Below are 53,221 nucleotides of genomic sequence, written 5' to 3'. Positions count from 1 at the left end.
CGGCGCCATCTGTGCAAGCGAATTGAGCAGCGACATGGCGGTATCGCGATGCGACACCTCCCGCCACAGCCGGCTTTCCTTGACCACACGCTCGCGGTCTTCCGGCGTTTTCACCTCGGGCGAGCGCAGCGCTTTGATCAGGTCGATGACGGAGGCGCGATCAACGGTTTCGGTGACCGAGTGATGCGCGAGCAGATCGTCCAGATGGACGCGCTCGGCCTCGGTAAGCGGGGCGTCGGCAGGCGAGGATGAAGTAACGGACGGTTTGTCGGATTGGGTCATACGAGACGGTTCTCCCGAAGTCACTGAAAAGCGAGACGGCCGCTGAGCCGCAGACCCTGCGAGGGGTCTCAAGTCATGCATGGCGAGGTATCGCGTGACTCCATCATAGGCCGATTCGCTTGCACTGCGAACCCTGCCCTTGGCGAGAAACCTCATGTTTTCGGGCAGTCCGGCGGGTCATTTCCCGCCGGATTGCGCCATGTCAAAGCCATGACATCTCCGCACAGAAGCGGGGCAAAACGTCAAGTGTAAAAAATTTATCCAAGGCTGATGACGAAATGGGCAATCCTCTTGACAGCCTGTGGTAGCGGGCGTTTCGGAGGGGTCTCGCCGGGTTATCCAGTGGGTTATCCACAGAAGCTGTGGGTAACTCATCGATGCACGCTTTGTCGCCTGACGGTGTCAGCCCTGTGACTCGCCCGTGAACTGTCACCGGAATAGCGGACGCAGCATGAGCAGCGCAAAGAAGAGCGCGACACCCACGGGCAACAGCCCCGTGAAGAATGCGGGCCACGGCATGCGACCCCGGCGGCGCGCGCCGAACGACGAAATCAGCCCGGCGCAAAGGCACAGGACACCGACGCCCCACGTAGGATGCGGGCTTTTGAGCACCCACGCGGCGGCGGCTAGCAATCCGACCCAGGCGAGTGGCACGGCGCCGGGCGGCGGCGGTGTGACGTTGGCCGGTGCCGGTTTGGCGTGACGCGACTTGTCGGACGGGGTGGGGGTATCAGGCGTATTGGCGGGCATTGAGATTCCGGAAAATCTGGGCGTGCGAGGCGTTAAGTCAGAGATGCACGCGAAAGACGCAGCATAACAAACGTCATCCGCCGCCGCTCAGGACATGAGGCCGTGCAAGGCGCTTGTACCGGAGTGCCGTGAGGTGGCGTGCCTGTCATCGGCGGGGGCGCCCACATACCAGACGTTCGTCGAGTCGGTGTCACGCGTCGGCGCGAAGGCAGGGGGCATCGCGCAGTGGTCGTCGAGGTCGATGTATTGCTTGCGGACGATGGCGTTTGCCGCTGCCATCGGTGCGACGACGCCCGGCAGCGTGAAGAGGCGAGGTCTGCCGTGCGCATCCGGTGTGGCATGGATGGCAACACACGGTTGATGAAACGGATCGGTGGGGGCAGTGACGGTTGGCGGCATCGATTGCGCGCGGACGCGAGCGAAGCCGGGTGCGATGAGTAGACAGAACGCAATGAGACCGTACCGTAGCGGCGCGGCAACGTGCAGAGCGGGCAGCATCTGGGGTGTGGCGTGTCTCGGCGGCATGGCTGGCTCCGTCGGGGCGATCATGGGGATACCTGTGCAGCGCGAGCATCGCAAACCGCTGCACGGCGTTTCCCGGACCCTCAAGCCAATATCGTGCCGGAATTCGTAAACTTATGATTTTTATTGATTTTTTATGTCTTGCGGAACGCGTGTCCAGTTTGCTCCGCATCAAGTGTTGCAGTTCCGAAACGCGCGCCTGAGAATCGGGCCATGTGCAGAGTGCAACGCAATGCGATTTTCAGCGTTCCCAGGTGCTGTATATAATTACAGTATTCAACTCCACGGCGAGACAGAACCTCTCATGAAAGCCAATTATTCCATCGCCGAAATCGAGCAGGCGATCAACTACTGGACGGGCCATCAGGCCGCCGATAGTCATTGGTCGCTGTGTCAGTCGGCGCGCGCGCTGGCAGACGTCTATGGCGAGATGATCTATCGCCGCCAGACAAGTATTGCGGCCGACTTGCTCAACGCCGAACAGAGTCAGGCCATCGAGACGGCGCTGCACCAGATGGAGCTGGGCCTCGCGCCGTGATTCAGGAGGCTACGGGATTCGGGGCGCGTTGTCGTGCCGACCACCGTTCGAGCCAATGTTCGAGGTCGCCCGCCGACAGCGCGGGGGAGAACAGATACCCCTGTGCCACGCGATAGCCCTGAGCGACGAGCAGATCCCGCTGGGCTTCGTCTTCCACGCCTTCCGCCACCACCGTGAGATGCAGATTGCGCCCGATGCTGATGATCGCGCTGGTCAGGGCACGCACCGTCTCGTCGCGCGTGATGTCGTGCACGAAACTGCGGTCGAGTTTCAGTTCCGAGACCGGCAGCCGGCGCAGGTAGCTCAGGCTCGAGTAACCCGTGCCGAAGTCGTCCAGCGACAGACGCACGCCGATGCTGTGGACCTCGTCGATGATGCGCAGCGTGCTCGGATTGTGGTCCATCAGTACGCTTTCCGTGATCTCGATGGCCAGGCAGGAGGGGGGCAATCCATGATCGGCGAGTGTCTCGGCAATCATGCGCGGCAGGTCGTGATCGTGGAAGTTGGTCGGTGAGAGGTTGACCGACACATTTTGAATGCCCACACCGCGCCGCCGCCAATCCGCCAGTTGACGGCATGACTCGCGCAACGTCCACATACCCAGTTCGCCGATCAGCCCGCATTCTTCAGCCAAGGCAATGAAGCGCGACGGCGATACCTCGCCGTGCAGTGGATGCGTCCAGCGGGTCAGCGCCTCGGCACCGTACACCGATTCGTCGAGCAGATTGATTTGCGGCTGGTAGAAGAGCTGGAGTTTCCCGCGCCGCAGGGCGTCGCGCATGGCGGTCTCCAGCTCGAGCCGCTCCTGCGCGTGGATGTTCATGTCTTCGTTATAGAAGCGCGCGCTGCCCGGGCTGGTCATCTTCGCCTGATACATCGCCATGTCGGCGCGTTGCAGCAACAGGTCGAACGCCTTGCCGTGATTCGGATACAGGCTGATGCCGAAACTGCCCGAAGGCACGAGCGTCACGCCATCGATCTGGCACGGTGCGGTCAGCGCGCTGCGCATGCGTTCGATGGCGATATCGAGCCGTTCGGGGTCGCACTCCGTGAGCACAGCCACGAACTCATCGCCCGACAAGCGCGCGACGATATCCGCGCCGCGTAGCGAGCGTCGCAGGCGCTGGGCGATCGTGCGCAGCAGCACGTCACCCGCCTGATGGCCCAGCGAGTCGTTGATCTGCTTGAAGCGATCCAGATCGATGAAGATGACGGCCATGCGCGTGTTCAGCTCGTCTGCGCTGGCGATGGCCTGGGCGGCGAGCACGCCGAGCATGCTTCGATTGGGCAGACCGGTGAGGCTGTCCGAGAAAGCCAGTTGACGGATGCGCGTGCGCGATTCATCCCGCTCGAAGGCCAGCTTGCACAGATGTACGCACACGTCGACGAGCCGTTCATGCAGGGCGTCCGGGCCGCGCACCGTACGGTAATAGAACGCGAGTACGCCGAGCACACGTCCGTCGTTCGCGATGATCGGCATGGACCACGACGCGGCCAGCCCGAATTCGGCAGCCATGCTACGGAAGTTGGCCCAACGCGGGTCGTTCGCGATGTCGGTCACGATCACTGGCCGTGCCTGAAAGGCCGCCGTGCCGCAGGTGCCCACATTCGGCCCGATGGCGATGCCGTCGATGATCTGGTGATACGGCGCGGGCAAGCTCGGCCCCGCCTGGGGGCGCAACCGGCCCTCGGCATCGACCCGCACGACTGAGGCCAGAACCTCGGGGGCGATCTGCTCCAGTTCCCGGCAGATGAGCGTGAGCACTTCTGCGAGCGGCGCATCGCGCACCATCGCGGCGAGCGCCTTGTGTTGCAGCACTTCCTGGATCTTCGATTGCGTGATGTCGGTGAACAGCACCACGGCGTTGAGGAGCTTGCCGTTCGCATCGAGAATCGGGTTCGTCACGACCGAGGCCCACAGCGGATGATGTTGCGCCGTGCGTACGAGCACTTCGCAGTGACAGCTTCGGCCGCCGCTGGCGGCGACGAGACAGTCTGCAAGCGCCTGCCTGACGTCGATGGCCGATGAGCCATCGGAGCGCTCACCCACATGTGTCGCGCCAAACTGGCCGGACGGGACGTGGACGGACTGGCCGATCACCTCGCTCGCGGCGTAACCCAGCATGCGCGTGAAGCCTGCGTTGATATAGCGCACGCAGCCGTGCGCATCGGTGATGAGCACGGCGTTGTCGGTCTCGTCGACGCCGAGCGACAGCAGATGGAGGCGCGCGTCGTCGGCCGCCTGACGCTCCACGCGGGCGGTCACATCCACTGCGAGCTTGATGACGAAGGCGAGCTTGCCGGTGTCGTCGAATACCGGGTTGTAGGTCGCTTCGAGCCAGATGGCTTCGCCGTCGTGACGACGGCGGCGCACTTGTCCGGTGTGCGAGCGTTGGGTGCTGATGACTTGGGCGAGGGCGTCGCCGCAGGTGGCGTCGCCCGGTTCGCACAGCATGGTGTGCGGCTTGCCAATCAGGTCGGCGCGCGCGTAGCCGAACACGCCCAGCAGCTTGTCGTTGACGTCGACGATGATGCCGTCCGGCGTGAGCGTGAGCATGCCCAGCGAGCGGTCGAGCGCCGCTAGCAGCGCTTCGCGCCCAGGGGCCGGTGTGGTGCCGGTGGCGGACGGTGAACCGGGCACGACCATCGCAAGGGCCTCCTCGGACGTCCTTCGATCATTGTCGGGGGTGACTTGAGCTGACACGCCAAAACGCTTTCAAGTATAGCGACCTGCGACAGCAGGCTCACATGGGAGAAACCGGGAGAGCGTCGGACGGCGACGCCTTGCCGGGGCAGGCAACACGACAGCGGGTGGGGGCGGGAGGCCGCGAGCGGCGCGTCGGCGTCAGGCTGCCTTGACGCGGATTCGCACGCCGTCGACCGAAACGGTCTGGCCGGCGCGGATCTTGCAGGTTTTGCGGGTCTCGATCTGGCCGTCGACGCTGACTACGCCGTTGGCGACCATGACTTTGCCCGCGCCGCCCGAATCCACGAGACCGGTGAGCTTGAGCAAGTCGTTCAGGGCGACGAATTCGCCCGTGAGTTCAAAAGTTACGTTTTGCATGATGAAGCGGATACTACGTAAAAACCCGATGCCCGTCGACTGTTGCCGTGCATCGTTCGGAGGGTGCGCTGCCGTCTCACGACCTGAGGACGTGCTCGATCCGGCGATCGGGAATCAGCCATACGGCGGCGACCAGTGCGTACAGTACAAGCGAGACAGCCGGCACCGCGAACGCCAGACCGATGGCCAGTGCGTAGGCCACCACCGACAGCTTGCCCTTGGCGTCGCGCCCCAGGGCGGTGGCGAGTTTCGCGTTACCGCCTTCTTCATGCACGGCCAGCAGGGTTCGCGTGAGGATGTAATAGGCCATCGCCGCCATGAACAACACAATGCCGTAGAGCGCCGTCGGCCACGCGGTGAAATGGTTTTCGCCGAGCCAGTGCGTAACGAACGGGACCAGCGACAGCCAGAAAAGCAGGTGCAGATTGGCCCAGAGCACGCTGCCCGAGACCCGCTGCACGACATGGAAAAGATGGTGATGGTTGTTCCAGTACAGGCCAACGTAGACGTAACTCAGGATGTAGGTGAGGAATGTCGGCGCAACCGGCAGGAGGTCGGCCAGTTCGCTGCCGTGCGGTGCTTTCATCTCCAGCACCATGATCGTGATGATGATGGCGATCACACCATCGCTGAAGGCTTCCAGTCGGCTTTTACCCATCGTGCTCGTCGCTTTCGTTAGTCGCGGGTTGGGATTACAGCACCGCCGCGCGGTTGCGGCCGGCCTGCTTGGCGGCATACAACGCTCGGTCAGTCCGTTGGAGCAGCGTGCCGAAATCGGCGTCGTCCATGGCGAGGCTGCTGATGCCGATGCTCGCAGAAAAGCGCACCGGTCCGTTAGGCCCGGGCACGCTGGCATTGCCGATGGCGGTGAGCAAACGCTCGGACGCCTGCATCGCGCGTTGTGCATCGGCCTCGGGCAGCAGTACCGCGAATTCCTCACCGCCGAGACGGCCGATCACAGTACCCTTGCGCAGCGTTGCTCGCAAGACCAGCGTCAACTCCGCGATGACGCGGTCGCCTATCGCATGCCCCCAGGTGTCGTTGACCCCCTTGAAATGATCGATGTCGAGCATCAGCACGGACAGGCGCCGTTGCTGCGCGCGGGCGGCAGCGAACTGGCGTTCGGCCTGCATGAGGAAGGCGCGGCGGTTGAGCGCGCCGGTCAGGCCGTCGCGCATGGCCATGTCGCCGAGCACCCGGTTGACACGACGCAGTTCGAGTTCGTCCACGACGAGCGCCGACAGATCGGCGAGCAGGGCGCGTTTCTCGTCGTCGAGCGTGCGGGGCCGGCGGTCGATCACGCACAGTGTGCCCAGACGATGCCCTTCCGGCGTGCGCAGCGGCGCGCCTGCGTAGAAGCGGATGTTCGGCTCTCCTGTCACCAGCGGGTGGTCGGCGAAGCGCCGGTCGGCACGCGCGTCGGGCACGACGAGCACGTCGTCGTCGAGAATCGCGTGCGCGCTGAAGGCCATCGAACGCGGCGTCTGCGCAGCATCGATGCCCTGACGCGCCTTGAACCACTGGCGCGTTTCGTCGATCAGCGAGATGAGTGCGATTGGCGTGCCGAGCAGGTGAGAGGCCAGCCGCACGATGCGATCGAACGCCGGCTCGGGCGGCGTATCGAGAATCTCATAACGGCGCAGTGCCGCGAGACGCTCCGCCTCGTCGAGACTTGCTCCGCCAGTTGGCGCGAGCCGTGAGAGGGACGCGGGTACAAGCGGTTCGTACGAATGGATTCCGGAGGCGGTCATGTCGTGGCGAGCGGGCAAGGCCCGGCGGTTGGACGACAGCATTGCTGCGGGCGAGGGCTCAGGCCGCGAGTTCGGCAACGGCCCGAATGGGGATGCTGACTTTGCAGGCGGCTTGGGGGATGCGGGCGATCCGGGGGGGAACGATGGCGTTCCCCAGGTCCTGTCATCGCAGGCACCGGTCGTGTCGAAAGCGTCGCTAGCGGCGTCAATTCTGCCGCGCCTGTCTGCGCTTGGCAAATGCGACGGCATCGAACCGATTGCACCGTTCGTGCGCCAGAGGGCACGAGCGGCGAGCGTGAGGGCGTGAGCGCCATCGCGTTTGGGGTCGGCGTTGTCTGCGGCGGGCAGAGAATGGCTCATGGTTTGACTTCGAATGCTTCGCCGGTTGCGAAGAAGTTACCGCCGGCGACGTAATGAAGACTGCGCGACACGCCGGGCTCGAACTGCCAGTGCCCGTCGCGAAACGCGCGCGGATCGGCCCAGGCCGCCACGACCTCGCCGAGGAACAGATCGTAGCGATCCTGATTGTGCGGCTCGGGAATCACGCGGCATTCGAGCCACGCGAGGCATCCGTCGATGAGCGGTGCAGCGATTTGTGAGCCATCGAAGGCCTGCACGCCGGTGCCGTCGGCGAACTTGTCGGTATCGCGCCCGGAGATCGAGCCGACCGCCAGTGTTTCACGGGCGATGTCGCGCGCGGGCACGTTCAGCGAAAACTCGCCGGAGGCTTCGACCAACTCGCGCGTGAGTGTGTTGCGGTCGATGACGACGGCGACTTTCGGCGGCGAGAAATCCAGCGGCATCGACCAGGCGGCGGCCATGACGTTGCGGCGTCCGTCATGAGCACTTCCCACAAGAACGGTCGGTCCATGGTTAAGCAGGCGATAGGCTTTGGGAAGTTCGACGGGCAAGCGTTCGGTCATGGCGGGCATTCGGCAGACGAGGTGTGATATCAGGCGGCCATGATAGCGCGGCCGGGAAAAACCGATGGTGCCCACGACGAAGGCCGACACTCGAAAAAGGCGGCCCGCAGGGTGAACTGCGGGCCGTACAAAACGGCACGGTGCGGGGAGCGCGTGCCGGATCAGATGCCAATGCAGTATTTCATGTGTTCGTCCTAGTCGAGTCCCCATGCTATGCGGGGAAGCGCCTCCTATACTGAGGCGGAACACGCCACGTTGAACCGGCATTTATCGCATCGGAGACACTCGCCGAGTGCATCGCGAACCTAGGGCGCGAAGCAGGTCGATGCGCCGACAAGCGACACGCTCGACGCCGGTGCGGCCGCCCCCCCGGGAACAATTCGCCCGAGCCCGAGGCGATGAAGTAACATTTTCGATGACGTGACGGCGGCGATCCGGGCGTTTCCGGCCGAACCAAGGCCACCGGCACTTCACGAGACGATGGACTGGAGACACGACATGACGACGGACCGGCGCATTACGTTCTTTCACGCTCCCAATACCCGTTCTTCGGGAGTGCTCGTGCTGCTCGATGAACTGCAGGCGGAGCACGATCTTCAACTGCTGCGCTTCGCGACCGGCGAGCAACGCGGCTCTGAGTACCTCGATCTCAATCCGATGGGGAAGGTGCCGGCGATCCGCCACGGCGATGCGATCGTCACAGAACAGGCGGCCGTCTATATGTATCTCGCCGAACTCTATCCGGAGAAGGGGCTGGCGCCGATGCCGGGCGATCCGCGTCGCGGGCCTTATCTGCGCTGGATGGTCTTCTACGGCTCTTGTGTCGAGCCGGCGGTGGTCGACAAGTCGCTCGGGCGCGAAAGTGCCGAGCGCTCGCGCTCCCCGTATGGCGACTATGATTCGGTTATGTGGACGCTTGAGCGGCATTTGTCGCAGGACGCCGGTCCATGGTGGCTGGGCGAGTCGTTCACGGCGGCCGACGCGTTGTGGGGCAATGCGATGCATTTCCTCACGCAGTTCAAGCTCGTGCCGGAGACGCCGTCCGTAAAGGCGTACGTGGAACGCTTTCGCGCCCGCGAGTCGTTTGCGCGGGCGCAGCAGCGCGATGCGGCGCTGGCCAAGCAGCTTGCGGCTTAATTGAGTCGACGCCGCCTGACTTAGCCCGGCAGAACGTCGATGCGCGGCTCGCAGTCGATGGGGAAGTTGACCGAATTGGCGATGTAACACCTGGCGTGCGCCTCATGATGCAGTTCGGCCGCGAGCGCGGCGTTGCCTCCGGCGCGAATCGTAACGTGCGGGCGCAACAGGATGCGCGTGAAATGGCCTTCCTGCGCCGTGTCGAGCATGGTGCCGATCGCATCGTCGACATATCGCTCGACGACCACGCCAGCTTCGGCGCAGAGGTGCAGATACCAGAGCTTGTGACAAGCGCTTGTGGCCGCCACCAGCAGGTCTTCGGGATTCCAGCGCGCGGCGTCGCCGCGAAAGGCGGGATCGGCCGAGCCGGGGATCGTCGGCTTGCCGTCGGCGCGAATCTCGTGATTGCGCCCGTACTCGCGATAGCCAGACGTACCGCTGCCCTGATTGCCGGTCCACTCGACGCCGATCCGGTACTGATGTTCGCCTGATGCCATGTCATGTCTCCGCAAAGGGGTCGGCAGTCAATGAGGTTGTGGGAATTTCCGGGCGCGAGAGTGTTGCCGGACCCCGCCCGCGATTCTCGCAGTTGTGCGTGATCCCGGCTGGCCATTTTCGGCCATCAATAAATGCGACCCGGCCCGGCGATTCACCGGATCGGCGCTACCTGCCCGGTGTGCGCACTCTCGGCGGCGTCAGGCCAGCGGCTCGGTCGTCAGTGCGCGTGTGAGGCCGTGCATCGGGCGGCGCATCGCCACATCGAACGGATTGGTTTGCGGGCCGATCAATTCAGCCTGACGCCGAAGCAATTCCACGACCATCGGCAGACGATCCTGAGACAGCCGCGCGGCCAGCGTGCCCACGCTCAGTGCGGCGACGGCATGCCCGGTGCGGTCGAACACAGGAACCGCCACTCCCGCCATGCCATCGAGCACGCCGCTATTGCTGCCGGCATAGCCCAATTGACGTACGCGTTCGATCTCGGTGCGCAGATAGACCTCGTCGAGCACGCCGTAGCCACGTAGCCGCGGCACGTTGAAACGAATGATCTCTTCGCGCTCGGCTTCCGGCAGGAAGGCGAGAATTGCCAGACTCCCCTGACCGACGCCCAGCGCCACGCGTCCGCCGATGTCGCCGGTGAAAGAACGAATGGGGAAGGGGCCTTCGCACATGTCGAGACAGACGGCGTCGAAGCTGCTGCGCACGAGCAAGAAGATGGTGTCGCCGAGGCTCGCGCAAAGGCGCAGCAGCGACGGGCGGCAAAGGGTGCGCATGCCGCTCGGGTTACCGGCCTGCGCGGCCATCGCGAAGAAGTCGATGCTCAGCCGGTAGAGCTTGGACGTTTCGTCCTGCTCCACCACCTGCTCCGCGATGAGCGCGTGCAGAATTCGATGCACCGTCGCTTGACTGAGGCCCACGGCTTTGGCGATGTGGGTAACGCGCTCACCCTCGGGCTTGGCGTCGCCCAGCGCACGGATGACGGCAAAGGTGCGTTGCAAAATGCCCGCGCCAGCGATTTCCAGCGTCGACGACTTCGGCGCACGGGGCGAATCGGAGGTGTTCATCAGAGTCTCAAATATTCCGTCAAACGAAATACTAGCGTAACCCGACGTTGCTTGAAAACTGGCTTGCCTAACCGAAACAAGAAAAAAAACCCACTATTCGCCGTAAGTTAGGGATTGTCCCGAGGCGGTGATGCGAAACGAAATCACGTGCCGATCGGTTAAATATTCCGCCAAACGAAATAATCATAAAATTTATCTCATTTCGCGGAATCGTTATCTTGCGACAGGGATTTTGGCTCGCTACTGTTCGATGCAATTGCATTTCTTGCGGCGTGCACGCGCCCGAAGGTAGTGACCATGTCTTTCCTGACCTTGACGGATGTATCCAAAACGTTTGGCGAGTTGAGCGCTGTCTCGAACGTCAATCTCTCGGTGGAAAAGGGCGAGTTCGTCTCGCTGCTCGGCCCTTCGGGCTGCGGCAAGACCACCACGTTGCAGATGATCGCGGGCTTTGTCGAAACCACGACCGGGCGCATTACGCTCGACGGGCGCGACATTACGCACATGCGCCCTAACAAGCGCGGACTCGGCATCGTGTTCCAGAGCTACGCGCTGTTTCCGCACATGACGGTGGCGGACAACGTCGGCTTCGGTCTCGAGATGCGAGGTGTGGACAAGGCCGAGCGTCGGGAACGGGTTCGCGAGGCGCTCGCCCTTGTGCGCCTGGACACCCTCGGTCATCGCTTTCCACGCGAACTCTCCGGCGGTCAGCGTCAGCGCGTGGCGATCGCCCGCGCGGTCGTGATCGCGCCGCCCGTACTACTGCTCGACGAGCCGATGTCCAACCTCGACGCCAAGTTGCGCGAAGACATGCAGTTCGAGTTGCGCTCGATCCAGCGCAAGATCGGCACGACCACCATCATGGTCACGCACGACCAGTCAGAAGCGCTGTCGATCAGTGATCGCGTGGTGGTGATGGAAGCTGGACGCATCACGCAGGTCGACACGCCGTACCGCGCATACGAGCGTCCGGAAACGCCGTTCGTCTCGCAATTCATCGGCAAGGCCAACATGCTGGCCGGGCGTGTGACCGCGCGAGACGATGAACATCTGCATATCGAACTGGGCGCGCAACTCATGCAGCGTGCATCGCTGGCGGATCTCTCGGTCCAGGATCGCGGCATGGCGGTGGGCGACGCCATCACCATGTGCTTGCGCCCGGAAAAGGTGCGTTTGTGCGCGCCATCGGCGGGCCGTCTGCCAGCCACGGTCACGAGCCGCTTCTTCCTCGGCAGCCAGTGGTTGTACCGCGTAGACAGCGCGCTGGGCGAAGTGCTCGTGTGTTGCCAGAACGAAGGCGGCGAGCCGCTGGGCGAAGGTGCGCTGGTTGGTCTGGACTGGCAGGCGGAAGCGGTTCGCTTCGTCTGTGCGGGAGCGCGCGCGAATGGCTGAGACGCTGCAAGTGCCGCGCGCCGACGCCGCGCCCGCCACGCGTGCCCCCTGGCATGCGTTTCTGCCCATGTGGGTCATGAGTGCCCCGGCCATGCTGTTGTTCGTGGCGCTGGTGCTCATCCCGCTGCTCATGACGTTTGCGCTCACCTTCTATCAGTTCGATCCGGCGAGCGGCCCGATTGCCGCGTTCCAGTTCGAGAACTACAAGGAAGTGCTGTTCGACTCGTACTTCCACACGATCTTCGTGCGCACGTTCGGCATCTCGCTGACGGTCACCGCGGTGTGCGCGGTGGTAGGCACGTTCGAAGCCTATGTGCTCTCGCGCATGGGAGACCCGTGGCGCTCGCTTTTCTTGCTGGTGATCCTCTCGCCGCTACTCGTGTCGATCGTGGTGCGTGCATTTGGCTGGAGCATGCTGCTCAGCTCCGGTGGCCTGATCAATCAGGCGTTCGGTCTGCTCGGTATGGGGCCGTACAAGATGGAGTACACCAACTTCGCGATCGTCGTCGCACTCGTGCACGTGATGCTGCCGTTCATGGTCATTCCGGTCTGGACATCGCTGCAACGCCTCGATCCGCAGACGGAGAACGCCGCGCTGTCGCTGATGGCCTCGCCTGCGACCACCCTGCGCCGCATCGTGCTGCCGCAACTGGTGCCGGGCATTCTGTCGGGCAGTCTGATGGTGTTCGGTCTGTCGGCCAGCGCGTTTGCGATCCCGAGTCTGCTGGGCGGACGCCGCCTCAAGGTTGCCGCCACTGCCGTGTACGACCAGTTCCTGAGTTCGCTGAACTGGCCGCTGGGCGCGACCATCGCCGTGCTGCTGCTCGCGGCGAACCTGATCGTGATGCTGACGTACTACCGCCTGCTCGAGCGCCGCTATTCGCGCAGCATGGGTTAAGGCCAGGGCACGTCTCCCGCAGAACAGAACCTATTCGCCATTATGCGTAAAAACAGTCCTCTGGCGCTTGCGTTCCATACGCTCGTCATCCTCTTCGTCCTCGCGCCGATGATCATCGTCGTGCTGGTCGCGTTCACGCCGGAACAAACGCTCTCGCTGCCTACGCGCGGCGTGTCGCTGCGCTGGTTCCGCGCGATTCTCGACTATCCCGATTTCATCGCGTCGTTCTTCACCAGCCTGAAGCTGGCGGTCCTCTCGGCCACGCTCTCGCTGGTGATCGCGCTGCCTGCGGCACTGGCCATCGGCCGATCGCGCTTTCCGGGGCGTAACTTCCTCAACGGCCTGCTGCTCTCGCCGCTGGTGATTCCGGGCCTTGTACTCGGCATCGCACTGCTGCGTTTCTTCGCGATGCTCGGCATGACCGGCTCGTTTGTGTCGCTGACCTTTGCACACATGATCGTCGTGACGCCGTTCATCATGCGCCTCGTGCTGGCGTCGATCAGCGGGCTCGACCGCAGCGTCGAACACGCGGCGGCGTCGCTGGGCGCAGGTGCATGGACGACCTTCCGGCGCGTGACCATGCCGATGATTCTGCCGGGCATTACCGGCGGCTGGCTGCTCGCGTTCATCAACAGCTTCGACGAACTGACGATGTCCGTCTTCCTCACGGCGCCGCAAACGGTCACGCTGCCCGTGCGCATGTACATGTACGCGACCGAGTCGATCGATCCGATGATGGCGTCCGTCTCGGCGCTGGTCATTGCCGTGACACTGGGCGCGATGCTGCTGCTCGACCGTGTCTACGGCCTGAACCGCATCCTGATCGGCCAGCATTGAACGCGCGCTAAGCAGATCTCATGACCCGCTCTTTTCATTCTTCGCCAGACTCACGCGCGCCTGGTCATTCGCAACTGACCCGTCTTGCCGAAACGTCGCGCTCGCCTGTCACGTTCTATCTTGACGGCGAGCCAGTGCAGGCGCTTGCGGGCGATACCCTGCTCACGGCCATCCTCACGCATCAGCGTCATGTGCGCATCAGCGAATTCAGCGGCACGCCACGCGCAGGCTTTTGCCTGATCGGCGCGTGCCAGGACTGTTGGGTGCGTTGCGAATCCGTGCCTGTCGCAGGGGGCAGCGCGCAGCTTTCGCGTCTGCGCGCCTGCACAACGCCGGTACACGAGGGCATGCGTATTCTGACCCGCGCGACCGAAGCCAATGCGGTGCACGGAGGCTCGCATGACTGAGCGTTCCGAGATCGTCATCGTGGGCGCAGGCCCTGCCGGCATACGTGCAGCGCAGACGCTCGTGGCGGCCGGTCTGCATCCCATCGTGCTCGACGAGAACATTCGCTGGGGCGGGCAGATTTACCGGCAACCCCCGGCGGGGGCGGGGTTCACGCGAACCAAGCAGGCGCTGTACGGCTTCGAGGCCGCCAAGGCCGACGCCATCCACAACACAATGGCGGCGCTGTTGCCGCAGATCGACTATCGACCCGAGACACTGGTCTGGGCCTGCGATCCGAAGCAACTCCACACAATGCACGGCGGCCGCGAAAAGCCGGTGCCGTTCACGCATCTGATCGTTGCGAGCGGCGCGACCGATCGCGTGCTGCCGTTGCCGGGCTGGACGTTGCCGGGCGTGTACACGCTGGGCGGCGCGCAAGTGGCGCTCAAGGCGCAGGGCTGTGCCATTGGCGATCGCGTGGTGTTCGCGGGCACCGGGCCACTGCTGTATCTCGTGGCGTACCAATATGCGAGGGCCGGTGCGAACGTGGTGGCCGTGCTCGACACTAGCGCGTTCGCCAGCCAGGTCAAGGCCACGCCACGCCTGCTGAATCAGCCGGCCACCTTCGCCAAGGGCCTCTATTACGTGGGATGGCTGCGTGCGCACGGTATCCGCATCGAACAGGGTGTGACGCTCGAAGGGGTTGACGGCACGGCGGGGGTGCGGGCGATTCGCTGGCGGCGCGACGGCCGCGAACACACGCTCGAATGCAGCGCGGTCGGATTGGGCTTTGGCCTGCGCCCCGAGACGCAGCTGGCCGATCTGGCCGGTTGCCGTTTCGTTTTCGACGAACTCAGTCGATGCTGGCTGCCCGAGCGTGACGCGGCTGGCCGCAGTTCGCAACCGGGCATCTATCTGGCAGGCGATGGCGCGGGTATTGCCGGCGCAGACGCGGCCGAACTCGCGGGCCGCCGCGCGGCACTGGCCTTGCTCGAGGATCTCGGGATCGCGTCGCCGGTGACTCCCGACGCCCCCGATGCAGCCGTCATCGAACGCAAGCTTGCCGGTATTCGCCGCTTTCGCGAGGGGATCGAGCAAGCGTTCGCAATGCCGGAAGATCCGTCGGTGCATTGGCCCGACGACATGCTCGTTTGCCGTTGCGAAGAAGTCGATGCACGCACGTTGCGCGATTGCGTGCGCCATGACGGCGTTACCGAAATCAACCGGCTCAAGGCGCTCACGCGGGTGGGCATGGGGCGCTGTCAGGGCCGTATGTGCGGCGAGGCGGCGTGCCATCTGCTGGCGCAGGTGAGCGGGCAGACGCTTGCACAAGTGGGGCGTCTGCGCGCGCAGGCCCCTATCAAACCGATTCCGATTGCACCGATGCTGTTCGACGAGAACGTTGCGGCCATCCCCGAGGAGGCGCGCGATGAGTGAGACCTTGCATTACGACGTCGTCGTCGCCGGTGGCGGGTTGGTGGGGGCATCGGCCGCGCGAGCGCTGGCCGAGCGCGGTTTGCGCGTTGCGCTGTTCGAGCGGCGCTATTGCGGCGCGCAGGCCAGCGGCGTGAACTACGGCGGCGTGCGCTGTCAGGGGCGTCCGGAAGAACAACTGCCGCTCGCGATGCGCGCGCGCCGGATTTGGGATCGTCTGCCTGAGCTGATCGGCATCGACGGCGAATTCGTGCGTTCGGGCCATCTGCGTCTTGCCCGTCGCGAGAGCGATCTGGCGCCGCTCGACGCGTGGTCGGAAATGGCGAGCCGTTACGGTCTGGCCACAACCGTATTGCGGGGTGCCGAGTTTCGCCGGCGCTTTCCGTGGCTGGGCGACGGTGCGATCGGCGGCTCGCTGTGCATGAGCGATGGGCATGCGAATCCGCGTCTGGTGTCGCCGGCCTTTGCGCGTGCGGCCCGTGCGCTGGGCGCCGACGTGCGTGAGCGCACCCCGATCACGTCGGTGGTTCACGATGGCGTGCGCTTCCAGCTCACGGCCCAACCCGCGCAAGGTGACGCGTTGCATGTGTGCGCCGACTGGCTGCTCAACACTTCCGGTGCCTGGGCGAATCATATTGCCGGCACGTTCGGCGAGCACGTGCCGATGCATGCCATCTATCCGAACATGTGGGTGACCGAACCGCTGCCGAAGTTCGTCGCCCACAATCTCGGGGTGTACGGCGGCGGGGTATACGCGCGTCAGGTCGAGCGCGGCAACTGCGTCATCGGTGGCGGACGCGGCACCGGCGACGGAGAATACGCCCAGCCGTCGGCCGACACCACGCGCGCGGTGATGCGCGAGGCCTGCGCGTTGCTGCCGGGGCTGCGTAACGCGTTACTGATTCGCACATGGAGCGGTGTGGAGGGCGAGACGCCCGACAACAACCCAATCATCGGCATGAGCCGCACGACACCGCGCCTCGTGCACGCCTTCGGCTTCTCGGGCGGTGGTTTCCTGCTGGCCCCCGGCGTTGGCGAAGTCCTCGCCGATCTGGTCGCGAGCGGTGAGACGGCAACACCCATCGAGGCATTTGCCGTCGACCGGTTCGCACCGGTCACGGCCGAGGCATGACGCGCAAACGAATCCCGTACGTTCAGAGTCCGTCCCAAAAACTACATTCCTTACCCCTGGAAACGCAAGGAGAACCACGATGAAGCTATCCCGAAAGGTCGTCATGTGCGCTGCGGCGCTGGCATTGGGCGCGAGCAGCGCGGCCTGGTCGCAGACCAAAACGCTCTACATCGGCATGAATGGCGGCCCGATGGAAAAGGCTTACACGAGCCAGGTTTTCCCGGCGTTCGAGAAGGCCAACAACGTGAAGGTCGTGGTCGTGCCGGGCACGTCGTCCGACGTGCTGGCCAAACTGCTCGCCAACCGTAACAGCCCGCAGATGCATGTCGTGTTTCTGGACGACGGCGTGATGGCGCGCGCGATCAGCATGGGCGTATGCCAGAAGCTCGACGATTCGCCTGTGCTCAAGGAACTGATGCCGTCTGCCCGCGTGAAGGACGACATGGGCGCCGGCGTGCAACTGGGCATGACCGGTATCGGCTACAACACCAAGCTCTTCAAGGACAAGGGCTGGGCCGCGCCGACGTCGTGGAGCGACTTCGCCGATCCGAAGTACAAGGGCAAGGTTGTGTTCCAGTCGGCATCGAGCAGCACGTTCGGTCTGCACGCCTTCCTCGCGCTGAACCGCATCTGGGGCGGCAGCGAGACGAACGTCGAGCCGGGTTTCACCAAGTGGGCCACCACCGTGGGGCCGAACGTTGTCGAGTACATCCCGAACTCGGCCAAGCTCTCGGAGATGATCCAGACCGGCGAAGCGGCCATCTTCCCGCTGACCCCGACGGCCGTGAGCGACTTGCAGGACAAGGGCATTCAGGCGGGGTACGTCGCGCCCAAGGAAGGTGCGGTGCAGTTGCTTGTCGACCTGTGCGTGGTGAAAAACAGCCCGGACAACGCCATGGCACAGAAGCTCGCGCAGTACCTGCTGTCGGCTAAGGGCCAGTCGCTGGCGGCCGCTGCCGGTGCCTACATTCCGACCAACACGCAAGCGAGCGTGCCGCCCGCGATGCAGAAGCGTCTGGGCAAGATCGACGATCTGGTCAAGCACCTCAAGACCGTGGATTGGGACGCCATCAATCAGCGTCGCGCGCAGTGGGATCAGCGCTGGAACCGTCAGATCGAGCAGTAATCTCGACGCGGTTGCCTCGTGCGGGCGTGTCAGTCGCCTCGACAATGAAGAACGCCGGGCCTGTGGCCCGGCGTTTTTTTCGTCCCGATTTCTCACGCAGGCAATAGCACTCGATCCCGTTTCCTTTCCCTTCATGGGGCATGGGCCACGCACGGGGGCGCGATATAGCCGTTGATATAGCGTCAACGCGCATTAGAATACCGCTTGTGCCCAGCTTTTGAACTCATGCGCGATGCCGATCAACTACCTACGTGGATTCACCCAGCCAGTACGCACGGAAGCGGCGAACCGGCGTCTGGGCTGCTCGCTCGCGTTCGTGGCTGGCGCGGCGAATGCGGGCGGTTTCCTCGCTGTCGGGATGTACACGTCGCATATGTCGGGCATTGTCGCGGCGCTCTCCGACAATCTCGCGCTCGGGCAACTCGTGCTCGTGCTTTCCGGTTTGAGCGCCTTGATGTCGTTCCTGCTGGGTGCCGTGACCTCGACCGTGCTGGTTCATTGGGGACGGCGCCACCATACGCATAGCGAATACGCCGCACCGCTGATGTTTGAAGCGGTGCTGCTGCTGACGTTCGGTGCGATGGGCGCCAATCTCGAACACCACCGCGTGCTGTACGTGCCGGCCACCGTGGGCTTGCTGTGCTATGTCATGGGGTTGCAAAACGCCATCATCACCAAGATTTCCCGGGCCGAGATTCGAACGACGCATGTCACGGGGCTGGTGACCGACATCGGTATCGAGCTGGGTAAGCTGGGCTACTGGAACCGGCCCGGTGTCGCGCGCGAGCTGCCGCGCGTGATGGGGGACCGGCAGAAGCTGCGTTTGCTCTGTTCGTTGCTGGGTATGTTCTTCCTGGGCGGGCTGGCAGGCGCGCTCGGCTTCAAGTATCTCGGTTTCTCGGCGACCATTCCGCTTGCATTGGTGCTCGTTACGCTGGCCATCGTGCCGTTGCTCGACGACATTGCACGACGACATCCTCACTGACCTCAGCGCTCGCATTCCATCAGGCCAATAACTATGACTACACGCTTGAGTGTGCCCGGTCTGCGGACGTGGGTTGGACGCCGGCGACGCGCCCTGTTCGACAAATTTGACGACTATCCATCGATGGTCGGCATCGTGGGCACCGTCATTGCGCTGGCGATTCTGATCGGGGTGGCGATGCTATTACGCGCCGACCGGCAAGCCCGCTACGACCACGCGCTCGAGCGGGCCCAGAGTGTGGCGTCTGTCGTGGCGGTGAGTCTGGGCGGAAATATTGCGATCTACGACACGCTGCTCAAGGACATGGTGCGCGAGGCCGAGGATTCGCAGTTGCCGCTTTTTCCCGAGCGGGTGCGCGACCGGGTGCGTTTCGGGCAGACGCTGAGCCGCGACTTTCTCTATGACGCGTATGTCGTGAACAAGTCAGGGCGGATTGCTGCGCCGCTCGATCCCGTTCACGACAAGACGGTGAATGTGGCCGACCGCGATTATTTCCGCTCCCATGAAGCGAATCCGTCACTGGGACTCTATATCTCGCAACCTTACGCGTCGCGAACGCATGGCGGCGTGCTGTCGGTGGCGCTCACCCGCCGCATTTCCGCTGAGGATCGTTCGTTTGCCGGTGTGGCGGTCATCGCGTTGCGGCTCGATCGGCTGGGCGCGCAGGCGAACGTCAGCGATTCGTCCGACCTGAAGAGCATCGACGTCGTGGAGGAGAAGGGCACGGTGCTGGCGTGCAGCCCGTGCGAGCGAGCCAGGCCGGGAACGCTCGTCAATCTGCCGGGAAATGCGACGCGCGAGCAGAATCTGACGGCGGCACTCTCGTTTCCCGAGGGCGCGCGCGCCACGGACTACCGGTCGGTACGTGTGCCGGGCGCATCGATGTATGTGGTGGTGACACCGTCGACGCGGGCGCTCGAGCGTGAGTGGCGCCGTCACGCCCTGATATTCGGCTCGATAGCGACTATCTGTGCGGCAACCCTCATCGCAGGCTCGTGGTTGCTCGTTGCGGCGATTCGCACGCGCGCGAGCACGGCGGCACGGCTCGTGAACCTGTCCGTGACCGATGGCCTGACGGGGCTGAGCAACCGGCGTGCACTCGACGCCAAGCTCGCACGCGAGTGGCGACGCGCAAAACGCTCGGGCAGTCCGTTCTCCGTCCTGTTCGTGGACATCGATCATTTCAAGCACTTGAACGACGAGTACGGCCATTCGTTTGGCGACAGCGTATTGCGCGCCGTCGCGAAGAACATCGGCGGCCACATACGACGCGAAGCCGATATGGTGGCGCGATACGGAGGCGAGGAGTTCGCGGTGGTCTTGCCCGATACGGATGCCGCAGGCGCGGCTGCTGTGGCCGAGCAGGTTCGCCGCGACGTGGAGCGTCTGCACATTGCCCATGTGGGCAGCGCAGCGGGCCAGGTCACGGTGAGCGTTGGTGCGGCGACGGGTGTCGCGGGCGCATGCGACAGCGCCGATGCTGTGCTGAAGGCGGCCGACGAGCAGCTTTTCATCGCGAAGCAAAGCGGCCGCAATCGTGTCAGCACCATCGTGCTGCGCGAGCCGGACCTTTCCGGTGACGAGGTGGGGAAGGCGGGCGACGTGTCGTAAAGGGGTGCGCCGAGGCGTGCACCGCCCCGGTGGCTACGGCACCAGCATGGTAGCAAGTCGCAGCAGTTCCCCCTGACGATGGCAGCCCGTCTTGCGCAGAATGGCCGATAGCTGGGTGCGCAGCGTGCTGGTGCCCAGGCCCAGCACCTCGCTGCATTCGCCGATCGTCAATCCCGCGACAAGATGATGGAAGAGGCGGGCTTCGGCTTGCGTCAGCGAAAAATGCTGGCGCAGAGCGGTTTCGCCTGGAACATTGAAGATGCTGCGCCGTTCGATGCGCACACCGACTGCTGCGCGCAATCCGTGATTCATCTGACGGCCAAGCGGGCGCAACGTCGTCCGGTAGGCATGTCCCCACGAGTCGGGCAGGACCAGCGACGCGGGTTGTCGGCTGACGCTGACCTGCCGGAGAGAATTCATCAACCGGTTTTGCCATTCGGGCTGGCGATGCACGAGGCGGCGCTGCTTGAGCATGAGCTGGCTGTCATTGCCGCCCAGCAGTATGTCGAGCCCCGGTGCACATTCCAGCACCCATCCGTCGGGCGATGCAATGAGAAAGCCCTCGAGGGTGGGATCGAGCATCTGGCTGAGTGCGTCGAGGCTCGCCCGGGCGGCCGCCCGCCGGGCCGCGAAGGCCGCGGCAAGCTGGCGTTCGTACGCCGCGATCTTCGCAGTGTTAGCGAAGGTCGGCTCGACGACATGCGTGCGCTGGATGCTCAGGGCAGTGAGGGTATCGTCGTCATTGCAGATCACGACGCCGACCAACTGTTGGAGTTGATTTGGCCGCATGAACTCGTTCCAGAACACGCGGTCGTTTTGTGATTCGTGTTTGAGCGCGATGGACGAGTCGAACCAGGTGCCGGCCGGGGCGTCCCAGAAGCGGCGGGTAGAATCGTCGTATTGGTAGTAAAGCTGAGCGTATTCCTCGATCAACCGGGCTTCGTGCCCGGACTGTTCGACGAAGCGAACCGAGCGGCTTTGTTTGTCATGACACAGGAATGTGGCGGCGTCCGCGCCGAGAAACTCGCGTGCAGTGTGCACGACATCGAGCCAGTCTGCGCCTCCGGCGCCGACCGCCCGGACCGCATCCGATGCCCGCCGCAAACTGACGTCGTTCGACATGAGATTCCCCCGTGGTCACGGTATTTCTGCCGAGCCTGAGGCTCGATTTTTGCGAAGTGTAGCAGAATGGGCTGTCGAAATTGAGAGGGGCGTCAACTGTGATTTATGCAGGCGACAAGGTGTCTCGTCGCTGCGACAATGCAGCCATATCGGGAAGGCGGAATGTGATCGGGAAGCCTCGATGCAGGCGCGTCCCGGAACAGATCCAAGACATCCAACACGTCAAACGGGGGTAACCATGCGCCATCGCCAATTCATTGCCGCCTGCCTGTGTCTGGCGGGGGCCCTGATGTTTGGTGAAGCGAACGCACAGTCATATCTGGGCGCCGGAGATCTCGGCAGCATACGGCAGACGAATCAGACGCCGGCTGTCAGTCCGGCAGTGTCGGCGCTGGGCGGCCGCAGAGACAGTGTGATGGACGCTCAGAGTGCCAGCGCGACCATCAATCGCACGGCAAGCGAGCGTAACGGTCCGGCCACTGGCCCGAGCCAACAGGAACTGGAGGCGACGACCCGTGCGCTCGATACGCGAAATCTCCAGCATCCGCGTCAGACGCGTTCGTTCGATAGTCTCCCGCCGTTGTCGCGGCCGGAGTGATCGGGCAGGGACGCGCTTACTCCGCCATGGCGGGAATGGCGCCTTCCTGAAACAGGATGCGTGGCGCGTCCATCGTGCCGTCTTCTTCATCGACCAGCACTTCGTAGGCAGCGATGCCGGCGAACCCGGACGCCATCGATTGCGCAATACGCACCGCGCCGAACTCGGTGCTCGCCTGGCGCAACTCGCCGGGCTGAAGTACGCCATCCTTGTTCTTACGGTAGGGCACGACGATGAACTTGATGGATTTGGCGTCGCTCATGGTGTCACTCGCGATGAAGTTGTGATGATTGGAAATGTAGCATGACTACTGTATAAAAATACAGGTATTTTTGCGGCAAATTGGACGCCGTGAAATCGCGTTATCGCGTCGATACGGGCATGGCTTGAAGCTGACGCGCGAATCCGTGCGGCCAGGATGGTGTGCCCGCGGTACTTCCGTCCCATCGGCCGAATCGACGGCTGGGCGCTGTCTGGCGGGGCTGTGCAGCCCAAACAACGTCACGTAATGAGTAAATAACTACTAAATGGTCGTATATTCCCGTGCCTCTTGATAGCCTGCCGGTCGACTCGCGACTTGCGACCAAAACTAAAAGCATTGAGAGCGTGGAATGAATGCAGGCAACCTGATTTCGGCAAACCGGCTGCACGATGGCTTGGTCGTGTGGCTGGACAAGCAATACAACTGGGTGGATGACCTGACGCAGGCACACGTGTTCGACGCGCAGGAACTCGACCAGGCCCAGGCGGCTGCGCAGGAGGCACAGGCGGCCAATCTGATCGTCGATCCCGTGCCGCGCGCGGCGGAGGTGGGCGAGGCCGGCCCCGTCCCGGTGGATTTTCGTGAGCAACTGCGCTCGCGTGGGCCGTCGGTTCGCGAAGACCTTGGCAAGCAGGCGGGGGAAGACACGGTGCAAGCGGCGCTGGCGCACGCCCCCGCGTTGACCGTGGCGCCGGAACATGCCGGCATCTATCGTTATGACCCCTCCGAGCGCGAGTTCCTCAAGGACCGCGCCAAAGCGTTCGGCCAGCAGGTTGCCCGGCGTCTGAGCGGTGAACTTAGCGAAGACGCATTCAAGGTCTATCGCCTGATGAACGGCCTGTACCTGCAATTGCATGGCTACATGCTGCGCGTTGCCATTCCGTACGGAACGTTGAGCGCGATCCAGTTGCGCCAGCTCGCCTATGTGGCGAACCGTTTCGACAAGGGGTACGGCCACTTCACGACGCGCCAGAATCTTCAGTTCAATTGGCCGACGCTCACGGATTCGCCCGAGATCCTGTCGAAGCTCGCCGACGTCGATCTGCACGCCATTCAGACGAGCGGCAACTGCATTCGCAACGTGACGACCGATCAATTCGCCGGCGCGGCGAAGGACGAAGTCGTCGACCCGCGCGTGTATGCAGAGATCCTGCGTCAGTGGTCGACGGACCATCCCGAATTCACGTATCTGCCGCGTAAGTTCAAGATCGCGATCACGGGCGGTCAGACCGATCGCGCTGCCGTGCGTTTTCACGACATCGGCATTCTCGCGCGGACGAACGAACGCGGCGAAGTGGGCTTTCAGATTTACGCGGGCGGTGGCCTGGGACGCACCCCCATCGTGGGCACGCTCGTGCGCGAGTGGTTACCTGAGGCTGACCTGCTGCGTTTTGTCGAGGCCATTCTGCGCGTGTACAACGCGCTGGGGCGTCGCGACAACATCTACAAGGCTCGCATCAAGATCCTCATCAAGGAGATGCAGCCCGCGAAGTTCATCGAGATGATCGAGGAAGAGTTCGCACGCATCGCACTCTCGCATCGCCCGCTCAGCGACGAAGTCGTCGCAGCGATTCGCGGCCGTTTCATCGTGCCCGAGTTCGAAACGCTGCCCGAGACATCGAACGCGTTTGCACAAGCCTACGAGCGCGACATCGAATTCCATCGCTGGGTCGACACTTGCACGCACGAGCACAAGGTGCCGGGCTACATCAGTGCGGTCGTCTCGCTCAAGCCGGCGAGCGGCATCCCGGGTGACGCCAGTTCGGCGGAAATGCTGTTGCTGGCGGAACTGGCAGAGCGCTATTCGTTCAACGAGCTACGTGTGACGCACGAACAGAATCTGGTGCTGCCACATGTCAAGCGCGACGAACTGCATGCGCTGTGGACGCGTCTGAAAGCAGGCGGACTGGCCACGGCCAACATCGGGCTGATTTCAGACGCCATCGCGTGCCCTGGCCTGGACTATTGCGCGCTGGCCAACGCGCGCTCGGTGCCGGTGGCGCAACGTATCGCGCTGCGATTCACGGAAGAGCAGCAGCGCGATATCGGTCCGGTGACACTCAACGTGTCCGGTTGCATCAACGCTTGCGCGCATCACCACGTCGCGCATATCGGCATTCTGGGTGTCGACAAGGCGGGCAAGGAAAACTATCAGATCACGCTGGGCGGATCAGCCGATGAGAACGCTGCGGTCGGCAAGATTCTCGGTCCGGGCGTGACATACGAGGCTGTGCCCCAGGTGATTGAGAACATTCTCGGTCGTTATCTTTCGTTGCGCCACGAGGGGGAGCGCTTCATCGATACGCTCGGACGCGTCGGGGCAGAAGAATTCAAGGGAGCTTTGCATGTTGATTGATCGAAACGGACTACCTGCCGCAGACGTTTGGACTTATCGCGGCGCGGACGAGCCGGTCACCACGCAGACGCGCAGCAAGGACGTGTTGCCGCTCGACGCATGGCTTGCCGCGAACGAACAGGGCGCGGCACCGGCCGGTATCCGCGTGCAGGGCCACGACGATCCGGCGCGCATTGCGGCCCTGTTGCCACAACTCGAACTCATCGTGATCGAGTTTCCGAAGTCGCGCGATGGACGGGGTTTCACGCTGGCGAAATTCCTGCGCGAGAAGTGGCATTTCGAAGGCGGGATTCGGGCGGCCGGCCCGTTGCTGCCGGATCAACTGGCGATGTTGTGGGCGTGCGGCTTCGACAGCTTGCTCTCGCCTACGGACGTACCGACGTCGCGCTGGCACGAGGCGGCGCTGGCGGCGCAAGGTCGCGCCACGCGGCCCCGCACATTGCTCGAACGCCTGACCGCCTGAGATCCTTCTGATAGTTCCGCGACCGGTGTCTTCCGGTCGCGTCTGCCCCGCCGGGGCCTTCCCTCGCGGGATCGCGCCTGTCGTGCAGGCAATTGGTTAGCGCTGCCTGCCACGACGAGCACCAAGTCAGACAGGTCAGCGAGATGGGGGCCGATCGGCTGACCATTTCACCCGTCCTTCCGACCACGCTCCATACCACGTCAGTCCCTCTCGGCTGATCGCACTTATCGGAACAAGATCGCTAGTGTTAGCTAGGGGCGACTAACCGGCGATGAGCGACAAGCCATAGTGGAGAAGCGCTGTTGCGCCTTTGACAATTCCGACTATTGCACCGGTTGCGACGGCGCACTTTGCGCCCAGATAAGCGAACGCTGCGAAAGGCATGATGTACCTCCAGATCTGGAGACGTGCTGTTGAAGAAAGTTGCTTTTGACTTGAGGCCAGAATAGCGACGTTCCAACTCACGGTCACCTGAGATAAATCGCAGTTTCAGTCGCGTGGCTTATCCCGCCACCAGTCCGTATCTTCTCCAGCAGGCGGCAGGTAGCCGATGGTCCTTTTGCAGATATAGAATTGGGCAAACGACACGGGGAGAAGCGGTATGCGGAGGCTCATCGGGGGACTGCCGATGGTTGCGCCGGTCGCGGTGCTGCTTCGCCACTACGTCACGCGCCACAACACACAGGTTCGCACGCCTCCCGGACGTCCTGCCCGAACAGGATTGCCCAAAGCTGCTTTACATGGATCGGAATCTAAAATGACAAAGTTTCAGCGTCGCGCCCATCGTGAACGTCACCGCACCGAACATATCGGCTGGCTGCGTGCCGCCGTCCTTGGGGCCAACGATGGCATCATTTCCACGGCCAGTCTGGTCGCAGGTGTGGCCGCGGCCCATGCAAGCCACGCCAGTATTGTGACCACGGCCGTGGCGGGATTGGTGGCAGGCGCGATGTCCATGGCTGCCGGCGAGTTCGTATCGGTCTATTCGCAGGCCGACACAGAAAAGGCGGATCTGACGCGTGAACGTGAAGAACTCAAGAACAGCCCCGATGCAGAGCATCGGGAACTGACGGCCATCTATGTGCGGCGTGGCCTGGATCAACAGCTCGCGGATCAAGTCGCAACACAATTGATGGCGCACGATGCGCTGGGTGCGCATGCGCGCGATGAACTGGGCATCTCGGAGACGTTGAGCGCGCGTCCGTTGCAAGCTGCATTGGCGTCGGCCGGGAGCTTCGCCGTGGGCGCAGCCATGCCGCTGGCTGTGGTTCTGCTGGCACCGGAGCAGAGCCTGCTGTATTGGATCGTGGCGACATCGATTCTCTTCCTGGCCCTGCTCGGCGTTGCAGCCGCCGCCGTTGGCGGAACCCCCCTCTTCAAAAGTGCCCTGCGCGTGGCTTTCTGGGGCACGTTCGCTATGGCGGTGACAGCGGGCGTGGGGGCCGTGTTCGGCACTACTGTTTGATGTCAGTGCAGCAAGGGGGCAATAACGAACTACGGCCCGCGCCGGAACATGAACTCTCCATTCGCTCGGCAGATATCGAGGGCGAACGAAATGGGAATAACCCAGTATTCACTGACTCGCGGGAATTCGTTTAAAGACGAGGGCGATCTGCGCGAGGTTTGGGCGCGGCAGGGAGGTCCGCCATCATGGCGCGAATACTCTCTCTGATCACCTTGTCCCGAGTTTCGTCAATGTCGCGCGTGGATGCCCCCTTCGGCTGAAGGGCCGCAGTATTGAAGCGTTCCAGAGGCACGAGTCCACCCGCACGGCTGGACACATTGATCTTCGGGGAGACACCGGATGTGGCTGTGCACACGATATCCCCCCGGGCTGCGACCGGCGTGCAATGGTAAATCAGGACGATCTCGTACTGGTTCGCGGGAAAGCGCTTCAAGTATTCGGGGGTGATGAGATCGCTTATCAGCGTCGCTAAATCCGCAGACTTACCATCGCCGAAGTAAGTGAGGGTGAATTCACCGGCTGCGGTAGCGCCAAAAGATGTGCAAAGCAGCGTCAGCAACAACGCGAGTTTCGATTTCATGCAGGGTTCCCCGTTGGATTCAAACGTCTCGAATGCTGTCGCGTCCTGCGAGGGCCTCTATGTGCGCTAAAGCCGACGCATCTCCCTTGATTCAAAAGATTGAGGTTCGCAGTTCGCCAGTGAGCGCTATGGCTCTCGATCTGCCGCCTTTCTTGGCCCGTTCCTTCGCGGAGCGCAGATCTGTGGGGCATAATCGCCCACATCGGCGGTTCGCGGCGAATGACGCGACGAGGTCGGTAAGGATTGGTATGACGACTGGCTTGGCGCTCGATGGATGGGGCTCGGCCGTTTTTTAACGTTATCTGATGTCTCGCATATGAGTGCAAGGACTGCGCCAAAATCTGCGTAGTAGTCCTACGCGCCAGCAAAAATACTAGAAAGTTTCTAATATACCGACCGGCTTGCACAAAATTTCGGCGCCACGAAAAAACCCGCACAGCCAAAGACTGTGCGGGTTCAATTCCTGGTCGGGGCGAGAGGATTTGAACCTCCGACCACCTGCACCCCATGCGGGTGCGCACTCGCCTGAAAAGCGCATGCCGATTGGGTTTTGCGTTGCGCCGCCTAATATCTGCACATTATTTGCGCACCGGATACGCCCGTTGCGCAAAGGTGTCCTGCAAAGTATTAGGCGCTATTCCACGGCAATTTCACGTCTAGCGACGACGTCTCTGGTATGGCCTCCTTGATGTAAATTTCGCTCGTTTTTCCGCTGGTGTGAGCCAGCCGGCGCTGGATGTCTTTTCGTTCGCTGCCTGCTTTCGCGGCGTCGGTCGCGCCCAGTGCACGGAGGTCACGGAACAGAATATCGTCCTCGATCTTCGCGCGCTTGCGGGCGCGGACCCATGCCGAGTTGAGGCCCGATTTTGTGTATGGGGTCTTGTCGCGAGTAGGAAGCAGGTACGGACTGATCATTTGGCGGGCCCGCTTGATTGCCCGAGCGCGCTCGATCACATCGCGAATCGCCGGGGTGATGGCAATGTCCAGCACTTTCCCACTCGTCTTAGCAGTCTTCGATGGCTTGAACCGGATCAGGTTGGCTCGCTCGTCGATCTGCGCTTCCTTCAACGTTCGGATATCGACCCCGCGTTGCCAGCACAGATAGGCCATGTCCACGATGCATTGGAACGTCGGGCCGGACTCGGTCGGAAGGCCGTCGTCGCCAGTTAGGGCAGCTTCCCGGATCGCGGCCAACTGCTTGTGTGTCGGCAGCTTCTCGCGGCGCTTGGTCTCGTAATCGGAGAGGTCCAGTTGGTCGCAAGGGTTGTCATCACGCAGGCCCATCTCGCTGATCGCGTAGCGGAACATCTTCCGAAGGACGTTGGCGTACTTCTGGGCGGTGTTCGCCTTGTCGGCGAAGTTGGCCCGCAGGAAGTCCGCGCACGTCTTGGTCTTCACCTGGGCAACAGTGAACGCCGTGAACGCCTCGCTGATCGTGTCGGCCATGCGCCCATAGTCCTTTTGTACCTCAGCGCTGTATCGCTTCAGCTTGTTGGCTTTCCATTCTGCGCATAGGTAAGGCATTGTGCCGGTGATCAACTTCTGCTCCCCGAGCAACTGCCCAAGGCGGGTGAGCATCATTGACTCGCCATCTGCTTCGGCACAAAGGCGAATCCACCGTTGCACCTTCCCGGTCCACGGGTTGCGCGTGGGCGCTGGAGCGAAGAAGTAGTAGGCCCCGTGATTCAGGAGAACGCGGCGGGGCAGGCCACGTCCCGTTTTTCGATGCCGGTTCATTTCGCTTGCCTTATCGGACGCAATTGCGGCTCGTTCGCGGGTGGGTTGGCTGCCGGGGCGGCGTTCATCGGGTAGAGGCAGTGCATGCGAAGCACCAGCACTGAATTATCGGGGCGGCGGCGTGCTGGGATGCCGAGGGATGCCAATACGTCCAGTTGCTTCGTGGCGCGCCGATAGCCGGTGATGCGCGCGATTTCCTCGCCTGTCAGTTCAAGCGGCTGTTCCAATACGGCGGCCATTTTTCAACTCCATAGTGCGTTGCGGTCGCCCGCAAAGTCTGCATCAAAATGCAAACGGGGACGCGCTAACAAGGGCGTCCCCGCTTTCCAAACATCAAATCCAGCGCCAACGGCGGCGCTCGCGCCTAGATTCCCCATTCTCTCGCGGTGACCCGCAGAATCTTTCCCAAGATCTCCGCCGCACCGGCTGAAAATTTCTTGCCGTTCTTGTTGCCTTGTGCGAAGTCGTGACGCGACACTGAGTGTTCCCTAACAGCCTCTGTGGAGGAACCCGAGATGTCATATTTGCACCCGATTTTTGTCAATGCGAAGTTGTTCAAATTTGAGTCAATCGAAAGGCAGAAAGAGGCCGAGGCGTGGGTACGTAGCCGCCCGCGCCCTATCGACTTGACTGAGTTTTTGCGCGAGTTTCCGGAGGCCGAACCCGCAGGAGAATTGCGGCCCGGCAGCGGTATCTCGGCGTAGATCACGCGGCTGCAATCGCACGTTGCTCTCGTACGCTGAACGCTGCCATTTCTGGCACGTTCGCGCGTACGAGCGCGGCAGCCATCGGCGGGCTGACGCTGTTGCCGCACATGCGAACCTGCGCGTGCTTGGCCAAGCGCTTGCCGTTGAATACCGGGGCGATCACATAGTTGGCCGGGAATCCCTGCGCCGCGTACAGCTCGTGCGGCTCGAGCATGCGCATGCCGATGTCGGCGATCTGGTATTGCTCGCCGGCGACGGTGACAAGGCCGAGCCGATCCTTGGTCGGGATGGTGTGCATCGGATCGCGGCAATCCTGATCCTGACCGCCCTCGCTGTAATACTTCACCAGGAACGCGCGCACCTCACCGATGTGATTGCCTTGGGCTGAGATCGTCGGCACGGGCTCGCCGGTCGCACTGCCCGTGCATTCGCCGCGCAATTTGACCATGTGCGACGACACCAGCGCATGGTGATCGGATGTCGTGATCGTGCTGGCCGGTTCATGCAGACCAACGCCGGCGCCGTCATAGTGCCCGCCGTAGTGCTTGGCGAGGAACGCGGAGACGAGGGCGTGTTTCGCGCCGCCGGCGACGACCGTGCCTAGCGGCTTGTCGAGACCAGGCGCGCGGGGTGCTTGGCCGAGACGTTCGCCGTAGCCTGTCTGCACCAGCGTGGCGGAAGCGAGCGCGAAATGGCCGCCCTTGACCTCGGCACATTGCGTGCGGAGCGGTTCGTCTGCCGGCCACGATCGTTGCGTTGACGCATTGGCGCATTCGGTCAACACCGGCACGACGAGGCCGAGCGCGTGCGCGGCACCGGCCGGGTTCTCCTTCGGGCCGGCGGTGATGGTGGGTACCGGTTCGCGCAGATCCGAACCCGTCGAGCCGGTTCGAAACTTCGTCAGATGGGGCGCGACGATTCCATAGCCGTGCTTGGCTGTGATCGTCTGCAACGGCTCATCCAGCGGTTGACCACGGAAGTAGTCGTAGCCGTGGTTCACCTTCACGATGAACGGATTGGCGGCATCGATGACGTAGCGGCGAATCCCGCGCGCAATGCGGCGCATCGTGGCTATTGCGAGTTCCTTCTTGCGCTCGAAGATCGAAGGGCAGGGGATCGACCAGTCGATGCACTCGGCTGCGGTGCGCCACGGCTTGCGTTCTCCGGCGACCACGGCAACGCAGCCAGGGGCACCATGGGTCGGTTCCGGCCACACGATCGGCTTGCCGTCGCAACGCGCAATCAAGAAAAGCCGTTTGCGGATCGTCGGCGCGCCGTAGTCACACGCGCGCAGCTCGCGGTGCTCGACCGAATAGCCCATCGCTTCCAACTGGCGCACGAATGACCGGAACGTGTCGCCCTTACGCTTCGGGCATGGCGACCCATCGTCCAGCACTGGGCCCCACGTCCGGAATTCCTCGACGTTCTCGAGCATGATGACGCGCGGCCGGACCAACGCAGCCCAACGCATCGTCACCCAAGCCAGCCCCCGAATCTTCTTGTCGCGCGGCTTGCCGCCCTTGGCCTTGCTGAAGTGCTTGCAGTCCGGCGAGAACCAGGCGAGGCCCACGGGTCGCCCTTGGGTCAGCGCGAGCGGATCGACGTCCCATACAGATTCGCAGTGGTGCTCGGTCTGCGGGTGGTTCATCGCGTGCATTGCGACGGCTTCGGGATCATGGTTGATCGCGTGGTCGACGTGGCGCCCGAGCGCCAGTTCAATGCCGCAACTCGCACCACCTCCGCCGGCGAAGTTATCTATGATCAACTCGTCGGAAATGTCGAGAATGAACTGATCTCTGATCATGCTAGGATTCCTTCCCAAAGCGCTGAGGTGGGACATGAATAATCGAATGTACGGGCTGGCTACCGCAATTCTTGCCATGGCGCTCGCGATACTGGTCTCGGCGTTGATCGCTTGGCTGGCCTCTCTTCTTCCGATAAAGAGCGAAGTGCTCGCGAGCTGGGTTCAGGCCATCGGATCGATTCTGGCGATTATTGGCGCAGTCATCGTTGGTGAACGGCAAGCATCCGGATTGAGAATGCAGGCGGCGATGACGCGCCAGGAGGAGATGCGCCGCCGCCAGAATTGCTATTTGGCGATCGCCAAGGTTGGACTCGATGCCGCGAATGCGATCGCGACATCTGTGGCTGGCGAACGGGTGAATCAGCTTTTGCTGGTTTTGACGGTTACGCGACATCAACTGCCTGATGCAATTGACGGTTTGCGCGCTATTCCTATTCATGAGGTCGGATCTGCGGAAGCCATTACTGCGATCGCTGGCCTGCGGCAGACACTGATTTGGCTTCAAGCTGAGGTAGAAAAGGTGTGGACGATGCCAAGCCTGGACGCTTTGATCCAAGCCGACAGGCAGGGCGTGAGCGAAATGAACTGCGCCAGCGCGAGGGGCCTCATTGCTTCGGCGAATAGGCATTACGAGGCGATGGTGGCCGCGCTCGACCGCGATATTTGAGACGTGATTTGTACGAGAGGTGCCCATCACGCCCCCTTAGGACCATCGACGCGCTTGAACCCGCCCACCCACACCCACGGGTTTTCGCTCCACGAGCCGATGCCGTAGATGCTCTCCCACAGGTCGCGATACATCGCGCGGGGCAGCGTGTCGTCGTCCAGCGCTGCGAACATGACGCCGTCGGCGCTGCCGTTCAGGCCGATGCCTTCGGCAATGCAATCATCGTCGCTGATGCTGTTCAAACGCTCGATACGAACGTCCGTCACGTCGAGCAATGTTCGTGCCGCTGAGCGCGGCATGTGGAGCGACGGGCGCCACTCGCGACGGATGCCATCCCGTGACCGTTCAAGATCCGGACCGAGGGGATCGTTGAGATAGTCGGCGCGGTAGAAGACCCGGCACTGGTCGTCATACGGACCGAAAGGGTGGTTGCTGTGCTGCCATGTCTCCCGGACCCATAGCCTGTCGCCAGCGAAGCCGAAAGGGCTCAAGCCGTTCTCGGGCAGCGCGACGTATTCCGGCGTGAAGTTGTCCGGCTGGAGCAATTTCAGCGCGAAGCCTTTCACCAAGCGCCGAGTCTGCCTTTTCGAGCCGTCGAGCACTGCGTTGACCATATGGCCGTTGAAGAGGATAGGGCGCTCTTTCACGATTTCCGCTCCTCCTCGATCTTCACCCACAGCGACTTGCAGTCGACGGCGATGCGTACGTCGGTGATCCTGTGGCCCCAGCGCCAGCCGCGCTTAAGCTCCCACAGCCTGCCGCCACCTTCGCCAACGCTCTCCCATCCAGCACGCAGCATGTCGCGCTCTTCCTTACGATAGGCCAGCAAGTGGCGTGTGTAGTCGGTCACGATCACGATTTCCGCTCCTCCGCTGCCTGAGAGGCGGCGCACATTGCCTCGTAACGCTCGTCGCCGTAGGCTTCATGCACGAAGGTCGCTGGATATGCCCCGCGAGTTCCTTCCTCCACTTCGTTGAACCAGCAGCGGTACCCGGCAAGCCGAGTAGGCGTCGTCTTGACCCACGTATGACGCGGCATGCCAAGAGGCCAGTCGTACCCCTCTGCTCGCGCCGCGCGCATGAACTCGTGCACGTCGTGGTGTCCCTTGCTCATCAGGCTGTAGGTATCGTCGCTTCTAGTGTCTTGAATAATTAGCGGGTAGGTCTTCACTCTTCATCCCCTTGGCTCGCCTGATTGGCGGCACGAATGGACTCGACGAATGGAACGTACTTGGCCATATCCGCCCACGCTTCAGCGTCAACGGCATGTTCGCCATGTTCTGGCGTCCACGGGATGACGACGGCGCGCGTTTCGGGGTAGTTGCTCGGGTCTCGGCCCTGTGCTGCGATCTCCGCGCGGCGCTTTGCTATGTGAGCGGTCCAGTACTCATTGAACGCGGCGGCAACCGCGGCGGCTTCTTCCTTCGACGGGGCGTCGTATACATCGTCCGGCCCCTCGATGTGCAATACCCACTTATCAGCCATGATTCACTCCCCCTTGCGGGCCTGATTGGCGGCAATGGCGGCGTCGATGGCTTCGCGCGGCGTGTTGAAGTAGCGAGAATCGCCGGACAGGATGTGGTAGTTCTCGTCGTGATCCTGTGTCCACACTTGGCACTGGTAGATCGATCCGTCACGACCCTCCCACTGGACCCATGCTTGTTTCTTGATGAGGAAGTCCAATCGCACCGACTCCTCCCCGCCATCCGCCAACTCAGACGCGCGGTTTTGCCAGTGCGCTAGTGCTTCACGCAGTCGGTCGGTTTCGCTCGTCAGGAATGCGATGTGCTTCGCGGCCTCCCCGCCATCCGCAGACAGCGCGGCGCTGGCGTATTCGAGCGCGGCAAGCCATGCGATGCGGGCGATGCCGGTTTGACCGTCTCGGCATGTCCCATCCGCGTGCAAGGAAATGTCCAGATCCTCGGCTTTGGCGTGAGCGAAGAACGCCTCCCGCTCATCCCCGCCCACCTGCGCGGGAGACGTGAGGGCGGCGCGCCACGCATCCCAAGCTGTTTCAGCATCGCGGTCGTTCGCGGAAATGGGCCTTCCAGTGCCCCGGGTGAACCAATGCACGAAACGTTCCCGCTGATCTCCACCCACCTTCGCGGGAGACGTGAGGGCGGTCGACGTAGGCTGACTGGCGAACGCCATCACACGCTGCAAATCGACGGCGCGGGAAATTTCTTTCCCGTAGGCGGTCAGCACCCACATACCGCCACGCTTGTGCGCCTTCCAGCTTCCGTAGTCCCACCACTCACAGTCGCCGGAACCGTGACGCGTCCAAACTGCGTTCGCAGGAACCGGTTGAGGCATCTGCGCAGGCTGCTGGGTGTGTTCGACTGGCTCGCCGAGGAGAATCGTCGATCCCTCGCTGGGCTCTTCGGCAAGCCAGCAATAGACGCCAGCGCCGCTGTGGCACGTTTCGTCGCCGTATTGCAATGCGGCCTCGCCGTCGAGCTGATCCTTATCCGTATTGCGGTCGGGAGCGATGAGGTCGAGTGCTTCCAGAAGCTGCCAGCCGGTCAAGTACAGCGGGGCTGGTTTCGCGCGCTCGCCGCCATTCACGGGCGCGGCGTAGAGGTCAAATGACTTTCCGGGGTTATGATCCAGCATGTCCTCGAACGCCTTCGAAAGCGTCAGGATAGGCTCGCCAACTTCGCGGGCTGGACCGGATTCGATCACCTTCACGCTGCCGACCGGCTCAGAGGCATTCACGGGCGCGGCGTCAAGATTGATGATGCGTTCGCCATCGCACTTGTCACACACCCAAATTGCTTCTGCGGTCCAGTCGCCCTTGTGATTCCAGTAAGGCGCGTACGCAACGCCGTCCTCGCAACCGCACTTTGGGCACGCCACCGGCTCTTGCCCTGCGCTCTGTGCGGCAACCATATTGCGCACGTCCGCAACATGGTCGACCATATCCGCCGGTTGACGGAAATGGTCTGCGCTCTGTGCGGCTGGCGTGGGGGCAGCGAGTGCGTCAATGAGTCCCTGAGCGATAAAGGTCAGGTCGTTAGCCAGCAGCCCCTTTGCCTCCATCCACGCAGGCCCACCTGAACGGCGCTGTAACTCGGTAATCCGCCCTACGGCTTCGCGGCACGCATCAAACGTCACGGTCTTGTTGTCAGGCATTTTCAGCGTCTCCACCACTGAAGGCGGCGCAGGATCGGTATTCAGCCCTTCGGGGCGGGGGGCGTAGGGGCTCATGGCGGCGCTCACTTGATCTCGATGTCGGGCACGATGACTGACGGCTTAAAGATGACGCGGTAGTGGTAGACGCTGGCCTTGGCCGGTTCGAGTTGTTCGATGAAGTAGGTGACGTTGTCGGAGAGACCAAGGAAGTGCTTCTTGTACTCGCTCGGCCCGACCTTGCAGACGATGGCGAGCTTCGTCGATGTGCTGTCGTTGTCTCGTGAGCAGAGACCTTCGATGGTCAGCATGTACTCGCCAGTGATGCCGTTGTAGAAGACGATGCGGCGGTTGATCTCGAAATTGTCGGCGGCCTTGGAGAGGTTCTTCGAGGCGACAGATGCATCGTTGCAACCGGACAAGGTGATCGCGAGTAGCGCTGCGCAGAGGACGGAAAGAAGTTTCTTCATGCCTTGCTCCTGTAGGTTTTTGTGAGGTTGGCGCTGACTGCATGGCCGCGCCGTCTAACGACGTTGGCGAGGGCCGCACGATCGTTGTGACTGTGAGTGGCCTGCCGAAGCAAGCCAAAGTAGCTATTGGCGGTTTGGTGAACGTCCTCCGGGGCTGCCTCTGCCACGCGCTGAAGTGCCGCAGTCATCGTTCGCGGCCGCGTCGTTCGGCGCCACGGCTTGATGAGGTGACCAACGAAATCGATGCCTCGTGAAACCGGCTGGAGGATGGTCTTGCTCGGATTCAGGCGCAGATCCAGACCGGACAGCTTGTTCTCGATGCTCTCTCGCGCCCTGTTGAGCCAAGCAGCATCCTCGTGAAGCAGCACAAAGTCATCGACATAGCGGATGTAGTGCGGCGCTCGAATCCGGTGCTTGACGCGTTGGTCGAGGTCATCAAGCAGCACGTTGGCAAAGAACTGACTCGACAGATTTCCGATCGGCAGCCCGTGCGTAGCCAGAGCGTTGAACAGGCTCTTGTGCGCGGGCACGCGAGCCAGTTCGCGTTGGCTTCCACGCACCTCGACATCGAGGCGCGGGTCGTGCGTCAAGATTGTCTCGGCCAGAGCCATCCACCACGGCTCAAAGACACGGCGACGCAATTGCTCGAGCAACACCGTCTTGTTGATGCTGACGAAGAAGTTCGCCAAGTCACATTTCAGGTAATTCGACGGCCGGCTCCAGTTCCGGGTGCTGCTGCGCACCTGGTGCTCTAGACGCCGTGCTGCGTACAACGTGCCTCGTCCGGGAATGCAAGCGCACGAATCGGCGACGAACCTTGCGTGGAAGCGTGGTGCGATGTGGTTGTAGAGGAGGTGATGGACGACGCGATCGCGAAAGCCTGCCGCCCACACCTCGCGCGGCTTTGGCCGCGTGATAACGAAACAGATGGACCGACCTGGGCGATACTCGCCGCTTGCCAGTTCCTCGTGCAAATCGAACAGATTCCGCTCCACATGCTCCTCGAAAGCCTGTGCACTGGCGCTGGTGCGTTTGTTGCGGCGGCAATCGAGGTACGCCTGTACGAGCGGGGCGAACAAGTTGGATTCTGCGGACGGCAACGGCCAGGCCCTCGTAGCTCTTGTGGTTGTTGTTCGTGTTGCCGTTGTTGAGGTTGCAATTCCAAGCGTAGGCAGCGTGCCTGTCGCGCTATGTAAGCTGACACCCCGAAGGTTTTCGCCGATCAGGGCGGAAGCTGCACCGGACTCGGCCCGCACTGAGGCGGCGGTTTCCGTTGTGTGCTTGTCGGTGGGCTTGTGACCCAGCGGCGCGACCAGATTCCGGCGCGCGGGCATGAGAGCCTTAACTGTCATGCTGCAGGCGCCTTGTTCGCGGACTTGAGCCACCCACCAGCCTGCTTGCCAATGCTGCCCAACAACTCGATAGACTCGGCCCACAGCTTTGGCGAGAGATATCGAGCATCGTGCCCGACGTGTAGCAACACCGTGACGGTGCGCTGTACGGTCAGTAGCCTTTCGATGTACTCGGCGCGTGCTTCACGTTTCGAGGCGTTTGCGAGTGCCATCAGGTCGAGCATGTCCACGCAATGTTGGGTAATCTTCTCGCCCAAAATGCGCTTCATGCTGCGTGGCATGTGCTCTTGCACCTTCAAGGCAAGCGACAACAGTTGAACGCCTTTGCGGTGAATGGGCAGTGATGAGTGCAGGGCCATTTGGCGGGGCTCAGTTCGAAAGGATTAAAGGACTAAATCAGAATCTGCGGACGGCAACGGCCAGGCCCTCGTAGCTCTTGAGGGTGCCGTACGCGTAGCCGTAGCTGAGGTAGCAATGCCAAGCGTAGGCAGCGTTCTGTTCGTACGCGTCATCGGTCCAGAACCAGCCTTCTTTGGGTAGGTGCGGCCTGCAGTTCGCGAGCAACAGGCGAGCTTCGGCGCGTGTCGGTCGGCTATAGCCGAGGTTCTTCGCGAATTCAGCAGAGCCTTCCCACGAGTGCGCTGCCTCGGGGGATACGGCGACAAGGGCCAGACGGTGCTTTAGCGTGCCGTCCTCGTTGAGAACTTCGCCGGCGTAGTGCTCGCCGGGGCGCAATTCGACGACGGCGGCGGGGATTTCAATTCGCGTTGTCTTCGGCGTGGCGACCGCTGCGAGTAGTGATGCGGTCAGTTTTGCCAACTCGGTTTGCTTGGCGTAGACGGCTTCCAGCGTGACTTGGGTCATTGCTTGTGGCTCCGGTGCGGTGCGTTGAAAGGATTGAAGGATTAAGCCGTGAGGGGAATCAAGCGGACGGCAACGGCCAGGCCCTCGTAGCTCTTGCGGTTGTCGTTCGTGCTGCCGTCGTCGAGGTGGCAACCCCAAGCGTAGGCAGCGTCATCCTCGTCGCCGGTGTCATCGCTGAGTAGATCCGCCGTGTAATACCAGCCGCCCTCGGCGAGTTCTTCCTTCGTCGCGCTCAAGCGCAAAAGGTGGAACGCCGAGCGCGTAGGCAGTTCACCGCCGGCCTCACGGGCCCAATCGACGCATGCCTGCCAGTTACGTTGCTCGGTCGCCTTATTCGGCAGCAGGATGACGGCGCAATGAGTGCCATCCTTTCGGGTTGTCACGCCGCGGAACGTACCGCCGGCCAGATCAGCGCGCAGCGGAGGCAGAGACGTGAGGGAAAGGGTTTCGGGGATCGCGGCAGCGGCGGCGTGATCGGTCATTTGTTGCTCCTCAAGGTGAATTTGGCGTTTGGGTGGCAGCCGATAGCCGGAAGAAAAGACGGGCCCTGTGTGAGCGGCCCAAAGTACAGGGGAAGTTATGCAGGGTGCTGCTCGCCGGTTGGCTGCTTGACGTACTCGCGCCAGGGAATCCAGCCACGAGGCGTATGGAAGCCCCAGTTGCGCTGCCACGGCCCCATGATGAAAAGGGACCATGCTTCCTTGCCTTCGGGGATTTCGAGACGATGCCGGTCAGTTGCGCGGCGGAATACGATCGCACCGGGGCCTCGCCACACGCGTCGGTATCCGCGAAGTAGGGACGTTTCGGGCTGAGAGTCGAGCCGCGCCGGCTGACTTTGCTCGGTAGGCATGATTTCCCAGTACCCGCCGCGCAGGACGATCGAGACATTCCACCAAGGGTGGTCGTGCAGATCGCGACCGGCATCGCTGCGGATCGTGCGATGAACTCGCGCGCCCCAACTGGTGTCGCGTCGGCCGTCCTCGGCAGCGGTGGCATCGTGACCGCGCGGCTTTTTGAGCCACCACCGGTCCATGTAACCCGTGAGATCGAAGTAGGGCGCGCGCTGGGCGCGCCGGACGATGGCGTCAACAATGAATGCCGGAAGGGGGATTCGCACGGATACTCTCCTTTAGATCCATGGCCGCCTCGACTGATCGCCTCACGATCGTCGCGCGGGTCTGGGAGCAGCCCAGGTATTTGCGGATTTCGGTGACGGTCGGTCGCAGTTCGCCGGCGGCGACTGCCTCAAGGACTCGGCCCACTTCCGTTGGCACCGTCATGGGTTCTGGCGAGGTGGTCGCGGCTTGCATCTTGTCGTGACTCGGCGGCGTGACTGGCGTTACTGGCACGACCGTTACCCCGTTACTCCCTTGGTGGGCGGGTGTTTCGGCCGCATCGGTCACGACGGCAGGGCGGAGCGCGAGCAACCACGCAAAGCACGCAACTGCCTCCAGTACCAGCGCGAAAGCGAGTCCGGCGAGCAGGTCGGCGCGACTGGCTGACCATCCGATGGCGGCCGACGGCCCGGTAACCGGATCAGCCTGAGCGGCGTCGCGGGCTGCCACTGCGCGGTCTTGCTGCGACCGGTGCCGAGCGGCTTCGGCCTGCTCTACGCCGATCGCGTCCAGCTTGGCAGCCAGTGCCGTGCGTTCCGCCATAAGGCTGAGGCAGGGCTCGGCGCACCGTCTGGCGTTAGCACGGGCCAGTCGCGCTACCGCGTCCGCCCGGTCACGTGCAATCGCGGTCAAGTCGCGCCCCTGCGGAGTTACGACCGGCACCGCTGCCGCGCGTAGTTCGCCGGCATGCCGCGCGGAGGTTAGGAAGAACACGGCATGCCCGTAGCAGGTGGCCGCGATGCACCCGAACCAAATCACGGCGCCAGCCGCCCGGACGGGCCGGGCATGCGGTCGGCATAGGGCGGGCAGCAGATGCGCAGCTATGACCAGGACAACCCCGACAGCAACCCACAGTGCCCGCTCGGCGGGCAGGCCGCCACGTTGCATTCCCGACAGAACTGAAAGGCATACGGCCGTGATCGTCGCGGCGAGGGCGAGCATGGCCGCCAAGGTGCGTGTCGACACGACCGTCAGCCGAGCAACGGCCGATCGTCCGGCCGTTCGCCGCCGACGGCCTCGATCAGATCAGTGATCAGGCGAGACAGTTCGCCGGCCATCAGCACAAAGTCCGCGTCGAACTTTTCAGCTTCGCCTTCGGCCGTCGGGTCGGCAGCGTCCTTGATGATGTCGAGCGGCGTCACGCGCTTGATCACGAACGCGTCGGTCAGCACGAACGAGATGCGGTCATTCCACGTCATCGCGAGGCGCGTGGAGCGCTTGCCCGATTGGATGTGGCGGCGGATATCGTCACCGTCGAGCGGAAGGCGCACGTAGCGCACAGCGGCCTTCTCATCGGAGTTCGAGCGCAACTCGACGTCTTGGTCGACAGTGAATCCCGCCGGTGCGTCATTGCCTGCGAGCCACGACGTCATGACGGCAACCGGCGCTTCGTTCAGTTGCACCTGCGCGATGCCGATATCGATCGTTTTCAGCAGCAGGGCGATGACGTCGTGTGCCTTCGCGGTGGCCGCCGCGTCGATCACGAGCCAGCGATTCACCGGGTCAATCCAGAGGCGTGTGTCACGCCGAATATCGAACGCTTTCGGCAGCAACTCGTCGGTGGCCTGTTCCCTGAGTTCACGCATCTGCTTGCGCCCTGGCTTGAAGCCTTGCTGTTCTTCAAGTGCTGCTGCCCTGGCGCGTGTTACCTGATTGATGACCGAGGCCGGCAGCAGCTTTTTCTCTGCTCGTAGGGTCATCAGTATCTGGCGATTCACGATGTGGGCGATTTCGCCGTCTTCGCGTGGCGAGGCCCAACCGGCCGTGTGCATCTCCATCGAAGTTGGCTTTCGGAAAGCCTGCTTGCCGAGGCGTTCAATAAGGCTCGCAGGGCTGAGAGTCCAATCGGAGATTCGGTAAATCTGGAGGTTGCGGAACCACATGGGCAGTTTCCTTGCGTTGGCGTGGAGTGGGCGGCGCTCACTCGTCGCTTTGAGTGATGGTCTTGATGTAGAAAGCGAGCGCGGCGATCAGGATGGGTGCATGCTTTTCGAGGGCGTCCCGGCATGCCTGCTTGGCTTCGAACTCCTCGCGGACACGCGGTGATCCGGGACGGGGAGGAAGCCGCGACGGCTGGTGATTCATGAGCGGGCGCAGAGCCTTCCAAGCGCGCTGCGCTGCCGCCCGTTTTGCGGCAGTCGTCATACACCGGCTTTCCACCTCACGTGGAGGCAGGCGATGAGGAGAACGCCCCAGATCGTCCAGGCGGCCGTCTGATGAGTGCGAATCCACTTGTCGGCGCCGTTGACGGTCCAAATCAGGATGCGATCGAACATGGGCGGCTCACTTACGTGCGTCGCGGTACCCGGAGCGATACGCGAGCGCGGTGGAGCGGCAGGGGCGGCCGAGCATGGCATCGTGCCAGCCAGTCTGGTACTGACGAATCTCAGTTGCGAACATGCTGTCCTCCTCAGTTGAATCGAATGGTTGCGGCCTTGGTCAGGAAGCTTGAGCAGACAGCGCCGGAGACCAATACGCCGGTAGGGCCCCTGGCGGTGAATGCGGTCGAATAGTCATCGTTATCGCCGCAGCCGTAGAAGCTGTAGCCGTCGATGTGCACGTCCGTGTATCCGGCGCCCACAAGAGCCCGTCGCGCCGTATCGGAATCGGTGCAGGCAGAGAGAAGGGCGAGCAAAGCCGCGAGTGCGACGAGCCTCATGGGGAAACCTCGAAATAGGGAAGGGAAGCCCCGGCAGAACACCGGGGCGATGCGGCTTCAACCATGTCCGCCATGGGCCTGTGAGCGGTCAGGCTCGCTCTGCTGCGGTGAGGGTGACCGGTGCTGTACTGCGTCCGGCATTGCACGAACTTCAAGAGGCGGGACTTGAACCCGCAACGCTTTCGCCGCGTCGTGCGCGCAGCCGCCGTTGATTCGGCGACGGGTCTCCGATTCTCCTATCCACTTTCGCGGGCCGGGACCGGGGTATTCCAATTCCCCCACTCGTGCACATCAGCCTGCGCATTCACCCTCAAGAGAGCAGACCCGAGATCCTGATCAGATCGGGGGAAGAGGGATACGGGCTATTTAACGTCGCCGCGCCGACGCGGGTCTGCTCTCTTGAAGGTGGCCGCCGAAGCGGGCGATGGCAGCTAGTCGAGTCCGGTTTCACGCGGTGCCTTGCGTACCATGTCGGCCATGCGCTCGAACGCCTGCGCAAGCCGCTCGCGGCGTTTCACCGATTTGGGGAGCCAGAACGTCACGGCGCTTCGGTCGTCGTCAAGGGGCGGATGGTGCAGCTTGTCGCTCGAATGCAGAATGAACTGCACCGCGCTGTAAGTGATGCCGGTGTTGCTCGGCTTCTCCACCAAAACAACCTCGTCAGTCAGTTCCTGGCTATAGACGTTGATTCGCATCGTCAAACCTCCTCGTGTATATGGCGCGGCTCTCGGAAGAAAGCCGCCTCATGTACAGCTCACGCAGTGCCCCGGCTACACCCGGCCAAGCCGGCTCCGGGGTCTCCTGCGTTTTGTGCCGATTACCTCGCCATCGACACGATGAGTGGGCGCCGCGATGAACTGCGGAAGCCAGTCGGGCCAGCCGACCAACCATTTCCGCGTTTCCAACCGACTCATCCACGCGTGTGGGAGATGTGTGCGCATGGCGGCGCTATGGCCGCGTGACACCTTTTATCCGTCGAATTTTTAGAGAGCACCCGAGAGGTCGGGCGGGCAACAAGTCGCTGCGTTGAATCGATAGTAGCAAACGCTACTCGTAAGCGCAAGTAGCATTTGCTACTCATTGATGGGGTGATTCGCGGGCAACAAAAAAACCCGCCGAAGCGGGTTTGCGTGATGCATGGAAGCAGTGGCTCTTGAGACTATCTGGATTGCGCGATGAACTCCTGGCAATTTACGATCGCGATGGCCGCTTGTTCACGGAGCACTTTGTTTTCATATCCCGAGATTCGGGCGACCTTATCGTCTCTGGCTATTGCCTGCCGAGCTGAGGCAATTGTGCGCTTGCATGACTCGACTGATCGGCGCCGCTGTTCGGCGGCGAAGGCGGGTGACGCCCTGTAGGCCTCCTCCGCTTTTCGCTTATCTTCGGCGGCTGCCGCTTCTCGAGCTTTGTTAGCGGCTGCGGCTTGTGCTGCGGCAATGCGCTGGTCCATCAATGCCACAAATTTACTTACATCTTGAGAATCGGGTGCGGCAAATCCAATCCCATCGGAAGCTACCGAATCCCAAAATACCTTGTCATATTGATCCGTTTGCGTCATACCCACGCCGGCAAAGCCAGTTTTATAAATGCGGGCTTCCGCTTCATAGTACGGGTTATTCTGAGGGCTCATTTTCTGGCTTAGCAGCAAGAACCCCCTCACCGCAGGCGTATCGCTCTGGTCGAAAAATGAGTAGTCCATCTTCCTCATGGAGAGGGCCCCCGTTCCCAAATTCTCTGGTTTCGCTTCTTCGGCGGTCCGAATGCATTTGATACCCAAGAGGTGGTCGCAGGCCGCGTCGACGCTTGCAGGTGCAGCCAACAGCGCAAAAGGGCCAGAATCTGCTTGGGCGGACTGGATCAGAGCGAAAAGGGTTAACCCCAGTGCGGCCATATTGAATTTCGCAGCCATTGTGTGCCTCTTATTACTTCAGCATGTTCTCTCGGCGCTCGATACAAACGCCGATGATATGCAGGTGATCACGTTCGCTATGAAGCGTGGGGTAGTCCTCATTCAGCGGAACTAGCTCAAAGACATCGTTCCCTCTTTCGTCCATCCCCCGGGGCCGATATTTTTTGAATGTCGCTTCTTCGCTCGTGTTTTTCGCGACCACAAATTGACCTGGTTTAGGACTCAACTCTGGATCGATGATCGCGAGATCACCCTCGTAGAACCGTGGCTCCATCGAGTTGCCTCGAATTCGAAGCGCGAACGTTCGTGAAGAGCAGGGAATCGATACCTCAACAATTTCGAAGCCTCCCCCCAACGAAAATGGGTCGACGATTTCGACCATCAGACCAGCCTGCACATAGCTGATGACAGGAACTCGGCGACCACTCGACTTCACAATTTCGACGTTCTGAAAGCCGGCAGTCTCAGGGACCGCCGAGCGGTTCTGAGAGAACCACCCTTTCATCCCCGGGAGTGCCTCGACCGCGTTGACTGTCTTCTCGCGAATCGGACGCGATCCGCCGAGCAACTGGCGAATGAACGCCCCGTCTTTATAGCCCAAGCGGCGCCCAAACTCGGTCCTGTTGCCATCGGCAACCTTTTCAATCGCATCTTCGAGCCGCTTGATGCGCCAGCGTTGGGTTTCAAGTTCGTTCATTGAACTGATAGTAGCGGATGCTACAGTAGCTTTTGCTTCTTGCGTCGAGTAGCAAATGCTACTAATATGGGTAGCCATGAACCTAGACACTTACCTCTCTCGGCCCGGGGCACCAACCGTCGCTCAATTTCGTGAGCGCATGTGTTCGCTGGGCTACCACGTTAAGAGTGATGCCCAGATCCGGCAGTGGCGTCATGGGTACGGGGGCCGAAAGCCTGATCACGAAAACAGCGTGGGCATCGAGAAGGCGAGTAATGGTGAGGTATCTCGGCGAACGTTCTATCCGGACGACTGGCACCTGATCTGGCCCGAGCTTCTCGGGGACAAACCGCGCCACCGACCGAGCGCCGACGCTGCAAGAGACAGCGCGGGCGCAAAACTTGAGTGTGTTGGGGGCGGCGCTTCTGGAGATGGCGAATGAGCCTTACCAAATGGATCGTGTCTCTGTTTTGGAAAGGCAACAGCGCGACGGTGACGCAGTTGCCTGCGCAGCGTGTCAACGAGTGGCAGAGCGACATGCTGGCGGCGGTCGCTAATGCCACCGGAAGTGATTGGGAAGAGATCGTTAGCCAGCGTCGCGCGGAACTGCGCGCCATCCGAAAATTCTCTCGACGGCAGCGTCGAAGCCATGCAAGTAGGCGTCGGATTGGCTCCCTGAATACAAGGTTTTGGCGCTCGTATCGTTGAGTCGGTTTTCGAGTTCGGTCATTACTTGGCCGTGGTTCGGAAGTGATTGCACAACGACCTTCAGCGCTATGAATAGGGCATCGGATCGGGCCCGCAAAAAGTCCGCTTCGGACTCTGATTTTTGGACAGCGTTCTTGAAGTCCTGTTCGTTCATGAGCACTCCTAGATTGAGTGAACTGGTTGTGTGGAAACACCATTCTCGCATGACGGTGAGTGCTCATTCTTTGTACTCAGTTGGTGGTGGTTGACGAAAAAATTTTCGCCGGTAGCCAACCGGTAATTCAACCGGTAATCCGATGAAATGTCCCTATGAGGGAGCAATGCATGCAACAACAAGAAAACCTTGAAACCTGCGCTGGCCATGGACTTGGCCGGATCGAACTCGATTTTTCCCGCCCGGCAAAGACGTTCGTCCCTACCGCTGCACTTGAGGCATGCGAGAGCTATCGCGACGCCGTGCGCTTGGCGTGGGAGTCGCGGGCGAATCAGGGCATGACGCAGCGTTTCCTCGGCGTTGCCTGCGCGCTTTACGCACCGCACGTCTCCGATTACCTGGCGAAGGACGCCGTCGATTCGAAAGGCAACCGCCGCCGTGACTTGCCTGCCGAGAAGATCGACGAGTTCGAGCGCGTGGTTGGCAATCGTGCTGTGTCGCAATACCTGATGCGCAAAGCGATGCTGACGATCATGGAAGAGGTGATCGCGGCGAGGGCTGCATGACCTATGCAGAAGCGCTCAGCAGAGCAAGGGAAGCCGCACGGCGTGCAGCGGAAATAGCCGGGACGAACGACATGGTGGCATTGCAGAAGGCGCTGGTGGATCAGGTATTGGGCGATCCCGAGCTTGAAGCGGCGTTTGCGATCACCGGTTACGTCCTCGGCCAGTCGGAAACCAACACCAAACATTGATTCCCGCCCATGGACATTTTCGTTTCGAAAGACGCCATCGCTGCGCAGGCCCGCGAGGCCGCCATCCACAAACAGGCCGGCCGCTCGCCGGATCCCCAGAACCCTTATCCCTGTGACTCGAAGGCTCACGAGTTGTGGCAAGAACGCTACGCCTCGGAACTGGCGCGCATCAACGGTGATTTTGCCGGCGCGCGCCGCCTGATGGCGTCAATTCCGGTCAGCGTCCGTCTCCCCATCCCGTATGAGGCTCAATCATGACTGATCTGCTTTTTCTCGCTGGCGAACCGGCGATGTCGAGCCGGGAAATCGCAGATCTGGTTGAGTCGCGTCATGACAATGTCAAGGTGACGATCGAGCGCTTGGTTGCGCGCGGAGTGATTGCTTCTCCTGCGACGCAGGAAAAGGCCACGGCCGGGCGCCCGGTGACCGAGTACCTGATCGGCAAGCGCGACAGCTTCGTGATCGTCGCCCAGTTGTCGCCGGAGTTCTGTGCGCGCTTAGTCGACCGGTGGCAGGAACTCGAAGCGCGCGCCGCCGCTCCGCAGGTGCCGCGAACCTTCGTGGAAGCGCTGCGCCTGGCCGCCAATCAGGCAGAGCTTCTCGAGCAACAGCGCCCGGCTGTCGAATTCGCCCAGGCTGTGCGCAACACCGCTGATGCCGTGAGCGTCGGGGATTTTGCACGCGCGCTCGGCTACGGCCAGAACACGTTTTTTCGCATGCTGCGCTCAGACCATCTGCTGATGGAGGGGAATCTGCCCTACCAGACATACATCGACCGGGGCTATTTCCGCGTGATTGAGAGCGTCTGGCGTGATTCTGCCCAAGAGGTGCATCCGACGTTCAAAACGCTCATCACGGGCAAGGGGCAGGTCTTCCTGCAGCGCAGGTACGGCAAGGAGACAGCAGTCGCATGAGCACCATCATCATGTCCCAATGCTGGCCGCTCGAAGGCATGAGCATCGCTCAGAAGGCAGTCCTGATCTCGCTGGCCGACAACGCGAATGACCAGGGCGTGTGCTGGCCGTCGATCGCAACGATCGCTCGCCGGGTCTGTGCGTCGGATCGCGCGGTCCAGAACGCAATCAAGTGGCTCGAGAGCGCGAAGGTCGTTGCCGCCAATCGTGCGAACGGCCGTCACACGAGCTACACGCTAACCCCCGCAGCGTATTCACCCCCGAAGGAAATGCACCCCGAAGGAAATGCACCGGCGAAGCAGATTCACCCCACCCCCGCAGGAGATTCGGGGGACCCCCGCACGGGATTCGGGGGACCCCCGAACGAGGTGCCGACTAACCGTAAAGAACCATCAGTTAACCGTAAGGGAACCGTCATAGGCGACGGCGATGCCGCCGCTGGTGTTTCGTCCGCCGATTCGGCTGAGGACGATGGCAAGCCTCTCACGATCAAGGACCTCGTGGATGAGGGCATTCCCCGCCAGATCGCCAAAGACTGGATGGCTGTGCGCAAGGGCAAAAAGCAAACGGCGCTCACGCCGACAGCATGGGCCGCTGTGAAGCGCGAGGCGGATAAGGCAGGCATTACGGTAACCGCTGCCGTGACGCACGCTGTTGAGGCTGGCTGGGCAGGGTTCAAGGCGAAGTGGCTGGCAAACGAAGGTGCCGCCGCCGCTGCAAGCGGGACCGGCGCGGGCCTGAACAAGCAGGAACAGCTTGAGCAACGCAACCGGGCAGTTGCTGAGCGACTGGCCGCAGCGACTGGAGGGATGTGATGACGCAAAACGACAAGGTTCGGTTCTTCGGTCTGATCGCCGACGTGTACGCGTTTTACAAGAGCGACTTCTCCGATTTCGTCGGGCTTGTGTGGTGGCAGGCCATGCAGCAGTTCGACTTGGCGGCCGTCGAGTCGGCGATGGGGCGCCACGCTGCAAATCCCGATTCGGGGCAGTTCCTTCCGAAGCCTGCGGACGTAGTGAAGATGCTCCAAGGCTCGACGCAGGACTCCGCGCTGCTGGCTTGGCATAAGGTCGACAAGGCCGTGCGTGAGGTGGGCACCTATGTCTCGGTGGCGTTCGATGACGCGCTGATTCACCGCGTTGTGTTCGAAATGGGCGGTTGGGTCTCACTCGGGACGAAAGACGAATCGGAATGGCCGTTCCTGAAGAACGAGTTCGTGAACCGGTATCGCGGTTATCGCGGGCGAAGCCAAGTGCCGGAGTACCCGCCGCTGCTGATTGGTATCGCTGAGACCACGAACACGCGGGCGGGATTGCAGTCGCAGGGGCCAGTTCTGATCGGCAACGCTGACGCGGCCCGCGCGATTGTGGCTGGTGGCAGCGATACGCCGCTGGTGGGATACACGCGGGTAACCGGCGCCGACATGCCACAGCTTGCGCACCCGAGCGAACCTTTGAGGCTGATTGCGTGACTCAAGGCGATTGCTGGCGGCGCTTCGAGGAAGCGGCAAGGGCGGCGCTCGCAGGGCACGGCAATGTGGCTCGGGCCTATCTCGCGGCAGTGCGGCGTCGCTGCGGAGAGGCGGTAGCGGATCGGCAGGAAAAGGAATTGAGGGCATACATCGAACACGTACGGAGGAAGGGCAAGTGAGCCGGAAGGGCCTGACGTTTCCCGAGAGCGCCGTGAGCAATGGCCTAGTTGGCACTGCGCGGATTCGCGAACAGGTTGGCGCCACCGCTGCTGCGCTGGCGTCACCAGTTTCCGTGCCGCTGGCTTACCCGATCCTCGGCATGGTCGAAGAGAAGCGCTCGAAGTACAGCAACAAAAAGTGCGAAGTTGATGGAATCAAGTTCGATAGCCGGGCGGAGGCGCGCCGATGGTCACAACTGCTGGTCATGCAGCAGCAAGGAGAGATTTGCGCGCTGGAGCGGCAGGTGGTCTACGTGCTGGCCCCTGGAGTTGTGGTCAATGGACGGAAAGCCCCTCCACTCCGTTACGTCGCTGACTTTGTGTATGAGCGTGGCGATGAAACCGTGATTGAAGACGTGAAGGGGGTGATCACGGCGGAATACCGGATCAAGCGTCACCTGATGGCATTGAAGGGTTTGAGCATCGTGGAGATCAAATGAAGCACGACATTCTTGAGTGCATGGATCGAGGTGTCTGGTACTGCGTAGAAACGCTGTCCTCACTCACGGGGTATGCACAGCGCGGGACTCGTGAGACCTGCTTGCTGCTGGTCGGCGAGGGTTTGCTGGATATGGAGACTCTCAACGAGAAACGCAGATTCCGCCTGGCGATGACGAAACGTGCGGCACGGCGGCCGGACTACACCTGTGTGCCGACGAAGGCAACGGGGCCGTACAGGCCCTGCTGGACGCCCATGAATACATATGACCGGTACGCGCGTTCCCATCAGCAACTCTGCGAGGAGATTCGATGAACCCGAGGGCAATTGAGGATATCAGGGCTGGCTTTGAAAAGATGAAGCATGCATTCCTTGCCGCTTTCGCCGTCGAGGCTGACGCACAAGCCGACGAATCGGATTCAGTGAATCGCCCTTCGCATTACACCCAGCACCCGAGCGGTGTCGAGTGCATCACGATCACCGAGCATATGGGGTTCAACCTCGGCAACGCCGTCAAATACATCTGGCGCGCAGATCTCAAGAACGATGCGATTGAGGACCTGAAAAAGGCCGATTGGTATATCCGGCGCGAGATTGAGAGGCGGGAGCGTTCGGAATGATGCAGCGGAAGAAGCCGATGGCCCGCGCAGGGTTCAAGCGGAAGGCCGCGTTGACCCTCAGCCCATTCAGCGGCAGGGCGGTGTTGAAGGGCTCGACGTTCGCTCGCAAGCGAACGAAGGCCAGGGTTGGAACGGACAAGAAAATGCTTGCTGCGTGCCGTGGTGAGCATTGCTATCTGGCCGTGCCGGATGTGTGCCTCTCGACAACTGAGACCGTTGTGCCATGTCATTCGAACGAGCAGCAGCACGGCAAGGGCATTGGCATCAAGGCACATGACAAATTCACGGTGCCGGGCTGTATGGCTTGTCACGCTTGGCTCGACCAAGGCCCCGCGCATCGAGATACGAAATTCTCGGTATGGCGCGAGGCTTATAGGGTGTGGGAGCCAATCCGCGACGCCAAGCTCGCGGTATAGGCCAAGAGGCGACGATTCTTATAGACTTAGAAGGGCGAGAGATGACGAGAGATCAATCTGACCAGATCGAGCAATTGCTACGGAGTTGGTATCGCTGGCAGATCCGCCAGTCGCACGCGGAAACGCTTTCGCATTTCTACCGGCCCACTGATATGACCTGCCGTGGGTATGTCACCCCGGAGGGCGATGACGATGCTGGCGATGCCTGCCAGTGGGCTGACGACCGGGAGTCTGAGCAGGTGCAGTTGTGCATTGACCAGCTTCCCATTGAGCAGCGTGCAGCGATCTCGGTCAGCATGCGAAACAAGGAGTGCGGTGCGAGCGTTTGGCGCAGTGTTCGATCGGTGACTCCGCACCACGACTATCAGGCAGCCAAGACGGCACTTCTACCAATGCTGGAGCGGCGCGGAGTTATGAAAACAGAACTCATCGCATAAAGGCCTTGCGCGGGCAAAAAAGTTGGTCTAATATTCTTCGCAAGCCAAGCTCGTCCAGAGAAAATGAAAAGCCCGCCATTCAGCGGGCTTTTTGCGTTTTTAGGCCACGATTAACTCGAGTCGTTTATCTAGTGCAGCAAGAGCTTCCTCGATGCGATCGATCTTCGTCGCATGTGAGAGCGTGACGATACGGTTGACCTCTTGCTTCGTTGTATCGAGCCGACGTGCTAGTTCGGTCGGCCCAACGTTCTGCCTAAGCATTTCATTGAGTAGTAACACCTTGGCCGAAACGCTTGCCGGAAGCGATACCAGATGTTCGCCCTTACGCGCCGCAGACGGCGGCGGAACCTCGCGTTTGTCATCAAAGTAAAAATCCATCGCGGCCAGTAGTGCATCGGCCGCCATCGCGGCGGCTTCTTCCTCGGTGTCCCCCTGTGTGATTGCCTCGGGGATGTCGCGGAACGTGACGACAAAGCCTCCAGCTTCATGGTCGGGTTCGAACTTGGCAGGATATTTCATAGCAGTTCCTCAGTTTCGTGTGCGGTGAGCAGGCGCGAGGAAAGCCCCTTTCGGGGCGATCCTCATTTTAGGTTCAGTTGCCGTTTGATCGCTTGGACTGTTCCTTTCTTCAGTTCAGTAGCGTGTCTCGGGACCACCGATTGCTTGCCGTTCAGGTAGACCTTCAAGTGGTTGCCGCCATCCTTGAAAGTCGCTCCTTGTTCAGCAAGCCACCGGACGAACTCTTTCTGCTTCACCGCACCTCCGTTGTTTGTTTCGATGGATTTATAGTAAACAAAAATGCTTACCATGGCAAGATGTTTGGTAAATATTTTTGCTTACTTTTGGGTTGTCTCCTCGCCGCTCGGAAAGAGCGGCATTGCCCGCAGCCGTTTCTGGTGCGGGCTTTTAATTTTCTGAGTCCACATGGCGCGCCCATCAAAGAACATCGACGCCGACGCCGACGCCTTGCTCGGCGAGATCGCATTTGTGCGCTCTGCCATTTGGCATAACGGGAATCGTCGCGTCGCCGCCCTTATATCTGCCGCAACCACTGACACTGCGCTGCTGCCTGAGGGAGCGATCGCGCTGGTATCCGTAACTGCATTCCCGCCGGGTGCGCCTTCGCGCATCCTCATCGATGTCCCGCTTTATGCGCGAGCGCCCGCCGAAGGCGTGTTCCCGGCCGCTTGGCTGAAACGTGGGTGAGACCGCAATGCTCAGTCTGAATGTGCGCGCGGATGTCAGAGGCATCACGGCCGACCTGTCAAGGTATCTGGGTGAAGAGAAGAAGGCCGTCGTCCGAGCGCTGAACAAGACAGCGAATCAGGCAAGAACCGAGGCCTCGAAAGAGGTTCGATCCGTCGGCTACAACATCAAGGCGAGCGCGATAAAGAAATCGTTTGCCATAAAGCGCGCCTCTGCCGGCAACTTGGTTGTCACACTCAAGGCGACTGGGCGGCCGATCGGCTTGATCAACTACGGCGCGCGCCAAGGTGGCGGCGGTGTGAGCGTGCAGGTCAAGTCGGGTCGTAAGGTCTTGAAACACGCGTTCATTGCGAGTATGCCCAACGGGCACCGAGGCGTGTTCGAGCGGACTGGCAAGGGGCACAAGAAGGTGGTGCGCAACGGCAAGGTCATGCGATCGGGCTTGCCGATCAAAGAGCTATTCGGGCCGTCGATTCCGCAGTCGCTCGCAAATGATGCCGTCGAGAAAGCCGTCATGGCGAAGATCCGGCAGAAGTTCCCGCAGATTCTCAGGCACGAACTGGCCTTCGCGGCCAGCCGCCGACGTTGAACCGACCAACAATTATTCCGAGGTGCAAAACTGGGCACCTTTCTCTTTACGCGATGGCGCAGATCAAGTTGACGGGGAAGTACGCGGTTGGGCCGCATGCCTACGCGATAGTTGATGACGACATGCTCGACTATCTATCGCAATGGCGATGGAAGGCGAAACCCAACGGCAGCAGAAACAACGTCTATGCCGTTCGAAACGTGCGTGTTGGTGGCCGGTGCGTGACATTGCGTATGCATCGGGTTGTGGCGGGACTGGATGCGTCGAATCCGCTTGATGTGGATCATGACAATCACAACTCACTAGATAACCGTCGTGCAAACCTCATTCCGTCGACGCGGAGCCGAAACATCGCGAACGCCCGGCGAGTCGTCCAGTGTGGAATGTGTTGTCGGTGCGGGGTCGAGTGCGTGCGGACTGTTAGTGCATGCGTGAAAGGTGGCCCCATGACCTGCTCTACATGCCGACCGGCTAGGCGCCAGACATCCCGGTCAGCGGTCAAAAATGTCACGGGTCCTTATCCCGGAGACGTGTGGGGCGGGAGCGAAGACTCGCGAATTTCGACCAGCGCTGAGTTTTGAAATTTGGGTAACAGGTAACAGATCCATACATGAATCAAAGCGAGTTCGCGTCACTCCACGGGGTCAGTCGAAAGACGGTCACGAAGTGGAAGGAGCGCGGCTGGCTTGTGTTTGCGGGCGATGACATCGACGTCGACCAGTCGAACGCCCTTCTGAAAAGATATCGCCGTGACGGGATTCCGGCTGTTACCCAAACTGTTACCCAAGCCCCAAAGGGTAACAAACGAAAGACTGTTACCCAGGCGGCCGCCGAGGTAACACTTGAAGCCGGCGAGAGTGCCGGCGACGCGGCGAATCGGATCCTCTCAGGCAACGTTGAGCTACTCAACTTTGATGAGGCGCGCTGCTTCAAGGAAAACTATCTCGGGTTGATGGCTCAGCTCGAGTACGAACGAAAGTCTGGCTCTCTCGTCGAGCTGGATACCGCAACAGCAATCCTCTTC

Annotated in this window: 67 protein-coding genes and 2 pseudogenes (1 of these 69 cut by a window edge); 32 read left to right on the top strand and 37 right to left on the bottom strand. The window is 61.8% G+C overall.

All coding sequences use genetic code 11. The features are described from left to right. From C266_RS14695 to C266_RS14685, 3 genes are all read right to left on the bottom strand, one after another. Positions 1-282 carry the 5' portion of a hypothetical protein gene (locus C266_RS14695; protein ID WP_010806039.1) on the bottom strand. Its footprint begins 27 nt before the window's first position, so 282 of the gene's 309 nt are visible here — the first part of the coding sequence; it begins with the start codon at positions 280-282; its stop codon lies beyond the left edge, outside the window. A gap of 429 nt (positions 283-711) precedes the next feature. Then, entirely contained in the window at positions 712-1,032 is a 321-nt protein-coding gene (locus tag C266_RS14690; protein ID WP_010806038.1) for a hypothetical protein, read from the bottom strand. A gap of 87 nt (positions 1,033-1,119) precedes the next feature. Next, positions 1,120-1,557 (bottom strand): hypothetical protein, encoded by a 438-nt coding sequence (locus C266_RS14685; protein ID WP_144265838.1) that lies wholly within the window; start codon positions 1,555-1,557, stop codon positions 1,120-1,122. A 301-nt stretch (positions 1,558-1,858) separates the two neighbouring features. On the opposite strand from C266_RS14685, the gene C266_RS14680 reads away from it, so the two are divergent. Continuing rightward, positions 1,859-2,092, top strand: coding sequence for a DUF3717 domain-containing protein (locus C266_RS14680; protein WP_010806036.1), 234 nt, complete (start codon positions 1,859-1,861; stop codon positions 2,090-2,092). A 1-nt stretch (position 2,093) separates the two neighbouring features. On the opposite strand, the gene C266_RS14675 is transcribed toward C266_RS14680, so the two are convergent. The 4 genes from C266_RS14675 to C266_RS14660 form a co-directional block, all read right to left on the bottom strand. After that, complete coding sequence (locus C266_RS14675) at positions 2,094-4,739, bottom strand: EAL domain-containing protein (RefSeq protein ID WP_010806035.1); 2,646 nt, start codon at positions 4,737-4,739, stop codon at positions 2,094-2,096. A gap of 198 nt (positions 4,740-4,937) precedes the next feature. Continuing rightward, complete coding sequence (locus C266_RS14670; RefSeq protein ID WP_010806034.1) at positions 4,938-5,156, bottom strand: RNA-binding S4 domain-containing protein; 219 nt, start codon at positions 5,154-5,156, stop codon at positions 4,938-4,940. Positions 5,157-5,232: 76 nt separating this feature from the next. Beyond that, complete coding sequence (locus C266_RS14665; RefSeq protein WP_010806033.1) at positions 5,233-5,814, bottom strand: TMEM175 family protein; 582 nt, start codon at positions 5,812-5,814, stop codon at positions 5,233-5,235. 34 nt (positions 5,815-5,848) lie between these two features. Next, a complete protein-coding gene (locus C266_RS14660; protein WP_010806032.1) occupies positions 5,849-6,907 on the bottom strand; it encodes a sensor domain-containing diguanylate cyclase in 1,059 nt (352 codons plus the stop codon). On the opposite strand from C266_RS14660, the gene C266_RS14655 reads away from it, so the two are divergent. Beyond that, positions 6,906-7,214 carry a hypothetical protein gene (locus C266_RS14655; protein ID WP_010806031.1) on the top strand — a complete coding sequence of 103 codons (309 nt, stop codon included), beginning with the start codon at positions 6,906-6,908 and terminating at the stop codon, positions 7,212-7,214. The two genes, C266_RS14660 and C266_RS14655, sit on opposite strands and share 2 nt — an antisense overlap. Positions 7,215-7,263: 49 nt before the next feature. On the opposite strand, the gene C266_RS14650 is transcribed toward C266_RS14655, so the two are convergent. Further along, positions 7,264-7,830, bottom strand: coding sequence for a flavin reductase family protein (locus C266_RS14650; RefSeq protein ID WP_010806030.1), 567 nt, complete (start codon positions 7,828-7,830; stop codon positions 7,264-7,266). Between the two features lie 498 nt (positions 7,831-8,328). Here C266_RS14650 and C266_RS14645 point away from each other — a divergent pair, with 498 nt between their 5' ends. Beyond that, complete coding sequence (locus tag C266_RS14645) at positions 8,329-8,967, top strand: glutathione S-transferase family protein (protein ID WP_010806029.1); 639 nt, start codon at positions 8,329-8,331, stop codon at positions 8,965-8,967. 20 nt (positions 8,968-8,987) lie between these two features. Here the strand turns inward: C266_RS14645 and C266_RS14640 are convergent, their stop codons facing one another. Both C266_RS14640 and C266_RS14635 read right to left on the bottom strand, forming a co-directional pair. Beyond that, positions 8,988-9,464, bottom strand: coding sequence for an OsmC family protein (locus tag C266_RS14640; protein WP_010806028.1), 477 nt, complete (start codon positions 9,462-9,464; stop codon positions 8,988-8,990). A 198-nt stretch (positions 9,465-9,662) separates the two neighbouring features. Beyond that, positions 9,663-10,532, bottom strand: a complete 870-nt coding sequence (locus tag C266_RS14635) for an IclR family transcriptional regulator (RefSeq protein ID WP_010806027.1) — start codon at positions 10,530-10,532, stop codon at positions 9,663-9,665. 297 nt (positions 10,533-10,829) lie between these two features. Between C266_RS14635 and C266_RS14630 the strand changes: the two are divergent. The 10 genes and pseudogenes from C266_RS14630 to C266_RS14590 form a co-directional block, all read left to right on the top strand. Next, positions 10,830-11,556 (top strand): annotated as a pseudogene (locus tag C266_RS14630) (ABC transporter ATP-binding protein); the annotation flags it as partial. Positions 11,557-11,654: 98 nt separating this feature from the next. Continuing rightward, positions 11,655-11,924, top strand: a pseudogene (locus tag C266_RS28420) (TOBE domain-containing protein); the annotation flags it as partial. Next, positions 11,917-12,822 carry an ABC transporter permease gene (locus tag C266_RS14625; RefSeq protein ID WP_010806025.1) on the top strand — a complete coding sequence of 302 codons (906 nt, stop codon included), beginning with the start codon at positions 11,917-11,919 and terminating at the stop codon, positions 12,820-12,822. The pseudogene C266_RS28420 and the gene C266_RS14625, both read left to right, overlap by 8 nt. A 42-nt stretch (positions 12,823-12,864) precedes the next feature. Beyond that, positions 12,865-13,659 (top strand): ABC transporter permease, encoded by a 795-nt coding sequence (locus tag C266_RS14620; RefSeq protein ID WP_010806024.1) that lies wholly within the window; start codon positions 12,865-12,867, stop codon positions 13,657-13,659. A gap of 20 nt (positions 13,660-13,679) precedes the next feature. Then, on the top strand, positions 13,680-14,066 hold the full coding sequence (locus tag C266_RS14615) for a (2Fe-2S)-binding protein (protein WP_010806023.1): 387 nt from the start codon (positions 13,680-13,682) through the stop codon (positions 14,064-14,066). Further along, positions 14,059-15,483 (top strand): NAD(P)/FAD-dependent oxidoreductase, encoded by a 1,425-nt coding sequence (locus C266_RS14610; protein WP_010806022.1) that lies wholly within the window; start codon positions 14,059-14,061, stop codon positions 15,481-15,483. The genes C266_RS14615 and C266_RS14610 overlap by 8 nt, the downstream gene beginning before the upstream one ends. Beyond that, the gene (locus C266_RS14605; RefSeq protein ID WP_010806021.1) at positions 15,476-16,612 is read left to right on the top strand and encodes an FAD-binding oxidoreductase; all 1,137 of its coding nucleotides are present in this window, start codon (positions 15,476-15,478) and stop codon (positions 16,610-16,612) included. Before C266_RS14610 ends, C266_RS14605 begins: the two co-directional genes overlap by 8 nt. Positions 16,613-16,691: 79 nt before the next feature. Continuing rightward, positions 16,692-17,738 carry an ABC transporter substrate-binding protein gene (locus C266_RS14600; RefSeq protein WP_010806020.1) on the top strand — a complete coding sequence of 349 codons (1,047 nt, stop codon included), beginning with the start codon at positions 16,692-16,694 and terminating at the stop codon, positions 17,736-17,738. A gap of 232 nt (positions 17,739-17,970) precedes the next feature. After that, a complete protein-coding gene (locus C266_RS14595; RefSeq protein ID WP_010806019.1) occupies positions 17,971-18,723 on the top strand; it encodes a YoaK family protein in 753 nt (250 codons plus the stop codon). A gap of 33 nt (positions 18,724-18,756) precedes the next feature. Next, positions 18,757-20,334: a diguanylate cyclase gene (locus C266_RS14590; RefSeq protein WP_081636298.1), complete on the top strand. Its 1,578-nt coding sequence runs from the start codon at positions 18,757-18,759 to the stop codon at positions 20,332-20,334. Between the two features lie 33 nt (positions 20,335-20,367). Here C266_RS14590 and C266_RS14585 read toward each other — a convergent pair whose 3' ends face one another. After that, entirely contained in the window at positions 20,368-21,456 is a 1,089-nt protein-coding gene (locus C266_RS14585; protein ID WP_010806017.1) for a LuxR family transcriptional regulator, read from the bottom strand. Between the two features lie 238 nt (positions 21,457-21,694). Between C266_RS14585 and C266_RS14580 the strand changes: the two genes are divergently transcribed. Then, positions 21,695-22,054, top strand: coding sequence for a hypothetical protein (locus C266_RS14580; RefSeq protein ID WP_010806016.1), 360 nt, complete (start codon positions 21,695-21,697; stop codon positions 22,052-22,054). Positions 22,055-22,070: 16 nt separating this feature from the next. Here C266_RS14580 and C266_RS14575 read toward each other — a convergent pair whose 3' ends face one another. After that, positions 22,071-22,316, bottom strand: a complete 246-nt coding sequence (locus C266_RS14575) for a hypothetical protein (protein WP_010806015.1) — start codon at positions 22,314-22,316, stop codon at positions 22,071-22,073. Between the two features lie 349 nt (positions 22,317-22,665). Here C266_RS14575 and C266_RS14570 point away from each other — a divergent pair, with 349 nt between their 5' ends. The 3 genes from C266_RS14570 to C266_RS14560 all read left to right on the top strand — a co-directional run bounded on the left by C266_RS14570 (position 22,666) and on the right by C266_RS14560 (position 26,600). After that, positions 22,666-24,672, top strand: a complete 2,007-nt coding sequence (locus C266_RS14570) for a DUF2849 domain-containing protein (protein ID WP_010806014.1) — start codon at positions 22,666-22,668, stop codon at positions 24,670-24,672. Continuing rightward, on the top strand, positions 24,662-25,135 hold the full coding sequence (locus C266_RS14565) for a DUF934 domain-containing protein (RefSeq protein WP_010806013.1): 474 nt from the start codon (positions 24,662-24,664) through the stop codon (positions 25,133-25,135). The genes C266_RS14570 and C266_RS14565 overlap by 11 nt, the downstream gene beginning before the upstream one ends. Positions 25,136-25,892: 757 nt before the next feature. Next, positions 25,893-26,600, top strand: coding sequence for a VIT family protein (locus C266_RS14560; protein ID WP_010806012.1), 708 nt, complete (start codon positions 25,893-25,895; stop codon positions 26,598-26,600). Positions 26,601-26,730: 130 nt separating this feature from the next. Here C266_RS14560 and C266_RS14555 read toward each other — a convergent pair whose 3' ends face one another. The 4 genes from C266_RS14555 to C266_RS14535 form a co-directional block, all read right to left on the bottom strand. Continuing rightward, on the bottom strand, positions 26,731-27,180 hold the full coding sequence (locus C266_RS14555) for a hypothetical protein (protein WP_010806011.1): 450 nt from the start codon (positions 27,178-27,180) through the stop codon (positions 26,731-26,733). Between the two features lie 627 nt (positions 27,181-27,807). Further along, positions 27,808-28,761, bottom strand: a complete 954-nt coding sequence (locus tag C266_RS14550; protein ID WP_010806010.1) for a tyrosine-type recombinase/integrase — start codon at positions 28,759-28,761, stop codon at positions 27,808-27,810. A gap of 152 nt (positions 28,762-28,913) precedes the next feature. Then, entirely contained in the window at positions 28,914-29,156 is a 243-nt protein-coding gene (locus C266_RS14545) for a DUF4224 domain-containing protein (protein ID WP_010806009.1), read from the bottom strand. Between the two features lie 466 nt (positions 29,157-29,622). After that, complete coding sequence (locus C266_RS14535; protein ID WP_010806007.1) at positions 29,623-31,428, bottom strand: DNA cytosine methyltransferase; 1,806 nt, start codon at positions 31,426-31,428, stop codon at positions 29,623-29,625. A gap of 34 nt (positions 31,429-31,462) precedes the next feature. On the opposite strand from C266_RS14535, the gene C266_RS14530 reads away from it, so the two are divergent. Further along, complete coding sequence (locus C266_RS14530) at positions 31,463-32,095, top strand: hypothetical protein (RefSeq protein WP_144265837.1); 633 nt, start codon at positions 31,463-31,465, stop codon at positions 32,093-32,095. 26 nt (positions 32,096-32,121) lie between these two features. Here C266_RS14530 and C266_RS14525 read toward each other — a convergent pair whose 3' ends face one another. The 19 genes from C266_RS14525 to C266_RS14430 all read right to left on the bottom strand — a co-directional run bounded on the left by C266_RS14525 (position 32,122) and on the right by C266_RS14430 (position 45,133). Further along, a complete protein-coding gene (locus C266_RS14525) occupies positions 32,122-32,742 on the bottom strand; it encodes a hypothetical protein (protein WP_010806005.1) in 621 nt (206 codons plus the stop codon). Next, positions 32,739-32,951 carry a hypothetical protein gene (locus C266_RS14520; protein ID WP_010806004.1) on the bottom strand — a complete coding sequence of 71 codons (213 nt, stop codon included), beginning with the start codon at positions 32,949-32,951 and terminating at the stop codon, positions 32,739-32,741. The genes C266_RS14525 and C266_RS14520 overlap by 4 nt, the downstream gene beginning before the upstream one ends. Continuing rightward, positions 32,948-33,265: a hypothetical protein gene (locus tag C266_RS14515; protein ID WP_010806003.1), complete on the bottom strand. Its 318-nt coding sequence runs from the start codon at positions 33,263-33,265 to the stop codon at positions 32,948-32,950. Before C266_RS14515 ends, C266_RS14520 begins: the two co-directional genes overlap by 4 nt. After that, a complete protein-coding gene (locus tag C266_RS14510; protein ID WP_010806002.1) occupies positions 33,262-33,579 on the bottom strand; it encodes a hypothetical protein in 318 nt (105 codons plus the stop codon). The genes C266_RS14515 and C266_RS14510 overlap by 4 nt, the downstream gene beginning before the upstream one ends. Positions 33,580-33,582: 3 nt before the next feature. Next, positions 33,583-35,313 (bottom strand): hypothetical protein, encoded by a 1,731-nt coding sequence (locus C266_RS28105; RefSeq protein WP_246831194.1) that lies wholly within the window; start codon positions 35,311-35,313, stop codon positions 33,583-33,585. Continuing rightward, complete coding sequence (locus tag C266_RS14500; protein ID WP_010806000.1) at positions 35,310-35,693, bottom strand: hypothetical protein; 384 nt, start codon at positions 35,691-35,693, stop codon at positions 35,310-35,312. Before C266_RS14500 ends, C266_RS28105 begins: the two co-directional genes overlap by 4 nt. Further along, positions 35,690-37,045 (bottom strand): RNA-directed DNA polymerase, encoded by a 1,356-nt coding sequence (locus tag C266_RS14495; RefSeq protein ID WP_081636296.1) that lies wholly within the window; start codon positions 37,043-37,045, stop codon positions 35,690-35,692. The genes C266_RS14500 and C266_RS14495 overlap by 4 nt, the downstream gene beginning before the upstream one ends. Further along, positions 37,042-37,314 carry a four helix bundle protein gene (locus tag C266_RS14490; RefSeq protein WP_144265836.1) on the bottom strand — a complete coding sequence of 91 codons (273 nt, stop codon included), beginning with the start codon at positions 37,312-37,314 and terminating at the stop codon, positions 37,042-37,044. Before C266_RS14490 ends, C266_RS14495 begins: the two co-directional genes overlap by 4 nt. Before the next feature lie 127 nt (positions 37,315-37,441). Further along, entirely contained in the window at positions 37,442-37,909 is a 468-nt protein-coding gene (locus tag C266_RS14485) for a DUF1566 domain-containing protein (RefSeq protein ID WP_010805997.1), read from the bottom strand. 41 nt (positions 37,910-37,950) lie between these two features. Next, positions 37,951-38,391 (bottom strand): hypothetical protein, encoded by a 441-nt coding sequence (locus tag C266_RS26280; protein WP_010805996.1) that lies wholly within the window; start codon positions 38,389-38,391, stop codon positions 37,951-37,953. Positions 38,392-38,486: 95 nt separating this feature from the next. Next, positions 38,487-39,026: a hypothetical protein gene (locus C266_RS14475; protein WP_010805995.1), complete on the bottom strand. Its 540-nt coding sequence runs from the start codon at positions 39,024-39,026 to the stop codon at positions 38,487-38,489. Then, positions 38,995-39,567, bottom strand: coding sequence for a hypothetical protein (locus C266_RS14470; protein WP_210400016.1), 573 nt, complete (start codon positions 39,565-39,567; stop codon positions 38,995-38,997). Before C266_RS14470 ends, C266_RS14475 begins: the two co-directional genes overlap by 32 nt. Before the next feature lie 428 nt (positions 39,568-39,995). Further along, complete coding sequence (locus tag C266_RS14465; protein ID WP_010805993.1) at positions 39,996-40,907, bottom strand: recombination-associated protein RdgC; 912 nt, start codon at positions 40,905-40,907, stop codon at positions 39,996-39,998. Positions 40,908-40,944: 37 nt separating this feature from the next. Further along, the gene (locus tag C266_RS14460) at positions 40,945-41,169 is read right to left on the bottom strand and encodes a hypothetical protein (RefSeq protein ID WP_010805992.1); all 225 of its coding nucleotides are present in this window, start codon (positions 41,167-41,169) and stop codon (positions 40,945-40,947) included. 265 nt (positions 41,170-41,434) lie between these two features. Next, positions 41,435-41,683, bottom strand: a complete 249-nt coding sequence (locus C266_RS14455) for a hypothetical protein (protein WP_010805991.1) — start codon at positions 41,681-41,683, stop codon at positions 41,435-41,437. A gap of 431 nt (positions 41,684-42,114) precedes the next feature. Beyond that, complete coding sequence (locus tag C266_RS14450; RefSeq protein ID WP_010805990.1) at positions 42,115-42,378, bottom strand: hypothetical protein; 264 nt, start codon at positions 42,376-42,378, stop codon at positions 42,115-42,117. A 464-nt stretch (positions 42,379-42,842) separates the two neighbouring features. Continuing rightward, positions 42,843-43,595 (bottom strand): hypothetical protein, encoded by a 753-nt coding sequence (locus C266_RS14445; RefSeq protein WP_010805989.1) that lies wholly within the window; start codon positions 43,593-43,595, stop codon positions 42,843-42,845. Between the two features lie 13 nt (positions 43,596-43,608). Beyond that, positions 43,609-44,292, bottom strand: coding sequence for a LexA family transcriptional regulator (locus C266_RS14440; RefSeq protein WP_010805988.1), 684 nt, complete (start codon positions 44,290-44,292; stop codon positions 43,609-43,611). Between the two features lie 565 nt (positions 44,293-44,857). After that, positions 44,858-45,133 carry a hypothetical protein gene (locus C266_RS14430; RefSeq protein WP_010805987.1) on the bottom strand — a complete coding sequence of 92 codons (276 nt, stop codon included), beginning with the start codon at positions 45,131-45,133 and terminating at the stop codon, positions 44,858-44,860. A 170-nt stretch (positions 45,134-45,303) separates the two neighbouring features. Between C266_RS14430 and C266_RS14425 the strand changes: the two genes are divergently transcribed. The 11 genes from C266_RS14425 to C266_RS26270 all read left to right on the top strand — a co-directional run bounded on the left by C266_RS14425 (position 45,304) and on the right by C266_RS26270 (position 50,402). Continuing rightward, positions 45,304-45,699, top strand: a complete 396-nt coding sequence (locus C266_RS14425) for a hypothetical protein (RefSeq protein WP_010805986.1) — start codon at positions 45,304-45,306, stop codon at positions 45,697-45,699. Next, positions 45,696-45,887 (top strand): hypothetical protein, encoded by a 192-nt coding sequence (locus tag C266_RS27480; RefSeq protein ID WP_144265835.1) that lies wholly within the window; start codon positions 45,696-45,698, stop codon positions 45,885-45,887. Before C266_RS14425 ends, C266_RS27480 begins: the two co-directional genes overlap by 4 nt. A 9-nt stretch (positions 45,888-45,896) precedes the next feature. Then, the gene (locus tag C266_RS14420) at positions 45,897-46,145 is read left to right on the top strand and encodes a hypothetical protein (RefSeq protein ID WP_010805985.1); all 249 of its coding nucleotides are present in this window, start codon (positions 45,897-45,899) and stop codon (positions 46,143-46,145) included. Next, positions 46,142-46,801: a phage antirepressor KilAC domain-containing protein gene (locus C266_RS14415; RefSeq protein ID WP_010805984.1), complete on the top strand. Its 660-nt coding sequence runs from the start codon at positions 46,142-46,144 to the stop codon at positions 46,799-46,801. Before C266_RS14420 ends, C266_RS14415 begins: the two co-directional genes overlap by 4 nt. After that, positions 46,798-47,616 carry a helix-turn-helix domain-containing protein gene (locus tag C266_RS26275; protein WP_010805983.1) on the top strand — a complete coding sequence of 273 codons (819 nt, stop codon included), beginning with the start codon at positions 46,798-46,800 and terminating at the stop codon, positions 47,614-47,616. Before C266_RS14415 ends, C266_RS26275 begins: the two co-directional genes overlap by 4 nt. Beyond that, positions 47,616-48,272: a DUF6475 domain-containing protein gene (locus tag C266_RS14405; RefSeq protein WP_010805982.1), complete on the top strand. Its 657-nt coding sequence runs from the start codon at positions 47,616-47,618 to the stop codon at positions 48,270-48,272. The genes C266_RS26275 and C266_RS14405 overlap by 1 nt, the downstream gene beginning before the upstream one ends. 211 nt (positions 48,273-48,483) lie before the next feature. Further along, on the top strand, positions 48,484-48,930 hold the full coding sequence (locus tag C266_RS14400) for a DUF1064 domain-containing protein (protein WP_246831193.1): 447 nt from the start codon (positions 48,484-48,486) through the stop codon (positions 48,928-48,930). Next, on the top strand, positions 48,927-49,244 hold the full coding sequence (locus tag C266_RS14395) for a hypothetical protein (protein ID WP_010805980.1): 318 nt from the start codon (positions 48,927-48,929) through the stop codon (positions 49,242-49,244). Before C266_RS14400 ends, C266_RS14395 begins: the two co-directional genes overlap by 4 nt. After that, on the top strand, positions 49,241-49,549 hold the full coding sequence (locus tag C266_RS14390; RefSeq protein WP_010805979.1) for a DUF3310 domain-containing protein: 309 nt from the start codon (positions 49,241-49,243) through the stop codon (positions 49,547-49,549). Before C266_RS14395 ends, C266_RS14390 begins: the two co-directional genes overlap by 4 nt. Further along, a complete protein-coding gene (locus C266_RS14385) occupies positions 49,549-49,965 on the top strand; it encodes a nuclease domain-containing protein (protein WP_036663132.1) in 417 nt (138 codons plus the stop codon). The genes C266_RS14390 and C266_RS14385 overlap by 1 nt, the downstream gene beginning before the upstream one ends. Positions 49,966-50,006: 41 nt before the next feature. Continuing rightward, positions 50,007-50,402 carry a hypothetical protein gene (locus tag C266_RS26270; RefSeq protein WP_010805977.1) on the top strand — a complete coding sequence of 132 codons (396 nt, stop codon included), beginning with the start codon at positions 50,007-50,009 and terminating at the stop codon, positions 50,400-50,402. A gap of 99 nt (positions 50,403-50,501) precedes the next feature. On the opposite strand, the gene C266_RS14375 is transcribed toward C266_RS26270, so the two are convergent. After that, the gene (locus C266_RS14375; protein ID WP_010805976.1) at positions 50,502-50,921 is read right to left on the bottom strand and encodes a type II toxin-antitoxin system HicB family antitoxin; all 420 of its coding nucleotides are present in this window, start codon (positions 50,919-50,921) and stop codon (positions 50,502-50,504) included. Between the two features lie 62 nt (positions 50,922-50,983). Beyond that, a complete protein-coding gene (locus C266_RS14370) occupies positions 50,984-51,211 on the bottom strand; it encodes a type II toxin-antitoxin system HicA family toxin (protein WP_010805975.1) in 228 nt (75 codons plus the stop codon). Between the two features lie 115 nt (positions 51,212-51,326). On the opposite strand from C266_RS14370, the gene C266_RS14365 reads away from it, so the two are divergent. The 3 genes from C266_RS14365 to C266_RS14355 form a co-directional block, all read left to right on the top strand. Beyond that, complete coding sequence (locus tag C266_RS14365) at positions 51,327-51,608, top strand: hypothetical protein (protein WP_010805974.1); 282 nt, start codon at positions 51,327-51,329, stop codon at positions 51,606-51,608. A gap of 7 nt (positions 51,609-51,615) precedes the next feature. Next, positions 51,616-52,197, top strand: coding sequence for a phage tail protein (locus C266_RS14360; protein ID WP_010805973.1), 582 nt, complete (start codon positions 51,616-51,618; stop codon positions 52,195-52,197). A 610-nt stretch (positions 52,198-52,807) separates the two neighbouring features. Beyond that, positions 52,808-53,221 (top strand): hypothetical protein (locus tag C266_RS14355; RefSeq protein WP_010805972.1); only part of this gene is annotated, 414 nt, incomplete at its 3' end.

The organism is Pandoraea sp. SD6-2 (assembly GCF_000389825.1).
Classification (GTDB): Bacteria; Pseudomonadota; Gammaproteobacteria; order Burkholderiales; family Burkholderiaceae; genus Pandoraea; species Pandoraea communis.
This window is presented reverse-complemented; position numbering and strand designations above follow the sequence as displayed.

What these genes read in the sequence shown, in the direction of transcription:
- C266_RS14690 (WP_010806038.1), bottom strand. Translation starts at nt 1,032, where the DNA reads ATGCCCGCCAATACGCCTGATACCCCCACCCCGTCCGACAAGTCGCGT.
- C266_RS14685 (WP_144265838.1), bottom strand. Translation starts at nt 1,557, where the DNA reads ATGCCGCCGAGACACGCCACACCCCAGATGCTGCCCGCTCTGCACGTT.
- C266_RS14680 (WP_010806036.1), top strand. Translation starts at nt 1,859, where the DNA reads ATGAAAGCCAATTATTCCATCGCCGAAATCGAGCAGGCGATCAACTAC.
- C266_RS14675 (WP_010806035.1), bottom strand. Translation starts at nt 4,739, where the DNA reads ATGGTCGTGCCCGGTTCACCGTCCGCCACCGGCACCACACCGGCCCCT.
- C266_RS14670 (WP_010806034.1), bottom strand. Translation starts at nt 5,156, where the DNA reads ATGCAAAACGTAACTTTTGAACTCACGGGCGAATTCGTCGCCCTGAAC.
- C266_RS14665 (WP_010806033.1), bottom strand. Translation starts at nt 5,814, where the DNA reads ATGGGTAAAAGCCGACTGGAAGCCTTCAGCGATGGTGTGATCGCCATC.
- C266_RS14655 (WP_010806031.1), top strand. Translation starts at nt 6,906, where the DNA reads ATGTCGTGGCGAGCGGGCAAGGCCCGGCGGTTGGACGACAGCATTGCT.
- C266_RS14660 (WP_010806032.1), bottom strand. Translation starts at nt 6,907, where the DNA reads ATGACCGCCTCCGGAATCCATTCGTACGAACCGCTTGTACCCGCGTCC.
- C266_RS14650 (WP_010806030.1), bottom strand. Translation starts at nt 7,830, where the DNA reads ATGACCGAACGCTTGCCCGTCGAACTTCCCAAAGCCTATCGCCTGCTT.
- C266_RS14645 (WP_010806029.1), top strand. Translation starts at nt 8,329, where the DNA reads ATGACGACGGACCGGCGCATTACGTTCTTTCACGCTCCCAATACCCGT.
- C266_RS14640 (WP_010806028.1), bottom strand. Translation starts at nt 9,464, where the DNA reads ATGGCATCAGGCGAACATCAGTACCGGATCGGCGTCGAGTGGACCGGC.
- C266_RS14635 (WP_010806027.1), bottom strand. Translation starts at nt 10,532, where the DNA reads ATGAACACCTCCGATTCGCCCCGTGCGCCGAAGTCGTCGACGCTGGAA.
- C266_RS14625 (WP_010806025.1), top strand. Translation starts at nt 11,917, where the DNA reads ATGGCTGAGACGCTGCAAGTGCCGCGCGCCGACGCCGCGCCCGCCACG.
- C266_RS14620 (WP_010806024.1), top strand. Translation starts at nt 12,865, where the DNA reads ATGCGTAAAAACAGTCCTCTGGCGCTTGCGTTCCATACGCTCGTCATC.
- C266_RS14615 (WP_010806023.1), top strand. Translation starts at nt 13,680, where the DNA reads ATGACCCGCTCTTTTCATTCTTCGCCAGACTCACGCGCGCCTGGTCAT.
- C266_RS14610 (WP_010806022.1), top strand. Translation starts at nt 14,059, where the DNA reads ATGACTGAGCGTTCCGAGATCGTCATCGTGGGCGCAGGCCCTGCCGGC.
- C266_RS14605 (WP_010806021.1), top strand. Translation starts at nt 15,476, where the DNA reads ATGAGTGAGACCTTGCATTACGACGTCGTCGTCGCCGGTGGCGGGTTG.
- C266_RS14600 (WP_010806020.1), top strand. Translation starts at nt 16,692, where the DNA reads ATGAAGCTATCCCGAAAGGTCGTCATGTGCGCTGCGGCGCTGGCATTG.
- C266_RS14595 (WP_010806019.1), top strand. Translation starts at nt 17,971, where the DNA reads ATGCCGATCAACTACCTACGTGGATTCACCCAGCCAGTACGCACGGAA.
- C266_RS14590 (WP_081636298.1), top strand. Translation starts at nt 18,757, where the DNA reads ATGACTACACGCTTGAGTGTGCCCGGTCTGCGGACGTGGGTTGGACGC.
- C266_RS14585 (WP_010806017.1), bottom strand. Translation starts at nt 21,456, where the DNA reads ATGTCGAACGACGTCAGTTTGCGGCGGGCATCGGATGCGGTCCGGGCG.
- C266_RS14580 (WP_010806016.1), top strand. Translation starts at nt 21,695, where the DNA reads ATGCGCCATCGCCAATTCATTGCCGCCTGCCTGTGTCTGGCGGGGGCC.
- C266_RS14575 (WP_010806015.1), bottom strand. Translation starts at nt 22,316, where the DNA reads ATGAGCGACGCCAAATCCATCAAGTTCATCGTCGTGCCCTACCGTAAG.
- C266_RS14570 (WP_010806014.1), top strand. Translation starts at nt 22,666, where the DNA reads ATGAATGCAGGCAACCTGATTTCGGCAAACCGGCTGCACGATGGCTTG.
- C266_RS14565 (WP_010806013.1), top strand. Translation starts at nt 24,662, where the DNA reads ATGTTGATTGATCGAAACGGACTACCTGCCGCAGACGTTTGGACTTAT.
- C266_RS14560 (WP_010806012.1), top strand. Translation starts at nt 25,893, where the DNA reads ATGACAAAGTTTCAGCGTCGCGCCCATCGTGAACGTCACCGCACCGAA.
- C266_RS14555 (WP_010806011.1), bottom strand. Translation starts at nt 27,180, where the DNA reads ATGAAATCGAAACTCGCGTTGTTGCTGACGCTGCTTTGCACATCTTTT.
- C266_RS14550 (WP_010806010.1), bottom strand. Translation starts at nt 28,761, where the DNA reads ATGATGCTCACCCGCCTTGGGCAGTTGCTCGGGGAGCAGAAGTTGATC.
- C266_RS14545 (WP_010806009.1), bottom strand. Translation starts at nt 29,156, where the DNA reads ATGGCCGCCGTATTGGAACAGCCGCTTGAACTGACAGGCGAGGAAATC.
- C266_RS14535 (WP_010806007.1), bottom strand. Translation starts at nt 31,428, where the DNA reads ATGATCAGAGATCAGTTCATTCTCGACATTTCCGACGAGTTGATCATA.
- C266_RS14530 (WP_144265837.1), top strand. Translation starts at nt 31,463, where the DNA reads ATGAATAATCGAATGTACGGGCTGGCTACCGCAATTCTTGCCATGGCG.
- C266_RS14510 (WP_010806002.1), bottom strand. Translation starts at nt 33,579, where the DNA reads ATGGCTGATAAGTGGGTATTGCACATCGAGGGGCCGGACGATGTATAC.
- C266_RS14500 (WP_010806000.1), bottom strand. Translation starts at nt 35,693, where the DNA reads ATGAAGAAACTTCTTTCCGTCCTCTGCGCAGCGCTACTCGCGATCACC.
- C266_RS14495 (WP_081636296.1), bottom strand. Translation starts at nt 37,045, where the DNA reads ATGACAGTTAAGGCTCTCATGCCCGCGCGCCGGAATCTGGTCGCGCCG.
- C266_RS14490 (WP_144265836.1), bottom strand. Translation starts at nt 37,314, where the DNA reads ATGAAGCGCATTTTGGGCGAGAAGATTACCCAACATTGCGTGGACATG.
- C266_RS14485 (WP_010805997.1), bottom strand. Translation starts at nt 37,909, where the DNA reads ATGACCCAAGTCACGCTGGAAGCCGTCTACGCCAAGCAAACCGAGTTG.
- C266_RS26280 (WP_010805996.1), bottom strand. Translation starts at nt 38,391, where the DNA reads ATGACCGATCACGCCGCCGCTGCCGCGATCCCCGAAACCCTTTCCCTC.
- C266_RS14470 (WP_210400016.1), bottom strand. Translation starts at nt 39,567, where the DNA reads ATGGCGGAACGCACGGCACTGGCTGCCAAGCTGGACGCGATCGGCGTA.
- C266_RS14465 (WP_010805993.1), bottom strand. Translation starts at nt 40,907, where the DNA reads ATGTGGTTCCGCAACCTCCAGATTTACCGAATCTCCGATTGGACTCTC.
- C266_RS14460 (WP_010805992.1), bottom strand. Translation starts at nt 41,169, where the DNA reads ATGACGACTGCCGCAAAACGGGCGGCAGCGCAGCGCGCTTGGAAGGCT.
- C266_RS14455 (WP_010805991.1), bottom strand. Translation starts at nt 41,683, where the DNA reads ATGAGGCTCGTCGCACTCGCGGCTTTGCTCGCCCTTCTCTCTGCCTGC.
- C266_RS14450 (WP_010805990.1), bottom strand. Translation starts at nt 42,378, where the DNA reads ATGCGAATCAACGTCTATAGCCAGGAACTGACTGACGAGGTTGTTTTG.
- C266_RS14445 (WP_010805989.1), bottom strand. Translation starts at nt 43,595, where the DNA reads ATGGCTGCGAAATTCAATATGGCCGCACTGGGGTTAACCCTTTTCGCT.
- C266_RS14440 (WP_010805988.1), bottom strand. Translation starts at nt 44,292, where the DNA reads ATGAACGAACTTGAAACCCAACGCTGGCGCATCAAGCGGCTCGAAGAT.
- C266_RS14430 (WP_010805987.1), bottom strand. Translation starts at nt 45,133, where the DNA reads ATGAACGAACAGGACTTCAAGAACGCTGTCCAAAAATCAGAGTCCGAA.
- C266_RS14425 (WP_010805986.1), top strand. Translation starts at nt 45,304, where the DNA reads ATGCAACAACAAGAAAACCTTGAAACCTGCGCTGGCCATGGACTTGGC.
- C266_RS27480 (WP_144265835.1), top strand. Translation starts at nt 45,696, where the DNA reads ATGACCTATGCAGAAGCGCTCAGCAGAGCAAGGGAAGCCGCACGGCGT.
- C266_RS14420 (WP_010805985.1), top strand. Translation starts at nt 45,897, where the DNA reads ATGGACATTTTCGTTTCGAAAGACGCCATCGCTGCGCAGGCCCGCGAG.
- C266_RS14415 (WP_010805984.1), top strand. Translation starts at nt 46,142, where the DNA reads ATGACTGATCTGCTTTTTCTCGCTGGCGAACCGGCGATGTCGAGCCGG.
- C266_RS26275 (WP_010805983.1), top strand. Translation starts at nt 46,798, where the DNA reads ATGAGCACCATCATCATGTCCCAATGCTGGCCGCTCGAAGGCATGAGC.
- C266_RS14405 (WP_010805982.1), top strand. Translation starts at nt 47,616, where the DNA reads ATGACGCAAAACGACAAGGTTCGGTTCTTCGGTCTGATCGCCGACGTG.
- C266_RS14395 (WP_010805980.1), top strand. Translation starts at nt 48,927, where the DNA reads ATGAAGCACGACATTCTTGAGTGCATGGATCGAGGTGTCTGGTACTGC.
- C266_RS14390 (WP_010805979.1), top strand. Translation starts at nt 49,241, where the DNA reads ATGAACCCGAGGGCAATTGAGGATATCAGGGCTGGCTTTGAAAAGATG.
- C266_RS14385 (WP_036663132.1), top strand. Translation starts at nt 49,549, where the DNA reads ATGCAGCGGAAGAAGCCGATGGCCCGCGCAGGGTTCAAGCGGAAGGCC.
- C266_RS26270 (WP_010805977.1), top strand. Translation starts at nt 50,007, where the DNA reads ATGACGAGAGATCAATCTGACCAGATCGAGCAATTGCTACGGAGTTGG.
- C266_RS14375 (WP_010805976.1), bottom strand. Translation starts at nt 50,921, where the DNA reads ATGAAATATCCTGCCAAGTTCGAACCCGACCATGAAGCTGGAGGCTTT.
- C266_RS14370 (WP_010805975.1), bottom strand. Translation starts at nt 51,211, where the DNA reads ATGGTAAGCATTTTTGTTTACTATAAATCCATCGAAACAAACAACGGA.
- C266_RS14365 (WP_010805974.1), top strand. Translation starts at nt 51,327, where the DNA reads ATGGCGCGCCCATCAAAGAACATCGACGCCGACGCCGACGCCTTGCTC.
- C266_RS14360 (WP_010805973.1), top strand. Translation starts at nt 51,616, where the DNA reads ATGCTCAGTCTGAATGTGCGCGCGGATGTCAGAGGCATCACGGCCGAC.